At 69.9% G+C, this 43470-nt stretch carries 39 protein-coding genes, 1 tRNA gene and 1 other RNA gene; 18 read left to right on the forward strand and 23 right to left on the reverse strand.

The genetic code is table 11. The features are described 5' to 3' along the window. The 3 genes from AC30CM_RS18065 to ffs form a co-directional block, all read right to left on the reverse strand. Positions 1 to 1449 (reverse strand): DNA polymerase III subunits gamma/tau (locus AC30CM_RS18065; RefSeq protein WP_490118281.1); only part of this gene is annotated, 1449 nt, incomplete at its 3' end. Between the two features lie 161 nt (positions 1450 to 1610). Further along, complete coding sequence (locus AC30CM_RS18070; protein WP_490118282.1) at positions 1611 to 2912, reverse strand: aspartate aminotransferase type Ic; 1302 nt, start codon at positions 2910 to 2912, stop codon at positions 1611 to 1613. A gap of 39 nt (positions 2913 to 2951) precedes the next feature. Next, an RNA gene (gene ffs, locus AC30CM_RS18075) (signal recognition particle sRNA small type) lies at positions 2952 to 3048 on the reverse strand. Between the two features lie 70 nt (positions 3049 to 3118). Between ffs and AC30CM_RS18080 the strand changes: the two genes are divergently transcribed. The 4 genes from AC30CM_RS18080 (at position 3119) to AC30CM_RS18095 (ending at position 6046) form a co-directional block, all read left to right on the forward strand. Further along, a tRNA-Ser gene (locus AC30CM_RS18080) sits at positions 3119 to 3204 on the forward strand. 71 nt (positions 3205 to 3275) lie between these two features. Then, positions 3276 to 4196, forward strand: coding sequence for a PT domain-containing protein (locus AC30CM_RS18085; protein ID WP_490118283.1), 921 nt, complete (start codon positions 3276 to 3278; stop codon positions 4194 to 4196). An 85-nt stretch (positions 4197 to 4281) separates the two neighbouring features. After that, positions 4282 to 5313 carry a S1C family serine protease gene (locus AC30CM_RS18090; RefSeq protein ID WP_490118284.1) on the forward strand — a complete coding sequence of 344 codons (1032 nt, stop codon included), beginning with the start codon at positions 4282 to 4284 and terminating at the stop codon, positions 5311 to 5313. A 58-nt stretch (positions 5314 to 5371) separates the two neighbouring features. Further along, positions 5372 to 6046 (forward strand): VTT domain-containing protein, encoded by a 675-nt coding sequence (locus tag AC30CM_RS18095; protein ID WP_490118285.1) that lies wholly within the window; start codon positions 5372 to 5374, stop codon positions 6044 to 6046. Between the two features lie 7 nt (positions 6047 to 6053). Here the strand turns inward: AC30CM_RS18095 and AC30CM_RS18100 are convergent, their stop codons facing one another. The 3 genes from AC30CM_RS18100 to AC30CM_RS18110 are packed head-to-tail and all read right to left on the reverse strand — an operon-like array spanning position 6054 to position 9102. Beyond that, a complete protein-coding gene (locus AC30CM_RS18100) occupies positions 6054 to 6953 on the reverse strand; it encodes an LLM class F420-dependent oxidoreductase (RefSeq protein WP_490118286.1) in 900 nt (299 codons plus the stop codon). Between the two features lie 23 nt (positions 6954 to 6976). Continuing rightward, positions 6977 to 8074, reverse strand: a complete 1098-nt coding sequence (locus tag AC30CM_RS18105; protein WP_490118287.1) for an NAD(P)H-dependent amine dehydrogenase family protein — start codon at positions 8072 to 8074, stop codon at positions 6977 to 6979. A 2-nt stretch (positions 8075 to 8076) separates the two neighbouring features. Then, positions 8077 to 9102: a Rieske 2Fe-2S domain-containing protein gene (locus AC30CM_RS18110; RefSeq protein ID WP_490118288.1), complete on the reverse strand. Its 1026-nt coding sequence runs from the start codon at positions 9100 to 9102 to the stop codon at positions 8077 to 8079. 97 nt (positions 9103 to 9199) lie between these two features. Here AC30CM_RS18110 and AC30CM_RS18115 point away from each other — a divergent pair, with 97 nt between their 5' ends. Continuing rightward, positions 9200 to 9760 (forward strand): TetR/AcrR family transcriptional regulator, encoded by a 561-nt coding sequence (locus AC30CM_RS18115; protein WP_490118328.1) that lies wholly within the window; start codon positions 9200 to 9202, stop codon positions 9758 to 9760. On the opposite strand, the gene nhaA is transcribed toward AC30CM_RS18115, so the two are convergent. From nhaA to ttfA, 7 genes are read right to left on the reverse strand one after another with little or no spacing between them, the layout of a single operon-like run. Then, positions 9757 to 11586 carry a Na+/H+ antiporter NhaA gene (nhaA, locus tag AC30CM_RS18120; RefSeq protein ID WP_490118289.1) on the reverse strand — a complete coding sequence of 610 codons (1830 nt, stop codon included), beginning with the start codon at positions 11584 to 11586 and terminating at the stop codon, positions 9757 to 9759. The genes AC30CM_RS18115 and nhaA overlap by 4 nt on opposite strands. Next, on the reverse strand, positions 11583 to 13535 hold the full coding sequence (locus tag AC30CM_RS18125; protein WP_490118290.1) for an acetoacetate--CoA ligase: 1953 nt from the start codon (positions 13533 to 13535) through the stop codon (positions 11583 to 11585). The genes nhaA and AC30CM_RS18125 overlap by 4 nt, the downstream gene beginning before the upstream one ends. Then, positions 13536 to 14669, reverse strand: a complete 1134-nt coding sequence (locus tag AC30CM_RS18130; protein ID WP_490118291.1) for a glycoside hydrolase family 76 protein — start codon at positions 14667 to 14669, stop codon at positions 13536 to 13538. Positions 14670 to 14684: 15 nt separating this feature from the next. Then, entirely contained in the window at positions 14685 to 15365 is a 681-nt protein-coding gene (locus AC30CM_RS18135) for a TrmH family RNA methyltransferase (RefSeq protein ID WP_490118292.1), read from the reverse strand. Continuing rightward, the gene (locus tag AC30CM_RS18140) at positions 15358 to 16248 is read right to left on the reverse strand and encodes a hypothetical protein (RefSeq protein ID WP_490118329.1); all 891 of its coding nucleotides are present in this window, start codon (positions 16246 to 16248) and stop codon (positions 15358 to 15360) included. Before AC30CM_RS18140 ends, AC30CM_RS18135 begins: the two co-directional genes overlap by 8 nt. A 4-nt stretch (positions 16249 to 16252) precedes the next feature. Further along, complete coding sequence (locus AC30CM_RS18145; RefSeq protein ID WP_490118293.1) at positions 16253 to 17029, reverse strand: SDR family NAD(P)-dependent oxidoreductase; 777 nt, start codon at positions 17027 to 17029, stop codon at positions 16253 to 16255. Between the two features lie 29 nt (positions 17030 to 17058). Further along, a complete protein-coding gene (gene ttfA, locus AC30CM_RS18150) occupies positions 17059 to 17862 on the reverse strand; it encodes a trehalose monomycolate transport factor TtfA (RefSeq protein ID WP_490118294.1) in 804 nt (267 codons plus the stop codon). A 109-nt stretch (positions 17863 to 17971) separates the two neighbouring features. On the opposite strand from ttfA, the gene AC30CM_RS18155 reads away from it, so the two are divergent. Continuing rightward, the gene (locus AC30CM_RS18155; protein WP_490118295.1) at positions 17972 to 18655 is read left to right on the forward strand and encodes an SDR family NAD(P)-dependent oxidoreductase; all 684 of its coding nucleotides are present in this window, start codon (positions 17972 to 17974) and stop codon (positions 18653 to 18655) included. Positions 18656 to 18720: 65 nt separating this feature from the next. Here AC30CM_RS18155 and clpB read toward each other — a convergent pair whose 3' ends face one another. Then, entirely contained in the window at positions 18721 to 21267 is a 2547-nt protein-coding gene (gene clpB / locus AC30CM_RS18160; RefSeq protein ID WP_490118296.1) for an ATP-dependent chaperone ClpB, read from the reverse strand. 191 nt (positions 21268 to 21458) lie between these two features. On the opposite strand from clpB, the gene AC30CM_RS18165 reads away from it, so the two are divergent. The 4 genes from AC30CM_RS18165 (at position 21459) to AC30CM_RS18180 (ending at position 24784) form a co-directional block, all read left to right on the forward strand. After that, on the forward strand, positions 21459 to 21893 hold the full coding sequence (locus tag AC30CM_RS18165) for an Rv0361 family membrane protein (protein ID WP_490118297.1): 435 nt from the start codon (positions 21459 to 21461) through the stop codon (positions 21891 to 21893). 75 nt (positions 21894 to 21968) lie between these two features. Further along, positions 21969 to 22616, forward strand: coding sequence for a GAP family protein (locus AC30CM_RS18170; protein ID WP_490118298.1), 648 nt, complete (start codon positions 21969 to 21971; stop codon positions 22614 to 22616). 80 nt (positions 22617 to 22696) lie between these two features. After that, positions 22697 to 23863, forward strand: coding sequence for an FAD-binding oxidoreductase (locus tag AC30CM_RS18175; RefSeq protein ID WP_490118299.1), 1167 nt, complete (start codon positions 22697 to 22699; stop codon positions 23861 to 23863). Positions 23864 to 23881: 18 nt separating this feature from the next. Continuing rightward, the gene (locus AC30CM_RS18180) at positions 23882 to 24784 is read left to right on the forward strand and encodes an aldose 1-epimerase (protein ID WP_490118300.1); all 903 of its coding nucleotides are present in this window, start codon (positions 23882 to 23884) and stop codon (positions 24782 to 24784) included. On the opposite strand, the gene AC30CM_RS18185 is transcribed toward AC30CM_RS18180, so the two are convergent. From AC30CM_RS18185 to dnaK, 4 genes are read right to left on the reverse strand one after another with little or no spacing between them, the layout of a single operon-like run. Then, positions 24781 to 25176: a heat shock protein transcriptional repressor HspR gene (locus AC30CM_RS18185; RefSeq protein ID WP_490118301.1), complete on the reverse strand. Its 396-nt coding sequence runs from the start codon at positions 25174 to 25176 to the stop codon at positions 24781 to 24783. The genes AC30CM_RS18180 and AC30CM_RS18185 overlap by 4 nt on opposite strands. Before the next feature lie 28 nt (positions 25177 to 25204). Next, positions 25205 to 26389 carry a molecular chaperone DnaJ gene (dnaJ, locus tag AC30CM_RS18190; RefSeq protein WP_490118302.1) on the reverse strand — a complete coding sequence of 395 codons (1185 nt, stop codon included), beginning with the start codon at positions 26387 to 26389 and terminating at the stop codon, positions 25205 to 25207. Between the two features lie 38 nt (positions 26390 to 26427). After that, a complete protein-coding gene (gene grpE, locus AC30CM_RS18195; RefSeq protein WP_490118303.1) occupies positions 26428 to 27063 on the reverse strand; it encodes a nucleotide exchange factor GrpE in 636 nt (211 codons plus the stop codon). Further along, positions 27060 to 28922, reverse strand: a complete 1863-nt coding sequence (gene dnaK, locus AC30CM_RS18200) for a molecular chaperone DnaK (RefSeq protein WP_490118304.1) — start codon at positions 28920 to 28922, stop codon at positions 27060 to 27062. The genes grpE and dnaK overlap by 4 nt, the downstream gene beginning before the upstream one ends. Before the next feature lie 344 nt (positions 28923 to 29266). On the opposite strand from dnaK, the gene AC30CM_RS18205 reads away from it, so the two are divergent. From AC30CM_RS18205 to AC30CM_RS18235, 7 genes are all read left to right on the forward strand, one after another. Beyond that, a complete protein-coding gene (locus AC30CM_RS18205; protein WP_490118305.1) occupies positions 29267 to 29416 on the forward strand; it encodes a hypothetical protein in 150 nt (49 codons plus the stop codon). 215 nt (positions 29417 to 29631) lie between these two features. Continuing rightward, positions 29632 to 30123 carry a hypothetical protein gene (locus tag AC30CM_RS18210; RefSeq protein ID WP_490118330.1) on the forward strand — a complete coding sequence of 164 codons (492 nt, stop codon included), beginning with the start codon at positions 29632 to 29634 and terminating at the stop codon, positions 30121 to 30123. Between the two features lie 81 nt (positions 30124 to 30204). Continuing rightward, positions 30205 to 31584, forward strand: a complete 1380-nt coding sequence (locus tag AC30CM_RS18215) for a mycothione reductase (protein ID WP_490118306.1) — start codon at positions 30205 to 30207, stop codon at positions 31582 to 31584. Next, the gene (gene zwf / locus AC30CM_RS18220) at positions 31581 to 32975 is read left to right on the forward strand and encodes a glucose-6-phosphate dehydrogenase (RefSeq protein WP_490118307.1); all 1395 of its coding nucleotides are present in this window, start codon (positions 31581 to 31583) and stop codon (positions 32973 to 32975) included. Before AC30CM_RS18215 ends, zwf begins: the two co-directional genes overlap by 4 nt. Next, the gene (locus AC30CM_RS18225) at positions 32975 to 34819 is read left to right on the forward strand and encodes a glycoside hydrolase family 15 protein (RefSeq protein ID WP_490118308.1); all 1845 of its coding nucleotides are present in this window, start codon (positions 32975 to 32977) and stop codon (positions 34817 to 34819) included. Before zwf ends, AC30CM_RS18225 begins: the two co-directional genes overlap by 1 nt. After that, the gene (locus AC30CM_RS18230) at positions 34816 to 35439 is read left to right on the forward strand and encodes a TIGR03085 family metal-binding protein (protein ID WP_490118309.1); all 624 of its coding nucleotides are present in this window, start codon (positions 34816 to 34818) and stop codon (positions 35437 to 35439) included. The genes AC30CM_RS18225 and AC30CM_RS18230 overlap by 4 nt, the downstream gene beginning before the upstream one ends. A gap of 17 nt (positions 35440 to 35456) precedes the next feature. Further along, positions 35457 to 36389: an LLM class F420-dependent oxidoreductase gene (locus tag AC30CM_RS18235; RefSeq protein ID WP_490118310.1), complete on the forward strand. Its 933-nt coding sequence runs from the start codon at positions 35457 to 35459 to the stop codon at positions 36387 to 36389. Here AC30CM_RS18235 and AC30CM_RS18240 read toward each other — a convergent pair. Continuing rightward, positions 36377 to 37495, reverse strand: a complete 1119-nt coding sequence (locus AC30CM_RS18240) for a DegT/DnrJ/EryC1/StrS family aminotransferase (RefSeq protein WP_490118311.1) — start codon at positions 37493 to 37495, stop codon at positions 36377 to 36379. The two genes, AC30CM_RS18235 and AC30CM_RS18240, sit on opposite strands and share 13 nt — an antisense overlap. A 96-nt stretch (positions 37496 to 37591) precedes the next feature. Next, positions 37592 to 38353: a LuxR C-terminal-related transcriptional regulator gene (locus AC30CM_RS18245; RefSeq protein ID WP_490118312.1), complete on the reverse strand. Its 762-nt coding sequence runs from the start codon at positions 38351 to 38353 to the stop codon at positions 37592 to 37594. A gap of 547 nt (positions 38354 to 38900) precedes the next feature. Between AC30CM_RS18245 and AC30CM_RS18250 the strand changes: the two genes are divergently transcribed. Further along, complete coding sequence (locus AC30CM_RS18250; RefSeq protein WP_490118313.1) at positions 38901 to 39347, forward strand: hypothetical protein; 447 nt, start codon at positions 38901 to 38903, stop codon at positions 39345 to 39347. A 252-nt stretch (positions 39348 to 39599) separates the two neighbouring features. Here the strand turns inward: AC30CM_RS18250 and AC30CM_RS18255 are convergent, their stop codons facing one another. The 3 genes from AC30CM_RS18255 to AC30CM_RS18265 form a co-directional block, all read right to left on the reverse strand. Next, a complete protein-coding gene (locus AC30CM_RS18255) occupies positions 39600 to 39923 on the reverse strand; it encodes a hypothetical protein (protein WP_490118314.1) in 324 nt (107 codons plus the stop codon). Between the two features lie 56 nt (positions 39924 to 39979). Beyond that, complete coding sequence (locus tag AC30CM_RS18260; protein ID WP_490118315.1) at positions 39980 to 41494, reverse strand: dynamin family protein; 1515 nt, start codon at positions 41492 to 41494, stop codon at positions 39980 to 39982. Between the two features lie 68 nt (positions 41495 to 41562). Continuing rightward, complete coding sequence (locus AC30CM_RS18265; protein ID WP_490118316.1) at positions 41563 to 43413, reverse strand: dynamin family protein; 1851 nt, start codon at positions 43411 to 43413, stop codon at positions 41563 to 41565. Between the last annotated feature and the right edge of the window lie 57 nt (positions 43414 to 43470).

Consider the following 43470-nt stretch of genomic DNA (forward strand, 5'->3'; position numbering starts at 1 on the left):
CGGCGGAGGCGGTAGCGGCGCCACCCGAGGTCCGGACGCGGCAGCCGGTGGCACGACCGGAGCCGGCTCGGGCTGCGACACCGGTTCCGGCGGCGGAGGTGCAGCGGGCACCGCAGGCTCGGCGGCCACCGCGGGCTCGGCGGGCTCGGCGGGCTCGGCGGTGGGCACGGGAGGCGCGGCGTCCGGCTCGGGTTCGGACTGGGGGGCGGCCTGGCTCTTGCGCGCGAACTGCCGCGCCGGCGGCGGCGCAGGCTCACTGGACCTGGCAGGCCCGGCCTCACCCACCGGCACCGACACGTCCAGTCGCGTCTCGAGACGTTCGATGCGTTGCAGCAGCGCCGACTCGGTGTCGCTGGCCGACGGCAGCAGCAGCCGGGAGCACACCACCTCGAGCAGCAGCCGCGGGGCGGTGGCGCCCCGCATCTCCCCCAGGCCGGCGTGCACCACCTCGGCGTAGCGGGTCAGCGTGCCCGGCCCCAGCCGGGTGGCCTGGTTGCGCATGCGTTCCATGACGTCGGCGGCAGCGTCGACGACACCGCGTGCGGCAGCGTCGGGAACGGCCTGCAGCACGATCAGGTCGCGGAACCGCTCGAGCAGGTCGGTGGCGAAGCGCCGCGGATCGTGTCCGGCGTCGATGACGCCTTCGACGGCACCGAACAGTGCCGCAGCATCCCCGGCGGCCAGTGCGTCGACCGCGTCGTCGATGAGCGCGAGGTCGGTGGCGCCGAGCAGCGACACGGCACGCGCGTACGTGACCCGGTTTCCGTCGGCCCCGGCGAGCAGCTGGTCGAGTACCGAGAGGGTGTCACGCGGCGAGCCGCCGCCCGCGCGGATCACCAAGGGGTACACCGCGTCCTCGACGACGACGTCTTCCTGCGCGCAGATGCGCTCGACGAGCGCGCGCATGGTCTTGGGGGCCAGCAGCCGGAACGGGTAGTGGTGGGTTCGCGACCGGATGGTGGGCAACACCTTCTCCGGCTCGGTGGTGGCGAAGACGAAGATCAGATGCTCGGGCGGCTCCTCGACGATCTTGAGCAGCGCGTTGAAGCCGGCCGTGGTGACCATGTGCGCCTCGTCGATGATGAAGATGCGGTACCGCGACTGCGCCGGCGCGTAGAACGCGCGGTCGCGGAGTTCGCGGGTGTCGTCGACGCCGCCGTGGCTGGCCGCGTCGAGTTCGGTGACGTCGACGTTGCCCGGCCCGTTGGGCGCCAACGCGACGCAGGAGTCACAGACCCCGCACGGGGTGGGCGTCGGCCCCTGCACGCAGTTGAGCGATCGCGCCATGATGCGCGCCGACGACGTCTTGCCGCACCCGCGTGGTCCCGAGAACAGGTACGCGTGGTTGATCCGGCCCGACGACAGTGCGTTCGACAGCGGCTCGGTGACGTGTTCCTGGCCGACGACTTCGGCGAACGTCGACGGTCGGTACTTGCGGTAGAGAGCCACGGAAGCAGGCTACCCACACATCCCGACCGGCTTCAGCGCCAGCCGTGGCGACCAGACGGCGTGCGTCGGCACCTGCGCCGCGCCCGCGAGGAGGCCGCGGGGATTCCCGCGTCGACATCGTCTGATCCCGCATCCCCCTGCGCGCGGCCCGACCCCGATCGTCAGGCAGGGCGGTGCTCGTCGCGGGCCAGCAGCGCCTCGGTGGCCGCCAGCAACGCGCACGTCGCCAGACCGTCGATGGCGACCCGCAGGTCCTCCTGCGACGGGAACGTGGGGGCGATGCGAATGTTCTTGTCTTCGGGATCTTTTCGATACGGGAAGGCCGACCCGGCCTCGGTCACCGCGATGCCCGCGTCCTTGGCGAGGGCCACGGTCTTCTTGGCGGTCCCGGGCAGCACGTCCATGCTCACGAAGTAGCCGCCCTTGGGGTCGGTCCACGAGGCGATCTTCGACTCGCCCAACCGGTCTTCGAGGATCTCCGCCACGATCTTGAACTTGGGCGCGATGAGTTCCTGGTGGCGACGCATGTGCAGGCGGACGCCGTCGGCGTCGCGGAAGAAGCGCACGTGGCGCAACTGGTTGACCTTGTCCGGCCCGATCGACTTCTTGCCGGCGTGCTGCAGGTACCACGCGATGTTCCCCAGCGATCCGCCCAGGAAGCTGACCCCGGCACCGGCGAAGGTGATCTTCGACGTCGACGCGAACACCAGCGGCCGGTTGGGGTTGCCCGCGGCCTCGGCCAGGCCCAGCACGTCGACCTGGCGCTCGAACTCGTGCGTGAGGGTGTGCACGGCGTACGCGTTGTCCCAGAACAGCCGGAAGTCGGCGGCCGCGGTCCGCATCTGCACCAGCCGGCGCACCGTCTCCCAGGAGAAGGTGACGCCGGTCGGGTTCGAGAAGACCGGCACGCACCACATGCCCTTGATCGCCGGGTCGGCGGCCACCAACTCCTCGATGAGGTCGACGTCCGGGCCGTCGTCGCGCATCGGCACCGGCACCATCTCGATGCCGTAGGTCTCGGTGATCGCGAAGTGCCGGTCGTACCCGGGCGCCGGGCACAAGAACTTGACCTTCGGCTCGTCGCGCCACGGCTTCGGCGCGTCGACGCCGCCGTGCAGCAGAGAGAAGACGATGACGTCGTGCATCATCTCGAGGCTGGAGTTGTTGCCCGCGACGAGGTTGGGCACGGGAATGCCGAGCAACTCGCCGAAGATCGCGCGCAGTTCCGGCAGGCCGTGCAGGCCGCCGTAGTTGCGGGTGTCGGTGCCCGACCCGTCGCGGTAGGACCCCGGCCCGGTGCCCGGCAGCTCGAGCATCGGGTTCGACAAGTCCAGCTGCTCGGGCGACGGCTTGCCGCGCGTCAGGTCCAACGTCAGCTTCTTGGCCTGCAGCTCGGCATAGTTGCGGCGCTGCAGCTCGTGCTGCGCCTGCAGTTCGTCACGGCCAAGGGACTCAAACGACACGGCGGGCCTCTACTCGGTCGGCTCGGCAAAGCCGGGAACATGAAGGGGACCCCGCGCACCCGCCAGAGCCCATTGACCCTTGCTGCCTTCCGGCCCTGGGGGAGTTCACAGGATGGACGCCGCGCGGGGTCCGATCGCCGAGTGTAGTACCTCCCACGGAGGAGGCTCGTGGGGCGGGGGCCGCATCGTCGGCTACCATTGCCCGCGGAGGATTCGCCTAGTGGCCTATGGCGCTCGCCTGGAACGCGGGTTGGGTTAACAGCCCTCAGGGGTTCAAATCCCCTATCCTCCGCAGTTGGCTCGGGGTGCGGCCGCGTTCGCGCAGGTCGCACCCCGGCCATACGGCCCAACTCGAGGAGGAGCATGCGGCGCTGGATTGCGATCCTGTGGCACGCATCGTTCCTGGTTCTCGCCGGCGGGCTCTACTTCTTCTTCGTCCTGCCCCGCTGGTACGAGCTGATGGGCGAGTGGTCGCACACCCTCGGCACCGCCATGCGCATCACGTGCGGCGTCCTGATCGGACTCGCGGCGCTGCCGGTGGTGTTCACGTGGCTGCGCACCCGTCGCCCCGAGTTCGGCACGCCCGCACTGGCGCTGACACTGCGACTGTGGTCGATCGTGCTTCAGGTGCTGGCCGCCGTGCTGATCGTCGGCGCAGCCATCAGCGAGATCTGGCTCGATCTGGACACGACGGGCCAGTGGCTGTTCGGCATCTACGGGGCCGCGGCCGCGATCACGCTGCTGGGCGCCTTCGGGTTCTACCTGGCCTTCGTCGCCGAACTGCCCCCGCCGCCGCCCAAACCGCTCAAGCCGAAGCGCACGCGGCGCCGTAACGCAGCCCCCGCCGACGAGGCCGACGAGGCAGCCGCCGAACCTGCCACTGAACCTGGCGCCGAACCTGGCACCGATGCATCCGCCGACGTCCCGGCCGAGCGCTCCGCCGACGAGGACGCCGACGAGGCCGTCACCGCGGACGCCAACGAGGCCGTCACCGCGGACGCCACGGAGGAGACCCCCGCTCCCGTCGCGACGGGCACCGCCGAGACCGAGCCCACCGACGGGCCCACCGACGGGCCCACCGACGAGCCCACCGACGAGCCCACCGACGAGCCCACCGACGAGCCGGAGGCCGCCGACGCGCCCCCGGCCGGTAACGCCGACGATGCGAGCGCCGACAAGGATGACGAGACGTCCGCAGGGCGCCTGCGCAACCGCAGGCCCGGCGGCAAGTCGTCGTCACGACTGTTTCGCCGCTCCCGCGGCGGGGTAGCCCTGGACGACTGACCAGCGACGACGTCGTTCCGTCGACAGCTGGCCGTCTCACAGTCAGTATTGAGGGACGGGAGTCCAGCTCAGGTAAAGGCGGCGCATGGTTCGGTTCCTTCCCCGGTGGCGGCTCGCTCGGTTCGTGCGACTGATCATCGGTCTATTCGCCGTCGTGGCCCTACTGGCCCCCGCGCCGTCGGCCCTCGCCGAGCCGGCCGAACTCGGTGCTGCCATCTCGGCCGTCGAACCTGCGGTGGTACGCATCGACACCCGCATCGACTATCAGCACGCGATCGGCGCGGGTACCGGGTTCATCATCGATCCCAACGGCGCCGTCGTCACGAACTACCACGTGGTGGCCGGCGCCGACGTCATCACCGCCACCGCGGGCGGCCGCTCGTACCCGGCGGACCTGGTGGGCTATGACCGTTCTCGCGACATCGCGGTGCTGCAGTTGCGCGGCGCGGGCGGCCTTCCGGTGGCCCCTATCGGCGATGCCGGCAGCCTGTCGGCCGGGCAGCCGGTGGTCGCGTTGGGCAACGCCGGCGGTTCGGGCAACCCACTGACCCACGAGTCGGGCACCGTGACCGGCTTCGGCCGCAGCATCAGCGCCAAGGACGAACTCACCGGCAGTTACGAGCAGATGACCGGCCTCATCGAGTTCGCCGCCCCGGTGCGCGCGGGCGACTCGGGCGGCCCCCTGGTCAACGATGCCGGCCAGGTGGTCGGCGTGACCGTCGCTGCGACCGTCAACTTCCGCATGGGGCCCGGCGGCGCCGGGTTCGCCATCCCGATCAACGACGCGATGGCGACGGCCGGGCAGATCCGCTCCGGCACCCCGTCGGGCTCCGTGCACATCGGCCCGCCGACGCTGCTCGGAGTGGGGGTGAGTTCCGGCGACCAGGATCCGTCCGTGCCGGGGGTGATCCTGCGTGAGGTGCTGCGCGGCGGACCTGCCCAAGCCGCGGGCCTGCACGACGGTGACGTCCTGCTGAGCATCGACGGCGTGCGGCTGGACTCCGCGACGGCCCTGACCAACGTCCTCGACCGGCACTACCCGGGCGACGTCGTGGACCTGGTGTGGATCGACCGTGCCGGGCGCCAGATCAACGGCAAGGCCACCCTGACGTCCTGACCCCGGTGGTCCGGCACCTTCAGCTCGCGTCCTGGCAACGCCGGTATGTTGTCTTGCCATGACCACCACGACGCTGGCGCTGATGCCGGACTACATGGATCCGCTGCATCTCATCGGGTACTTCGGCACCTGGGCGCTCGTCGGCATCCTGGCGGTGGTGTTCGTCGAGTCCGGTGTGCTGTTCCCGATCCTGCCCGGCGACTCGCTGCTGTTCGTCGCAGGCATGCTGGCGGCGGGCAACGCGGCCCAGGACGTGGCCGCCCAGGCGAACTTCCAGCTGTGGCAGCTGCTGGTGTTCATCCCCCTCGCGGCGATCCTCGGCGGGCAGGTGGGCTACTGGATCGGCCGGACCATCGGCACCTCGATGTTCACGCCGAACGCGCGGGTGCTCAAGCAGAAGTACCTCGACGAGGCGCACGCGTTCTTCGAGGCCCGTGGCCCGTTCGCGATCGTGCTGGCGCGGTTCGTGCCGATCGTGCGGACGCTGGCGCCCATCACGGCGGGCGCGGCCAAGATGAACTACGGCGCGTTCGCGTTCTGGAACATCCTGGGTGCCGTCGTGTGGGGCGTCGGGCTGACGCTGCTCGGCTACTGGCTGGGCAGTTTCTCCATCGTGCAGAAGCTGCTGGAGCCGATCTTCATCCTGATCGTGCTGGCGTCGATCCTGCCCATCCTCGTCGAGTGGATCAAACGCCGCCGCGCGGCCAAGCGCGGCGGCGCAGAGGCCGCCTGAGCCGGCGCTAACCGAGCCCCAGCGCCGACGCGAGGTCGCGCAGGGCCGGCCGCGGATCGATCGTCGGGTTGTCGCCGAGCACCTGCACCACCACGTGGTCGGCACCGGCGTCCAGGTGGGCCTGCAGCGAGGCGGCGGCGTCGTCGACCGACCCCGTGGAGACGATGGCCCGCGCCAGCCGATCGGACCCGCCCGGCACCAGATCGGATTCGTCGAAGCCCTGGCGTAGCCAGGAGTTGCGGTAGTTGGGCAGCCCGCTGTACCCCGCGAGGTGGCCGTGCGCCCACTGCAGCCGCTGGTCCTCGTCACCGCCGATCGCCACTGCCTGCTCGGACACGATCAGCTTGTCGGGGCCCAGGATGTCCCGTGTGACGCGGCTCTGCTCGGGCAGCACCAGGTAGGGGTGCGCCCCGTCGGCGTGCGTCCCCGACAATTCGATCATCTTCGGTCCCAACGCGGCCAGCAGCCGCACCGGGCGACCGGATCCCGGCTCGATGGCCTCGGGGACGGCCGCCATCTTGTCGAGGTAATCGCGCATGGTGGCCAGCGGCTTGGCGTACGTGCCACCCATGCTGTTCTCCACCAGGGGCGCGTGGCTGACGCCGAGGCCGAGGATGAACCGCCCCGGGTACAGCGACGTGAGCGTCCGGCCGCCCACCTCCGCGGTGGACGGCACGCGCACGTGGATGTTGGCGATACCGGTACCGACGACGAGTCGCTCGGTGGCGCCCAGGAAGGACTGCGACTCCACCAGCGCGTCCTTGAAACCGATCTCGGGCAGGAACAGCGATCCGTAACCCATGGCCTCGATGTCGCGGGCGACGGCCTGCGCGTCGGGCATGGCCCAGGTCTCGCTGGCCCACCAGACGCCGATGCGGGAGGGGAAGTCGATGTCGTTGGTTGCCATGCCCCGATGGTATGCGGTGGCCGTCAGGTGCCGGCGGTACGGACCCCCGGAGCGAAGCGTCCCGCGAAGCCGCGCAGGGGGACGTCGGCACTGGTGAGCAGGCCCGGTGGCGCGGCCACGACCGAGGCAATGACGTTGAGTGCCGGCAGTCCCGTCACCGTCATGCCGATGGACGCGAACTCCTCCGGATTCGACAGGTCCACACCGGGTTTCGGGAAGATCATGTGCTTGTTGTACACGCAGGGATCGCCCTTGATCTGGGTGATGTAGCAGCCCTTGACATTCCAGTGCGGATCGGTGTGCGGGGTCATCTGCCACTCCAGGTGCGTCTCGACGCGCGGCACGCCGTCGACCATCCCCTGGTACTTGATGTAGTTGCCGCCCAGCGATCCCTTGGGCAGCACGTACCAGCCCAGGTCGACGTCCTTGGTGGTCGCGCCCAGCTCGTAGTCGAACGTCACCTCGTCGAGTTCCAGCCCGAAGCAGTCGGCCATCATCAGCACGCTGTCGGCGAACACCCGCGTGTACTTCTCCAGCTTGGCCGGGATGCTCGGATCGTCCACCGGCAGTCCGTATCCCACCTCGATCCAGGTGTCCCTGCTGTGGTGGCAGGACACGTCGACGGATTCGATGGTGGTGACGTTCTCGATCTCCGCCACGTCCGCCGAGCAGACGATGCCGAGGATCTGGTTGACCCCGGGGTTCATGCCGGTGCCGTAGAACGTGGCGCCACCGCGCAGGCACGCGTCGCGCAGCACCTCCGACACCGGCTTCCCGCTGGGATGGGGGTGGTTGGTGTCGCGGTGCCACCCGGTGATCCAGTCCGCGGTGGTGACGACGTCGATGCCGGACTCCAGCACCCGGACGTAGAGATCCTCGTCGGGGAACACGCCGTGGAACGTCACGACGTCGGGTGCCGCGGCCACGATCTCCTCGACCGTCCCCGTCGCCGTGACGCCAATGGGTCCGATGCCGGCGATCTCGCCCGCGTCGCGACCCACTTTTTCCTCTGTGTAGCAATGTAATCCGACGAGTTCGAGGTCGGTGCGCTGCCGGAGGCGCTTGATCATCTCGGTGCCGACGTTGCCCGTCGCGACCTGGAAGACCCGGATCCTGCTCATGGTCAGCCCTTCTGCCGTGCTGCGTACACGTCGGCCGCGCTGCCTCCGACGCCGTCTGGATAGAACTGCTTGGCCCACTGCCGAATCGCGGTGAATCCCTTGAGTTCACCGCTGGCCAGCGCGGGCGGATCGGAGTACCGCTGATGCGACCAGATGTGGATGTCCTGGCGGAACTGGCGGATGACCTCGGCGCCGAAGTCCCTGGCCCGCGCCTCGGCGCGGGGGGAGTCCTTGCCGGGCGTGCGGCCGATGTAGACGGTGAACCGCACGTCGGAGGTGGCGTCGTCGACCGGGGTGACGCACGACATCGTGCGGTTGTCGATCATCCCCCAACTCTTGGTGACCGCGATGCCGAGACCGCCGTTGATGGCCTCGACCCCGCTGCCGACGTCGTCGATGGTCTGTTGGTCGTCGCCTAGGAAGGTGATCGTGAAGTCGACGCGCGCCACCGGGGCGTCGAAGTCGTGCCGCGTGAAGATGGGGTTGATGGGCGTGCCGTGGACGTACTTGAAGTGCGCGAAGTCGACGCCGTTCTCCAGCACGTACTGCGGGTGCATCTCGTGACCCTGCTCGAACAGGCGTTGCTGCGGGTAGTAGTCGGCCGGGTCGCTGCCGTCGTCGAAGGCGGCGAACACGTCCGGGGCGTCGAAGAACGGGTCGCGCCCGTCGACGTCGTGCCAGGCGTAGACGGCCTCGTTGCGTTCGACGACGGGGTAGGTCCGCATGCGCCTGCCGCGGTTGGGGCGCGGTTCGTAGGGGATGCAGACGTTGCGGCCCTCGGCATTCCACTGCCAACCGTGGAAGGGGCACTGGATGACGTCGCCCACGACGTGCCCGCCGAATCCCAGGTGCGCGCCCAGGTGTTCGCAGTATGCGTTCATCACCACCAGGCGACCCGACGTGGCACGCCAGGCGACGAGTTCCTCGCCGAAGTACCTCATGTGGTGAACGGCGCCCACTGCGATCTCGTCGGACCAGGCGACCTGGAACCATCCCGTCGGCTTCATCGACAGTGGCGGCTTGGCCATGTCGACAAGAATCACAGAGGGTTCTACGATTCGTCAAGTGTCCGAGACGACGACCCCCCGGCGCACCAACCGCAGGGGGCAGGCCACCCGCGACGCCATGCTCGACGCCGCGCTGCGGGCACTGGCCACCGGCGACGCCGCCGCGGCGTCGGCCAACCGCATCGCCAAGGACGCCGGCGCCACGTGGGGCGCGGTGAAGTACCAGTTCGGCGACATCGACGGGCTGTGGGCGGCCGTGCTGCAGCGCACCGCCCGTCGCCGCGGTCGGTTACCGTCGCACGCCGATCCCGAAGCGCCGCTGCGGGAACGCGTGGCAGCCATCATCGACCTGCTCTTCGACGGGCTGTCCGCACCGGACTCCCGGGCCATCGAGACACTGCGGTCGGCACTGCCACGCGACGGCGGCGAACTCGACCGGCTCTACCCCAAGACCGCCGCCGAACTGCAGTCGTGGGGCCGCACCTGGATCGAGGACTGCCAGTCCGCCTTCGCCGACGTCGACGTCGACCCCGAACGCGTGCGCGAGGTGGCGTCGTTCATCCCCGGCGCCATGCGCGGCCTGGTCTCCGAACGTCAGCTGGGGTCCTACTACGACCTGGACCTCGCCCGCCGCGGGCTCACCAACGCCATCGTGGGATACCTGCAGGGCTCGCGCTAGGACCGCTCCAGCGCCCGGATCAGGCTGGCGGCGTCGAACGGCCCCCGGTGGCGCTTGCCGTTGACGAAGAACGTCGGCGTGGTGTTCAGGTCCATCACCTCGGCGTCCTGCGCGTCGTCCATGACGCGGTGCAGCACCTTCGCCGAGTGCAGGTCTTCGTCGAATTGCCGGATGTCACAACCGACTCCGTCGGCGTAGCGATAGATGTGCTCCCACTCCAGGTAGTCCTGGAACTCGAACATCCGCGCACCCATCTCGAAGAAGCGGCCCTGCAGGGCGGCGGCTTCGCTGGCGAGTGCGGCGTCCATGGCGTGCGGATGGTCGCGCACCTGAGGGAGGTGGCGCCACACGTAGCGCAACCGATCCCCGAAGTGTGCCCGCACCTCGTCGATCGATCCCGTCGCCCGACTGCAGAACGAGCACTCGTAGTCGCCGTACTCGACGAGCGTGAGCGGCGCGTCCGGGCGGCCGCGAACGTGATCGCGCCGCGGGTCGACGTCACGGACCAGGGTGGCCCCCACCGCGACCGGTGGGCTGATCCGGTCGGAGACTCGGAACCACGACCAGCCGAGGGCGAAGGCGAGCACCGACGCCGCCAGCACGCCCACCCGGGCCTGATCCTGCGTGGCCGGATCGGTGATCGCGATGTCGACGATGAACAGCGAGATGGTGAACCCGATGCCCGACAGCGCCGCCCCACCCGCAACCCGGCGCAGCGTCAAGCCCGGCGCCAGCCGTCCCACCCCCGTGGCCCGCACCACCGCCGTCGCCGCGGTGATGCCGACGAACTTCCCCGCCACCAGACCGGCCACCACACCCCAGGTCAACGGCGAGCGCACGGCGTCACCGAGGGTCTGCGCAGTCACCGTGACCCCGGCGTTGGCCAACGCGAACACCGGCAGCACCGCGAACGACACGTACGGGCCGATGCCAGTCTGCAGCCGCTCGTTGATCGAGATCGACTCGCGCAGTGAGCGCGTCGCCGCCCTGGCGTACTCGGAGTTCGGCGACTGCCGGAAGGCGCGGATCACCTCGGCGGCCTCCTCGACCCGCTGCCGCTCCGGGGTGAACACGGGAATCACCAGCGCCACCACCACGCCCGCCAGCGTCGGATGCACCCCGCCGGCATAGAGCGCCAGCCACAGGCCCACTGCCAACACGCAGTACGCCGGACCGCGCAGCGCCCCGGGGAGCAGCCGCACCATCAGCAGCGCCGCGATCAGCACGGCCGACGCCACCAGCGGCCACGGTCGGATCTCGTCGGAGTAGAACAGCGCGATGACCAGCAGCGCGCCCACGTCGTCGACGACGGCGAGCGTCAGCAGGAACGTCCGCAGCCGCGCCGGATACTTCGGCCCGATGATGGCCAGCGCGCCCACCAGGAACGCGGTGTCGGTCGAGATCACCACACCCCACGCCCGCGCGTCGTCGCCGGACGGGTTGAGCGCCAGGAAGATCACGGCAGGCAGGATCAATCCCGCCACCGCGGCGACGACGGGTACGGCCGCGCGCGACCGGTCGGTCAGCTCACCGATCGTGAACTGGCTCTTGACCTCCAGCCCGACGATGAAGAAGAACAGCGTCATCAGCCCGTCGTTGACGAGGTGCTTGACGCTCAACTCGGCGTGCACGTCGCCGAGGATCAACCCCACGTGCAGGTTCCAGAAGTCGGCGTAGCTGGCCGCCCACGGCGAGTTCGCCCAGGCGACCGCCAGCACCGTGAAGCCCAACAGCAGGCCGGCAGCGGTGTTCTCGCCGCCCCGCGCCGCCGTCGGGTCGCGACCGAAACGGCTCGGCGGGGCCGGCGGCTGCCCCCGCTCCCTCACGTGCGGGCGTGCTCGGCGAACTCGTCGAGCAGATCGGGTCGATCGACGGCGCTCGACGTGACCACGTCGGCAGGCCTGGCTCCCAGCAGGATTCGCTTGATCGGGATCTCGAGACGCTTGCCGGTCATCGTGCGCGGAATGCCCGTCACCGCGATCACGTCGTCGGGCACGTGCCGCGGCGACGCCCCGGTGCGGATGGCCGCGACGATCCTCGACCGCAGCTCCTCGTCGAAGTCCACGCCGTCGGCGGTTGCGACGAACAGCGGCATCCAGTAGCCGCCGTCGTCCAGTTCGCAGCCCACCACCAGGCAGTCCGCGATCTCGGGCAGCCCCTCGACGGCGTCGTAGATCTCGGCACTGCCCATGCGCACGCCCATCCGATTCAGCGTCGCATCCGAACGACCGTGCACCACCACGGAATTGCGTGCGGTGATCGTGATCCAGTCACCGTGGCACCACACGCCCTCGTACTTGTCGAAGTAGGCCTTGCGGTACTTCTCGCCGTCGGGGTCGTTCCAGAAGAACACCGGCATGGACGGCATGGGGGCCGTCACCACCAACTCCCCCGCCTCGCCCACGACCGGCCGGCCGGACTCCGCCCACGCCTCGACCGCACAGCCCAGGCAGCGCACGTTCAGTTCCCCGGCGCGGATCTCCACCAGCGGGCTGCCACCGATGAAGGCGGTGACGACGTCGGTGCCGCCGCTCATCGACGCCACCGGCAGTGCGCGGCCGACGCCCTGTTGAATCCAGCGAAACCCCGAGGCGGGCAACGGTGATCCCGTGGACCCCACCACCCGCAGTGCCGACAGGTCGAACCGTTCTCCGGGCCGCAGCTCCTCCTTCGCGCAGGCCAGCCAGTAACCGGCGCCGGCCCCCAGCACGGTCACCCCGTGCTCGGCGGCCAGACGCCACACCGCGTCGGTGCCGCCATGCGTGGGACTGCCGTCGTAGGTGACGACGGTCGCGCCCACCAGCAGCCCGCCGACCAACAGGTTCCACATCATCCAGCTCGTCGACGACTGCCACAGGAAACGGTCGTGCGGCGTCAGATCCAGCTGCAGGCTCAGGTATTTCACGTGCTCCAGGACCACGCCCCCGTGGCCGTGCACGATGCCCTTGGGCGTACCCGTCGTGCCCGAGGAGAACAGCACCCACAGCGGATGCGCGAACGGCACGGGCGTGATCTCCAGGTCGACGTCGCCGCGCACCACGTCGGGCCACGGCGTGACGTCGGCGGGCGGTGCGACGCCCAGGCGAGGCACCAGCACCGTCGTCGTCACCGTGGGCAGCGCGGCACGGATCTCGGCGAGCTGCTCGGTGCGGTCGATGCGCTTGCCGTTGTACACCGAGCCGTCGCTGGCCACCAAGACCTTGGGCTCCAGCTGGGACAACCGCGCCACGACGCCGCCGACCGCGAGATCCTGATTGCACACCGCCCACGTCGCACCGACGGCCGCGGCACCGAGGAAGGCCACCACGGCCTCTCCGACGTTCGGCAGGTAGCCGACCACGCGGTCACCGGGCCGCACCCCGTGCTCGCGCAGGAAGTCCGCGAACGCCGCGGTCTGGGCGCGCAGCCGCTGCCACGACCACTCGACCGCGCCGTCCTCGGTGGCGGCCACCATGGCAGGCCGCGCCGCGGTCTCGTGCCGGAACACCTGGTCGACATAGTTCAGCTGCACCCCGGGAAACCATTGTGCGCCCGGCATCTCCGCCCGGGGCAGCACGTCGGTCGGCGTCCCGTCGGACTGGATCTCGAAGTGGTGCCAGACCGCGTCCCAGAACCAGGCGACGTCGTCCACCGAGCGTTGCCACAGCTGCTGGTAGTCGGTGAACTCGCCACGGCCCGTCCGTGCCAGCCACGCCATGAACCGCGTCAGGTTGGCCCCGTCGACGGTGGCCTGATCCGGGATCCAGTTGCCCGTGAACTCGTCGGCGTCGGCCATCTACCGGTCGTCCTCCTGCTCGGTCGCGTCTGCGGCCTCGCCACCCACCGTGTGGGCCGCCTCCATCAACATCCATCCCGACAGCTGCACGGACAGGTCGCGTTCGGGTACCTCGGACGCACTCACCGCGCCATCGGTGAACGTGGCCTGCCCGCCTCCGGTACCGGGCACCGTCGCGTTGCGATCCCAGAACGCCCCGAACAGCGGCAGCCCCTCGACGGTCTGCCGGTAGTCCCAGGCCGAGCGCGCCGAGGTGAGCACGAGTTCCGCTGCCGCAGAACGTGTCTCGGTATCCTCCGCCGAGTTCTCCGGCAGCGTCGTCGCGACCAGCGCCAGGTAGCGCGCGGTGACGCCGTGGAACAGGCCGCCGTCGCCGCCACCGGCCCCCTGCAGCACGCCGTCGGGTGCCATGTGGTCGCGCACCGCCGCCACCAGGCGGTGCACGCGCGCGGCGTGACGCTCGTCGGCGGTGCGGGCGGCGAGTTCGGCCTCCAGGCCCAGCACCACGCCCTGGCAGTACGTGTACTGCGCCCGCACCAGCGAACCGGCCTTGATGCCGTCGAAGATCAGACCGGTATCCGGATCCACCAGCGTCTCGTCGATCCAGTCGGCCATCTGCTGGGCACGCCGCAACCGATCGTCGTAGCGCGCCAGGAAGATCCCCGCCGGGCCATTGGCGGGAGCGTTGAAGAACTGATCCTGCTTGCGCCACGGGATGCCACCGCCGTCCTCGGGCACCCAGGCGTTGAGGAACTGATCGGCGAGCGTCTCCAGCGCCTTGGGCCGTTGCACCCCGACGAGTCGGCCCGCACGCTCCAGCGCCAACGCCAGCCACGCCATGTCGTCGTAGTAGTCGTTGGTCCACTTGAGGTTTCGCAGGTGATGCCCACGGATCTGCCGCTCGATGCGCTGGACGCGCTCGGGCTGAGGGTCACGCACCTGCGCGTCGACCAGGCAGTCCAGCAGATGCGCCTGCCACCAGTAGTGCCACGTGCCGAACAGCGAGTACTTGCGCGCCGACGGCCAGGCGACCACCCCGAGCTGGGTGCCGGGCAGCTGCCAGACCCTGCGGAGATGCCTGCTGGTGATGGCGGCCTCGGCACTGGCCGCCCGGTTGGCCCAGAGCTGATCCATGCCGTCGATCCTGCCCTACCAAGCCCGACCGAGGTCGGCATGTTGCACGATCCAGGCGTGCATGGCGATTCCCGCGGCCACCGCGGCGTTGACGCTGCGCGTCGACCCGAACTGTGCGATCGACAGGATCCGGTCCGCCCCGGCGCGCGCGTCGACGGTGATGCCGGGGCCCTCCTGCCCGAAGATCATGAGGCAGTCGCGCGGCAGCTCGGCCTGCTCGAGGGGTACGGCGCCGGGCACGTTGTCGATCGCCACGACCGTCAGCCCGCGCGCGGCCGCCGCGGCCAGCAGGTCGGCGGTGGTGTCGTGATGAGCCAGGTGCTGATAGCGGTCGGTGACCATGGCCCCGCGTCGGTTCCAGCGTCGCCGGCCGACGATGTGCACGGTGTCGACGGCGAACGCGTTCGCGGTGCGCACCACCGCGCCGATGTTGGCGTCGTTGCCGAAGTTCTCGATCGCCACGTGCAGGGGGTGCCGCCGCGTGTCGATGTCGGCGACGATGGCCTCGCGCCTCCAGTACCGGTAGGCGTCGACGACGTTGCGGGTGTCCCCGTCGCGCAACAACTCCGGGTCGTAGCGGGGATCCTCCGGCAGCGCTCCCTGCCACGGGCCGACGCCGGGTGCCTCGCCCCACTCGGTCGGCCCGGGCTGCTCGGCGGTCCCGGGTTGCTCGGCGGTCCCGGGTTGCTCAGTCACGCGGCCGCATCCACACCGCGGCATGCGTGCCGATCACCGACACCGTGGGATACAGCAGCGCCTTGTTGATCTCGCCCTGCGTGCACAGCGACGCCCGCAGCGACACCGCTTCCAGCGAGGCGTCCGGCAGCACCAGCAGCGACGAACCGTACACCGCGCAGGCATGCGACAGTCCCTTGCCCGGCAGCGTCGGCGTCACCGTCACCATGAGCGGACCGCCGCGGCGCTGCGAGTCCTCGCGGTACCGCGCCGCCGCGCCGTCGACGTCCAGCCCCATCAGCATGTACCCACTGCCCTGGAACGCCGGATCGCCGAGCGCGGTCGCATCCAGCATGGCACCGTCGGACCGGAACGCCTCCAGGCTCGACGTCTTGAGCACCAGCCCCGTCTCGGTGTCGTTCGTCGGGGTCAGCCCGACCGGGAACGACGCCGGGTAGGCCATGGTGGTACCCGCGATGCGATCCTTCGGCGAGTAGACGTAGACGCCGCGCACCTGGGCCTGGTCGCGCAGCGGGCCCAGACACACCGTGCCGCTCACCCCGTCGGGGGTCGCGGCGGCGGGCTGCAGCCGAAGGGTCGGGATGTCGTCGCATCCGCCGATGACGTTGGCCTCGATGGGGTGCGCGAGTGCGCCGTAGAGCCCGAACCGCAGCGACGCCGGATCCGCGTGCGGCGCTGCGGGATCGGTGGGGGCGGCGTCGACGTCCACCAGGACGTAGTCACCCTCGAACCGCAGGTTCGCCACCGAGGCGTTCCAGCCGAGGATGGCCTGCGACTGGCCCAGCTGCACCGACGGCGCGCCGTAGGGCGCGGGCTCGGGGTCGCTGCCCGAGCACGCCGCGAGCAGCAGTGCGGCCAGCGTCGACGCGGCGAGCCTGCGCATCCCCCTAGGTCCGGCCACGCCCGCGGCCGACCACCTTCGTCGCCGCCCGCACCAGCGTGCGCGGCACCACGCGGCTGCCGGTGGTGAGCACCTTGTACTGCAGCCCGGGGACGATGACGACGCGTCCCTTCGCGACGTCGGCGAGGCAGTCACGCACCACGTCGGCGACCTCCAGCCAGAGGAAGCGGGGCGTGCCCGCCATGTCGATGCCCGCCCGCTCGTGGAACTCGGTGTGCACGAATCCCGGGCACAGCGCGTGCACGCCGACGCCGGTGCCCCCGAGACCGTTGGCCAGCCCCTCCGAGAAGGCGATGACCCACGCCTTCGACGCCGAATACGTCGACCCCCGGCCCGGCAGCAACCCGGCGACGCTCGCGACGTTGATCGCGGTGCCCGCCCCGCGCTCGAGCATCGCGGGCAGGGCGGCATGCGTGAGCTGCATGACGGCGGTGACGTTGACGTCGAGCTGCTTCTGCAGGTCTGCGAAGTCGGCGGTCCAGAACTCCCCTGACGTCCCGAAGCCGGCGTTGTTGACCAGCACCTGCACCCCGGCGGACAGCCGCTCGGCGACGCGGGCGCGATCGGCGGCAACGGCGAGGTCGGCTGGGAGTACCTCGACCGTCGCGCCCGCCTCGTCGTGGAGTTCTGCGGCCAGCGACTCCAGCCGCTCACGGTTGCGCGCCACGAGCACCAGATCGTGACCGTCGAGGGCGTAGCGGCGGGCGAAGCCGGCACCGAGGCCGGACGTCGGTCCGGTGATCAAGGCAACGGGACGGGACATGCCCGACACGTTACCGAGCCGGGCGTGGCCTACCGCTGGTAGTGCGGCGACTGCCTGCCGTTGGGGGTGGGCGGACGCTGCTGCGTGTAGCGGCTGACGTCGGCGCGACCGGGAGGTTGATCCCCGCGGCCCGCGGGCAGCTCGGCCGGGCGGGCGGGCGCGAACGGACGGCTGGGGGCGGCACCGCGGCGCGGGCCCTGGGCGGCGGCCGGCTGGCCGGGCTGCGGGACCGGCGGGAGCACCCGCAGCAGGTCGTTGAACTGGCGCACCGTGAGCAGACCCTCGTCCCACTGCGCGCGGGAACTGCCGACGGGCATGGCGACGAGCGTCCAGTTCTGCTCGTTCCACATGATCTCGGCGCAATCCGGCGCGGCGTGGCAGAACGTCACCATGCGGCGATCACACGCGCGGCGGGCAGCGTCGAGGTTGGTGGAGTAGACCATGCGCGGGCCGATGGCCCCGAGCAGCCACACGTCGCTCTCGCGCGGCTCCTTGATGTCCTTGAGCCGCACGTCCACCACCACGTTCGTCCCCACCTTGCGGTGCAGGGCGATCACGGTGGCCACGTCCTCGAGGTCGAAGATGAACACGGCCTCACCGCGGATCTGACCGAGCACCACGTTCTTGGCGTTGACGTCGCCGACCGTGGACATCACGCCGCGCTTCCAGCGCTTGACGATGTCACTCGACTCCACCTCGTAGTCGAAGCCGTGGGACTTGGCCCAGGACTTGCGGCGACGGCCGAGTCCGCGCCGACGGTCGATGTCGACGTAGAGCAGCACTCCCGCACCCACGAAGCAGAGTGCAGACAGCGTGAACCAGAGAGGAACCATTGCCCACAGACTACTGCGTCGAGCCGCCGATGCCAGAACTCGAACTGGTCACAACCCCGTCACGGGCTCCCGCGTGGGTCGGCCGCGACCGCGGGATACCCCGTCCCACATGGGAGAACTGTCCGGCAAGGCCTATCTGATCGTCGGCGCCAGCGGCGCCCTGGGATCGCGCATCGCTCGACGGCTCGTTGACCGGGGCGCGGCACTGACCGTCACCGCTCGCTCCGCCGACGCGCTCGACGCCGCGGGGGACACGGGGGGTGACGTCCATGCCGTCACCGCCGACCTGCGCACCCCCGACGCCGGCCGCGAAGTGGTCACCGCCGCCGTGGAGCACCACGGCAGACTCGACGGCGTCGTGTTCGCCGCGGGCGTCGTGGCCTTCGGGCCGGTGACCGACATCGACGACGACACCATCGACGACCTACTCCTGGTCGACTTCCTGGCACCCCTGCGGGTGCTCCGCGCCGCCCTGCCCGTGCTCGAGCCGGGCGGCGCGATCCTCGGCATCAGCGCGGTGGTGGCCGAGAAGCCACTGCCCAACATGGCGGTGTACTCGGCGGTCAAGGCGGCCGCCGCGGCGCTGTTCACCGCCGTCCGCACCGAGGCCAAGCGCCGCAAGGTCCGCGTGGTCGACGTCCGGCCGCCTCACACCGAGACCGGCCTGGCGGGGCGCGCCATCGCCGGCGACCCGCCCAAGCTGCCCACCGGGTTGGACCCGGACGCGGTGGCCGACCGCATCGTCGAGGCACTGATCGGCACGGAGACCGACGTGCCCAGCACCGCCTTCTGACCCCCGGACACGATTTCGGCGCGGTTCCGTTCGCCCAGCGAACGGAACCGCGCCGAAATCACGTGTCAGCCCAGGACCAGGGAGTCCCCGTCCGCGCTGACGTTCACCGGGACGACGTCACCGTCATGGACCTCGCCGGCCAACAGCATCTTGGCCAGCTGGTCGCCGATGGCCTGCTGCACCAGCCGCCGCAGCGGGCGGGCGCCGTAGAGCGGGTCGAACCCGCGCTCGCCCAGCCACCGCTTCGCGGGCAGGGACACCTCGAGGGTGAGCCTGCGCTGTGCCAGCCGCTTCTGCAGCTGCGCGAGCTGGATGTCGACGATGTGCACCAGCTCCTCGGGGTTGAGCCCCTCGAAGATCAGCACGTCGTCGAGCCGGTTGATGAACTCGGGCTTGAACGCCGAGCGCACCGCGGCCATGACCTGCTCCTCGCTGCCACCGGCACCCAGGTTGGAGGTCAGGATCAAGATGGTGTTGCGGAAGTCGACCGTGCGGCCCTGACCGTCGGTCAGCCGGCCCTCGTCGAGCACCTGCAGCAGCACGTCGAACACGTCCGGATGCGCCTTCTCGATCTCGTCGAACAGCACCACCGTGTACGGGCGTCTGCGCACCGCCTCGGTGAGCTGACCGCCCTGGTCGTAGCCGATGTAACCCGGAGGCGCACCGACCAGGCGGGCGACGGAGTGCTTCTCGCCGTACTCGCTCATGTCGATGCGGACCATCGCGCGGTCGTCGTCGAACAGGAACTCCGCCAGCGCCTTCGCCAGCTCGGTCTTGCCGACACCGGTGGGGCCGAGGAACATGAACGAGCCGGTCGGCCGGTTCGGGTCGGCGACGCCGGCCCGGGATCGGCGCACGGCGTCGGACACCGCGGCGATGGGCTTGCGTTGCCCGACGACCCGCTTGCCCAGCTCCTCCTCCATGCGCAGCAGCTTGGCGGTCTCGCCCTCCAGCATGCGACCGGACGGGATCCCGGTCCACGCCTCCACCACCTCGGCGATGTCGTCGGGTCCGACCTCCTCCTTGAGCATCACGTTCTCGCGCGCCTCGGCGACCGGCAGCGCGGCGTCGAGCTGCTTCTCGACCTCCGGGATGCGGCCGTACCGCAGCTCGGCGGCCTTGGCCAGGTCGCCGTCGCGCTCGGCGCGGTCGGCTTCCCCGCGCAGGGTGTCGAGGCGCTCCTTGAGTTCGCGGACGACGTCGATCGCACTCTTCTCGTTCTGCCAGCGGGTGGTGAGCTCGGAGAGCTGCTCCTTCTTGTCGGCGAGTTCGGCGCGCAACCTCTCGAGGCGGTCCTTGGACGCCTCGTCCTCCTCCTTTTCGAGCGCCATCTCCTCGATCTCGAGGCGCCGGACCAGCCGCTCCACCTCGTCGATCTCGACGGGCCGGGAGTCGATCTCCATGCGCAGCCGCGACGCCGCCTCGTCGACCAGGTCGATGGCCTTGTCCGGAAGGAACCGCGCGGTGATGTAGCGATCCGAGAGCGTGGCCGCCGCGACCAGCGCGGAGTCGGTGATGCGCACGCCGTGGTGCACCTCGTAGCGGTCCTTGAGGCCGCGCAGGATGCCCACGGTGTCCTCCACCGACGGCTCGCCGACCAGTACCTGTTGGAAGCGCCGCTCCAGCGCCGCGTCCTTCTCGATGTACTTGCGGTACTCGTCGAGCGTGGTGGCGCCGACCAGCCGCAGCTCACCGCGGGCGAGCATGGGCTTGATCATGTTGCCGGCGTCCATCGCCGACTCGCCGGTGGCACCGGCGCCGACGATGGTGTGCAGCTCGTCGATGAACGTGATGACCTGGCCCGCCGAGTTCTTGATGTCGTCGAGGACGGCCTTGAGCCGTTCCTCGAACTCACCGCGATACTTGGCGCCGGCCACCATGGACCCGAGGTCCAGCGACACGACGGTCTTGTCGCGCAGGCTCTCCGGCACGTCGCCGGCGACGATGCGCTGGGCGAGGCCTTCGACGATGGCGGTCTTGCCGACGCCGGGCTCGCCGATGAGCACCGGGTTGTTCTTGGTGCGGCGCGACAGCACCTGCACCACGCGACGAATCTCGTTGTCGCGTCCGATGACCGGGTCCAGCTTGCCTTCGCGGGCGCGCGCGGTCAGGTCGGTGGAGTACTTCTCCAGCGCCTGGTAGGTGCCCTCCGGATCGGGGCTGGTGACCCGGGCGCTGCCCCGGACCTTGGTGAACGCGTCACGCAGGGCCTGCGGCGATGCGCCGTGGTTGGTCAGCGCCTTGGCCACCTCACCAGCGCCCGTGGCCAGGCCGACGAGCAGGTGCTCGGTGGAGACGTACTCGTCGTCCATCTCGGTGGCGAGCTGCTGCGCCGTGGTGATCGCCGACAGCGATTCCGGCGACAGCTGCGGCTGCGAGTTCGAGCCCGAGACGCTGGGGAGCCGGCCGAGCAGCCGCTCGGCTTCGGCACGGATGGTCGCGGGCTCGACTCCGACCGCCTCGAGCAGGGGCGCGGCGATGCCGTCGTTCTGGGTCAGCAGCGCCATCAACAGATGAGCGGGAGTGATCTGCGGGTTGCCGGCAGCGGTCGCCGCCTGCAGGGCCGCGGTCAGTGCCGCCTGGGTCTTCGTGGTCGGGTTGAACGAGTCCACGACACCTCCCTTTCGTAGTGCGGAAAGCTTGAGAAAATGCTTGTCGCCTTGAACAACGCAGACAATGTTGAGTCTGTTCCGCTCAAGTCTACGAAATGTGGGGGAGTTTTGGGAAGCACTGCCCCAAACCGGGCTCGTGGAACGCTTGGGGAAGGCTTCCCACGCGTCCCCGAATCAGGTCAGGAGTTCCCATGACATCCCGACGCACCTCCCCCGCCGGGCTCGTCGTGGCCATCCTCGCCCTCGTCGCGGTGGTCGCGGTGATCGCCGCCGTCGCGATCACGCGCTCCACCGTCACCGTCGCAGGCACCGCCGTCGCCTCCACCGATCCGGGCTCGGACGAAGACCAGATCCGCACGGTGGTCGCCGCCTTCGAAACGGCGTGGAACGACGGCGACTACTCCGCGTTCCGCCCGCTGCTGTGCACGCAGGTGCGCGACGACGACGCGTTCAGCCGCAGCGAACTCGAGGAGGCCCGCGGCATCGGTGGCCGGCTCGACCTGAGGGTCGAATCGGTGGCCTTCTCGGGCAACTCGGCGACCGCCGACATCTCCAACGGTGGCGAGAACAACCAGGACATCGAGTTCATCCGGCAAGACGGCTCGTGGAAGTGGTGCGAATACTGATCGCGGCACTGACGGCGTGACGCCGTGGTTCCGTTGACGCCGTGGTTTTCTTGACGCCGTGGTTTCCTTGACGCCGTGATCACCGAACTGGTCCCGCTGGCACTGGTCATCGCGCTGTCGCCGCTGTCGATCATCCCGGCGGTCCTGGTACTCCACTCCGCGTCACCGCGGCCGACGGGATTGGCGTTCCTCGCCGGCTGGCTGGGCGGACTGGCGGTCCTGACCGCGCTCCTCGTCGAGGTCTCCAGCCTGCTCGGCGGCCTCGACAAGCCGCCCAGCTGGGCGTCGTGGGTGCGCATCGTCGCCGGGGTCGCGTTGCTCGGGTTCGGCGGTTACCGCTGGCTCACCCGTCACCGCTCCGAGCACCAGCCGAGGTGGATGAGCAAGCTGTCCACGCTCACGCCGCGGCGGGCGGTAGGCGCAGCCGTGGCGTTGGTGCTCGTCAACCCCAAGGTGCTGTTCATGTGCATCGCCGCGGGATTGGCCATCGGCACCGCCGGGCTGGGCCGCGCCGGTGCGTGGCTGTCGGTGGTGTGGTTCACGCTGCTGGCCGGGTCCACCGTGGCGCTGCCCATCCTCGGGTACGCCGCCTCCGGCGACCGGCTCGACGCCCCGCTGGCGCGACTCAGGGACTGGATGGAACGCCAGCACGCGACGCTGGTGGCGGCGATCCTCGTCGTGCTGGGCCTGCTGGTGCTCTACAAGGGCATCCACGCGCTCTGAGCGTGCGATTCGTGGAGTTTCCGTCGCGCTCAGCGCGACGGAAACTCCACGAATCGCCACGGGACCTACACTCGACCGACGTGGGCCTCGACGATCGCGACGCGCTGCTGACCCTGCGCGCCGCGCTGGATCCGGCCACCAGCGCCGACGGCCTGATCCGCGACTTCCACACCCGGTGGTTCGCGGCCGACCTGTCGGCACGCGACCTGTTCCCGCCCGATCTCGGCGATCAGCGCACGGCGTTCGCCCGCGTGGTGCACTGGCTGCTGGGCGAGATCCTCGCACACCGCGCCGAGCAGCCCGTCGCCGTACTCGCCCAGCTCGGTCGTGACCACCGCAAATACGGTGTCACACAACGTCATTACGACAGCCTGCGGACCGCGCTGCTGGCCTCGCTGCACGCGCACTTCGCCGACGCCTGGCACGGCGCACTGGCCGCGACCGCACACGACGTGGTGGACCTGGCGGCGGGCGTGATGCGCGGTGCCGCCGACGCCGACCAGGGGCCGCCCTACCGCGACGCGACGGTCATCGACGTCATCCGCGCGACGCGTGACGTCGCCATCGTGCGCCTGCGATGCGACCACCCCGTGGCCTACCACCCCGGGCAGTACCTCACCGTCGAGGTGCCGCAGTGGCCGCGACGCTGGCGCTACCTGTCACCGTCGATCCCCGCCGACCCCGGCGGCAACATCGAGTTCCACGTGCGCTCGGTGGCCGGCGGCATGGTGAGCACGGCCATCGTGGGCGAGACCCGCGTCGGCGATCGCTGGCGGTTGTCGAATCCCCACGGCGGGCTGCACGTCGACCGCGACGGCGGCGACGTCCTGATGGTGGCGGGCAGCAGCGGGCTCGCGCCGCTGCGGAGCATCGTCATGGATCTGTCGCGGTTCGCCGAGAACCCGCGCGTGCACCTGTTCTTCGGCGGCCGGTATCCCTGCGACCTGTACGACCTGATGGTGCTGTGGCAGATCGCGTCGACCAACCCGTGGTTGTCGGTGACGCCGGTGTCGGAGTTCGCGACCGACCCACCGTGGGCCGCCGACCATCCCGTGGAGACGCCGCCGCGCGGACTGCACGTGCGCCAGACCGGGGTGCTCGCCGACGTGGTGACCCGTTACGGCAGTTGGGGCGACCGGCAGATCCTGATCAGCGGCGGCCCGAAGATGATCGCGGCGACCAAGGCCGCGTTGGTGGCTCGGGGTGCCGACGCGGGTCGCATCCAGCACGACCCGGTCTTCACCTGAGCGTGGCAGAATTTCGCGGTGCCCGCTGAACCGTCCGTCATCCTCGCCGACCGGTCGTCGTCGCTCACCGCGACCTTCGTGCCCACCGCAGGCATGATCTGCACCTCGCTCGCCGACGGCGACGTCGAGTTCCTCGGCCAGCGCCGCGGGCTGGACGCCTACGTCAACGCGGGCAAGACCATGGGCATCCCGCTGCTGTATCCGTGGGCCAACCGGCTCGGCGACACCAGCTACGAGGTCGACGGCACCGTCGTGACGCTGACCCCCGGGGCCAACGGCGTCCGCCTCGACGGACCGGGGATCCCGATCCACGGCGTGTTGGCCGCCTACCCCGGGTGGGTGGTCACCGAACGGTCCGGCGATGCGCTCACCGCGGTGCTGGACTTCACCGGCACGCCGCAGCTGCTGGCATCGTTTCCGTTCCCGCACAGCCTGATCCAGCACGTGACCCTGGCCGACCGGACGCTGTCGGTGACGACGACGGTGCTGGCGAGCAGTGCCGCGGCGGTGCCGGTCTGCTTCGGGTATCACCCGTACTTCGTGCTCCCCGGCGTGCCGCGGGCGCAGTGGTCGCTGACCACGCCGGCCATGCGGCGGCTGCCCGTGGACTCCCGCGGCCTGCCGACGGGGGACCACGAATCGTGGCCCGCGGGAACGACGACGCTGGGCGCCACCACGTACGACGACGGTTTCGACCAGCTCCCCGAGGGGGCGACGTTCGTCCTCGCGGGCGGCGAGCATCGCATCGCGCTGACGTTCGAGACGGGTTACCCCGCAACGCAGGTGTTCGCACCGCCCACCGACGACGTGATCGCCGTCGAGCCCATGGCGGCACCGACCGACGCCCTGCGCACCGGCAACCACCGGTTCGCGACGCCAGGCCGGCCCGACGTCAGCCGGTTCTCGATCCGGATCGGCTAGCGACCGCCGCGCGGCGTCTCGGCGCGCCCCTTGCGGGGTTGCCACAGCACCAGCGCGGTACTGGTGGCGGACACGTCGCGACGCTGGTTGGCGCGCAACCGGTCGATCTCGGCGGCCATCTCGGCCACCCGGTTCTGCAGCGCCTCGACCTGGTTGGTCAACTCGATGATCCGCTTGATCCCCGCCAGGTTGACGCCCTCGTCCTGCGAGAGTCGCTGCACCTCGCGGAGCAGGTCGACGTCGTGTTGCGAGTAACGCCGACCTCCTCCGGAGCTGCGTTGCGGGCTCACCAGACCGAGGCGGTCATAGGTGCGCAGCGTCTGAGCGTGCATGCCGGCCAGTTCGGCGGCCACCGAGATCAGGAACGTGCGTGCCTCGTCCTTCTTCGGCATCTAGAGCTCCTCACCCGAGCGGCACATCTCACACGCTCCCCTGCCAGCTCGCCCGCGGGTCGAATCCGCTGGCCCGCTCGGCCTTGGCGTAGGCCTCCAGCGCCTCGAGCGCTTCCCCCTCGAGGTTGGGCGGCACCGCCACCTTGACCGTCACCAGCAGGTCGCCGTGCCCGCCGCCGCGCTTGGGCACACCGCGGCCACGCACCCGGAGGATCCGGCCGTCGGACGTGCCCTTCGGCACGCGGACGCCGACCTTGCCCTCCAGCGTGGGCACGGAAAGCGTTGTGCCCAGCGCAAGTTCGTGGAAGCTCACCGGGACGCTGACCGTCAGGTCGTCGCCGTCGCGGCCGAACACCTTGTCGGGGCGGACGTGCACGGTGACGTACAGGTCGCCCGACGGGGCACCGCGCAGGCCTGCCTCGCCCTGGCCGGCGAGCCGGATGCGTTGCCCGTCCTCGACGCCCGGTGGGATCCGGACGTTGATGGTGCGGGTGCGGGTGATCTTGCCCTCGCCGTGACACACCTCGCACGGCTCGTCGATGATCGACCCGGTGCCGCGGCACTCCGTGCACGGCTCCGAGAAGCCGAACGCACCCTGGTTGCGGCTGATGACGCCGGCACCGTTGCAGTTGGCGCACACGTGCGGGCTGGTGCCCGGCTTCGCGCCGCTGCCATGGCAATTGGTGCACGGCGCGGGGCTGGTGAGCCGTAGCGGCATCGCCACGCCCCTGGTGGCCTCGAGGAACGACAGTTCCGTCTCGGTCTCCAGATCGTTGCCGCGCCGCGGACGGCTCGGCCGCGGCTGCTGTGCGCCGCGGCCGAACAGTCCGCCGAAGAGGTCGCCGATGTTGGCGCCACCGGTTTGGCCGGCCGCGCCGAACAGGTCGCCGAGGTTCACCTCGCCGTCAGCCCCGTACCCGTTGAAGCCGCCGAAACCGCCGTCGCCCGTGCTGAAACGGCGACCGAAGCCGCCGCCCGCGAAGAGGCGACGCGTCTCGTCGTATTCCTTCTTCTTCTTCTCGTCGGTCAGGACTTCCTTGGCTTCCGAGACCGCCTTGTACCGCTCTTCGGCCGCAGGGTTGCCCGGGTTGCGGTCGGGATGGTTCTCGGCGAGCAGCTTTCGCGCTGCCCGCTTGATCTCGGCGGTATCGGCGTCAGAGGAGACGCCGAGCACCTTGTAGAAGTCCTTCTCCACCCACTCGCGTTGGGCCATGCCGCGTCACCTCCTCACCTTCGTACATGTGTCGTTCTCTATTCCCTTGATTCTGCGGCGTCCTGGCCGGCTGCGTCGGGATTCGCGGCCGTGTCGGCCGGATCGTTGCCCTCCGCAGCGTCCACGACGCCGACCATCGCGTGCCGCAAGACGGAGTCGCCGAGCTTGTAGCCCTGCCGCATCACCGTGCCCAGCACCGGGTTGGAGCCGTCGCCCTCGTGCTGCACGGCTTCGTGCAGCGAGGGGTCGAAGGGATCACCCTCGACGCCGAAGGCCACCAGACCCATGTTCTGCAGGGCGGCGACCAGCTTGTCGGCCACCGACTTCAGCGGGCCCGACTCGAGGTCGCCGTGGCTGCGCGCGCGGTCGAGGTCGTCGAGCACGGGCAGCAACTGCATGGCGGCCGTTGCCTTGCCGCGCTCTGCGGCGACCTGCTTCTCCCGCTCCGTGCGCTTGCGGTAGTTGTCGTACTCCGCCTTGACCCGCTGCAGCGTCGCCTTCAGTTCGGCGGCTTCGGCGGTCTCGGCGGAGGACGCGTCCCCCGGCGCCGACCCACTGGGGGCCGGCGCCGAGGCCGCGTCACGAACCTCACCGGTGTCGGGATCGATCCGCCGCTTGTCGGTGATGGTCACCGGCTCGTCCTGCGGTTCGCGCCCGTCATCACTGCGGGTCACTTCTTCTCCTGGTTGTCATCCTCGTCGACGACCTCGGCGTCGACGACGTTGTCGTCGGCAGCAGCGGAGGAACCGGCACCGGAACCCGCGGCCTGCTCGGCCTGCGTGGCCTCGTAGATCGCCTGGCCCAGCGCCTGGGACTCGACGCCCAGCTTCTCCATCGCGGACTTGATGGCCCCGATGTCGGTGCCGGCGAGCGCCGTCTTGGCCTCGGCGACGGCCGCGTCGACCTTGCCCAGCGTGCCCTCGTCGACCTTCGACCCGCCTTCGGCTTCGCGTTGTTCGGAGACGAACTTCTCCGTCTGGTAGACCAGCGACTCGGCCTGGTTGCGGACGTCGGCTTCCTCGCGACGCTTGCGGTCGTCCTCGGCGTGCGCCTCGGCGTCCTTGATCATCCGATCGATGTCCTCCTGGGAGAGGCCGGAGCCCTCCTGGATCTTGATCGTGTTCTCCTTGCCGGTGCCCTTGTCCTTGGCCGTGACGTGCACGATGCCGTTGACGTCGATGTCGAACGTGACCTCGATCTGGGGGACGCCGCGCGGGGCCGGCGGGATGCCGGTCAGCTCGAAGCTGCCGAGCAGCTTGTTCGCCGACGCGATCTCGCGCTCACCCTGGAACACCTGGATCTGCACCGACGGCTGGTTGTCGTCGGCCGTGGTGAAGGTCTCCGACTTCTTGGTCGGGATGGTGGTGTTGCGCTCGATGAGCTTGGTCATGACGCCACCCTTGGTCTCGATGCCGAGGCTCAGCGGGGTCACGTCGAGCAGCAGCACGTCCTTGACCTCACCGGCCAGCACGCCCGCCTGCAGGGCAGCACCCACCGCGACGACCTCGTCGGGGTTGACGCCCTTGTTGGGCTCCTTGCCACCCGTCAGTTCCTTGACCAGGTCGGTGACGGCGGGCATGCGGGTGGAACCACCCACGAGCACCACGTGGTCGATCTGGCCGACCGAGATGCCGGCGTCGGCGATGACGGACTGGAACGGCTTGCGGGTGCGGTCCAGCAGATCCTGAGTGATCTTCTGGAACTCGGCGCGCGTGAGCTGCTCGTCGAGGAACAGCGGGTTCTTGTCCGCGTCGACCGTGATGTAGGGCAGGTTGATCGAGGTGCTCTGGCTGGAGCTGAGTTCGATCTTGGCCTTCTCGGCGGCCTCGCGGAGGCGCTGCATGGCCATCTTGTCCTTGGTCAGGTCGATGCCCGACGACGCGCGGAACTTCTCGACGAGCCAGTCGACGACGCGCTGGTCCCAGTCGTCGCCACCGAGGTGGTTGTCACCGGAGGTGGCGCGCACCTCGACGACGCCGCCGCCGATGTCGAGCAGCGATACGTCGAACGTGCCGCCGCCGAGGTCGAAGACCAGGATGGTCTGGTCCTTCTCGCCCTTGTCCAGGCCGTAGGCCAGGGCCGCCGCGGTGGGCTCGTTGACGATGCGCTGCACCTCGAGGCCGGCGATCTGGCCGGCTTCCTTGGTGGCCTGGCGCTGGGCGTCGTTGAAGTAGGCGGGCACGGTGATCACGGCGTCGGTGATGTCCTCACCGAGGTAGGCCTCCGCGTCGCGCTTCAGCTTCATGAGGATGCGCGCGCTGATCTCCTGCGCGGTGTAGTTCTTGCCATCGATCTCGATGGCCCAGTCGGTGCCCATGTGCCGCTTGACCGAACGGATGGTCCGGTCGACGTTGGTCACCGCCTGGTTCTTGGCGGGCTGCCCGACGAGCACCTCGCCGTTGCGTGCGAACGCGACGATCGAGGGCGTGGTGCGCGAACCCTCGGAGTTCGCGACGACCACGGGGTCGCCGCCTTCGAGGACCGAGACGACGGAATTGGTGGTCCCGAGGTCGATTCCGACCGCACGAGCCATGGTTGTTGCCTCCTGATTGAGTCTGACGGGGTCAGTTCGTGCTGCGTTCTGACGGAGTCAGGTGGTGTGTCTGAGTGGACCACGCTCAATCCTGGCCGCAAGGTCGCGCCTTGTCAACCGAGAGTTGAGCCTGACTCGCTCAAGTTGTCGTTCACGTCAACCGTCGCCCCGCCGCTTTCATTCCCGACGGCTGCCCGCATTCCCCCGATCGGTGGACACGTGAAATCCCCCGCCCCTCCCCCGGACGGCCGACGGCCGCGACGCCCGGCGTGCGCGAGAGTTGAGACATCGCCGGACGAATCCCGGAACGAACGTCGAAACCACTGTCGCACAGGAGAACTCAGATGAGCACGATCGCCCGCATCGTCGTCCTCCCCCTCGCCGCCCTCGGCATCTTCGGCGGCGCCGTGCTCGGCGCGTCGGTCACGCATGCCTCCGGCCTGGCCCACGGACCCCAGGTCGCGAGCCGGCAGACGAGCGTCGCGCACCCCTAGACCCTTCCCGCGAGATGGCGGGCAGAGCCGTGCGACGAGGGGTTTCCCGGCTCTGCCCGCGATCGAATCCGCAGGGCACGGCTTCGTAACGACATCCGTCCCACGGTTCACACCAGTCACACGCTGGGTACCGTTGAGCCAAAGACCGAGGAGAGATCGTGGAGCTGAGTTCACGGGCCGGGACGGCCGCCGTCGCGTGCGTGCTGGCCGCGGGGATGCTGCTCGCGGGGTGCTCGTCGACCACCGAGGGCGACCCCCGCCCGGGCGCGCAAAGCCCCACCGAGCCGTCGGTCCCCACGGAGAAGCCCTCCCGCACCCCGCCCCCGCTCAGCCCCACCCTGAAGGCGGCCCAACCGCCCCGACCGGTACCGCAGGCGCTGCCCGCCCAGAACGGCTACGTGTTCATCGCCACCAAGTCCGGCCAGACGCGCTGCCAGATCAGCTCCGCCGAGGTCGGCTGCGAGGCGCCGTTCACCAACCCGCCGACGGTGAGCGGCGCACCCGCCACCGGTGTGCGGGTCACCGCCAACGGCCAGGAGCAGTGGGTGGTCGGCAACCTCGGCGCCATCCCCACCGTCACCATCGACTACCGGCCCTACAGCGCGGTCGGCTGGACCATCGACGCCACCGAGAGCGGAACGCGGTTCACCAACGACACGACCGGCCACGGCATGTTCGTCGCGCTCGAGAACGTCGAGGCCTTCTGACGCCTTCTCTGGCGGACCAACAGGCCGGTCCGTGACCAGGCCGGGGTTTGAACGAGCCGTCCAGCAGGGAATCAGGCGGCGGTGCCACACCATGACGTCGTCATCGTCGGATCGGGGTCCGGCAACTCGGTGATCGACTCCTCGTTCGACGGCGTCGACGTCGGCATCGTCGAAGCCCGTCGAGCCGGCGGCACCTGCCTGAACTACGGCTGCATCCCGTCGAAGATGCTCGTCTTCGCCGCCGACGTTGCCGACACCGTCGCCGGCGCCGCCCGCTTCGACGTCCAGGCCACCGGCGGCAGCGTGCGCTGGCCGGAACTGCGCGACCGCGTCTTCGGCGTCACCGACGCCCGCTCCGAGGAGGGGCGCAGGGGCCGCGAGGACAGCGACGACGTCACCTTCTACCAGGGCCACGCGGAGTTCACCGGGCCGCGTCGGCTCCGGGTGACCGATCCCGACGGCGCCGTGACGGAGCTGACCGCCGATCAGATCGTGCTGGCCAACGGTGGCCGGCCGGTGATCCCCGATGTCGTGGCGACCTCGGGGCTGCCCTACGAGACGTCGGACACGATCATGCGGATCGCTGCGGCCCCCGAGCACCTGGCGATCCTCGGCGGGGGGTACATCGCCGCCGAACTCGCCCACGTCTTCGCCGCCGCGGGCAGCCGCATCACGATCGTGGAGAAGTCGGACTCGCTGCTGTCCGGCCCGCAGGACGGCGAGGTGCGTGCCGCCTACACCGACGCGGTCCGGGACCGCTACGACCTGCGCCTCGGAACCGAGCTGCGCACTCTCGCCGGCACCGCGGGAGACCTGCACCTGACGCTCGACGACGGCAGCACCGTCGCCGCCGACGTCCTGCTGGTCGCCAGCGGCCGCACGCCCAACGGCGACCGTCTCAACCTGGACGCCGCGGGGGTCGACGTCGACGACGGCGGGCGCATCGTGGTCGACGAGTTCCTGCGGACCACCGCCGACGGCGTCTTCGCCCTCGGCGACGTCTGCTCGCCGATTCCGCTCAAGCACGTCGCCAACCGCGAGGCCGAGGTGGTCGCGCACAACCTGCACCATCCGCACGCCATGCGCCTGGTGGACCACGACCGCGTGCCGTCGGCGGTGTTCACCGACCCCCAGATCGCGTCGGTGGGGCTCACCGAGGAGCAGTGCCGCGACCGCCACCCCGACTACGTCGTGGGCCGCACCGCGTACGGCGACGTCGCCTACGGGTGGGCACTGCGCGACGACACCGGCTTCTGCAAGGTCCTGGTGGACGCGACCTCGCGTCGCATCCTCGGGGCCCACATCCTGGGACCGCAGGCGGCCACGTTGATCGAGGTCCTGGTGGTGGCCATGGAATTCGGCATCCGGGCCGACGACCTGGCGCACCGTCCGTTCTGGATCCACCCCGCGCTGACCGAAGTGATCGAGAACGCCCTACGTGAGGTGGAGACAGCCGCATGACCGATCCCTGCGTATTCGTGCTGTTCGGCGCCACGGGCGATCTGGCCAAGCGCAAGCTGTTCCCCGGCCTCTATCGGCTGGCCGCGGCGGGCCGCATGCCCGACGACTACGCCATCATCGGGTCTGGACGGCACTCCCCGGGCTCCGACGACGAGTTCCGGGAACACATCGGGGATTCGCTGCGTGACACCGTCGACGACCTGGACGCCGACGTGCTCTCGGAACTGTTGCGCCGGTTGGGCTTTCAAACCTCGAGCGCCGACGACGGCGCTGATCTGGCCACCGCCGTCGGCCGGGCCCGCAAGGACCTCGGCGGCGACGCGCGGGTGCTGATCTACCTGTCGGTGCCACCGACGGCCATGCAGCCGATGATCGGCATGCTGGGCCGCGAGCGCCTCGTCGACGACGCCCGCATCGTGGTGGAGAAGCCCTTCGGCACCGACCTGGCGTCGTCCCGCGAACTCGACGCCGCCCTCAAGGACGTCGTCGACGAGGACCGGGTGTACCGCATCGACCACTTCCTGGGAAAGGAAGCGGTGCAGAACATCCTGGCGCTGCGCTTTGCCAACGCCCTGGTCGAACCGGCGTGGAACCGCAGCCAGGTGGAGTCGGTCCAGATCGACGTGCCCGAGGAACTGACCATCGAGGGCCGCGGCAGCTTCTACGAGTCGACGGGCTGCTTCCGCGACATGATCTCCACGCACCTGTGCCAGGTGCTCGGCTTCGTGGCGATGGAGGCGCCCGTCGGCCTCGACGCGTTCGCGCTACGCAACGAGAAGGCCAAGGTCTTCGCCGCGATGCGACCGCTCGATCCCGACCGCGTGGTGTTCGGCCAGTACGACGGCTACCGCGACGAGGACGGCGTCGCCGACGACTCGCGCGTCGAGACGTTCGTCGCGCTGGAGGCGTTCGTCGACAACGAACGCTGGCAAGGGGTGCCGTTCTACCTGCGCACCGGCAAGTCGATGGCGGCGACCCGGCGCACCGTGACGCTGACGTTCCGCAGCCCCACCACCAACCGATTCGACGGCGACGTGCGGACTCCGAATCAACTCGTCCTCGACCTGACCGACGACCCCCGCATCGAGATCGACCTGTTGGCCAAGCGCCCCGGCCCCCGCTTGGAACTGGTGGACGTGCCGTTGCGGCTCGACGTGACCGAGGCCGACACCGAGGACGACGTCCCGCTGGAAGCCTACGAACGCCTGCTGCTGGACGTCATGCACGGTGACCAGACGCTGTTCACGCGCGCCGACGAGGTGGACCGCCTGTGGCAGATCTGCCAACCGGTCCTGGACGCACCGCCGAAGACTCAGCCCTACCAGCCGGGTTCGTGGGGACCGGAGGCGGCGATCGCCCTGCCGGGTGCGCCCGGCTGGCGGTTGCACTGATGAGCGAGCCCGACTGGCCGGCGATCGCCGACCACGGTCTCATCGGAGATCTGCGCACCAGCGCCCTCGTCGCCACCGACGGCACCATCGACTGGCTGTGCGCACCGCGGTTCGACTCACCGAGCGTGTTCGGCGCCATCCTGGATCCGGAGAACGGCGGCAGCTGGCGGTTGGCGCCGACGTGCGAGGTGAGCCGCACCCAGCAGTTCTACTTCCCCGACACGGCGGTCCTCATCACCCGGTTCCTCACCGAGTCCGGGGTGGCCGAAGTGCACGACTTCATGCCGATCCTCGGCGCCGCGGACCCCGACCACCGGCAGCGGCTGGTACGCCGGGTCAGTGGCGTGCGCGGCCGGATCACGCTGCGCAGCGTCGTCGACGCGCGCCCGGACTATGCCCGGCAGCGCTGCCACGCAACGGAATCCGGTGCGGGCGTGCTGATCACCGGCGACGGCGTGCGGCTCGGGCTGGTGGCCTCCGCCGAGCTGAGCATCGACGACGGCGACGCCAACACCACGGTCAGCGCCGAGGTGGAACTGACCAAGGGTGACACCGCCCTGTTCGTGCTCGAACTGCTCGGCGAGGACGACGAGCCGTCGTGCACCGCCATGGACATGACCGACGCGCTGCTCGACGCCACCACGTCGTACTGGCGGCAGTGGTTGAAGCAATCGCGCTACACCGGCCGGTGGCGCGAGATGGTGCACCGCTCGGCCATCACGCTCAAGCTGCTCACCCACGAACCGACGGGCGCCATCGTCGCCGCGCCCACGACCAGCCTCCCGGAATACGTTGGCGGCGGCCGTAACTGGGACTACCGGTACGTGTGGGTGCGCGACGCCGGTTTCGTGCTCTATGCGCTGCTGCGGCTGGGCTTCACCGACGAGGCGCGGGCGTTCATCGGATGGCTGTCCGAGCGCATCGGCCGTGAACGCCGCGCCGACCACGACCTCGGCCCCTTGCGCGTGCTGTACGACATCGACGGCGAGGTCCCGGGCGAGGAGGTCGAACTCGACCATCTGCGCGGCTACCGGGATTCGCGCCCGGTGCGCGTCGGCAACGCGGCCGTCGAGCAGCTGCAGCTCGACATCTACGGCGAACTCATCGACTCGGTGTACCTGTTCAACAAATACGGCCCCGGTCTGAGCGACGACGCCTGGCGCGACGTCACCGACGTGGTCGAGTGGGTGATGGAGAACTGGGAGCGATCCGATGCCGGGATGTGGGAGGTACGCGGCGGTCAGCAGGCGTACACCACGTCGCGATTGATGTGCTGGGTGGCGCTGGAGCGCACCATCCGGATCGCGCGCCAGCGTGGGCTGCCCGGTGACATCACGAAGTGGGCGCGCGTGCGCGACGACATCTATCACCGGCTGATGTCGGAGTGCTGGGATCCGGAGCGGCAGACGTTCACCCAGGCCGAGGGTTCCTCCGCGCTGGACGCCGGCGTGCTGCTGATGCCCATGGTGAAGTTCCTGTCCCCGTCCGATCCGAAGTTCCTGTCCACCCTCGAGGCGGTGGAGGACGAACTGGTGGCCGACACCCTGGTGTTCCGCTATTCGCCGGAGACCGACGGACTGGACGGCGAGGAGGGCACGTTCTCGCTGTGCTCGTTCTGGTACGTGGAGGCGCTGACGCGCGCGGGCCGCCTCGACGACGCGCAGCTGGCACTGGAGAAGATGTTCACCTACGCCAACCACGTCGGCCTGTACGCCGAACAGGTCAGCGCCACCGGGGACCAGGTGGGAAACTTCCCGCAGGCCTTCACCCACTTCTCACTCATCAGCGCGGCCATCAACCTGGATCGCGCGCTGACCCACCACGACGAGGGGAGCACTCCGTGAGCGTCGCCCAGGACGAACGCGCCCGACTGGTCGAGACCATGCGCGCCGTCGGACCGGATCATCCGACCCTGTGCGGGGACTGGACCACGCGGGACCTGGCCGCGCACCTGGTGGTGCGCGAGCGTCGCCTCGACGCGGCGCCGGGCATCCTCATCCCCAAGTTCGCCGGCTACACCGAACGGGTCCAGAACCAGGTCGCCGCCGAGACCGACTGGACTGAGATGCTCGACGAGGTCGCCTCCGGCCCACCCACGCTGTCACCGTTCAAACTGCTGGATCCGGTGGTGAACGTGGCCGAGATGTTCATCCACCACGAGGACGTGCGCAGGGCCGCCAAGGACTGGGAGCCAAGGGTTCTCGACCATGCCATGACGGCGGCACTGACGCGGCAGCTGTCGCTGATGGCGCGGCTCCTACTGGCCAAGGCGCCGGCGCACGTCACGTTGCGGACGCCGGAGGGCAAGACCGTGGCGAACCTGGGACGCGGTGCGACCGTGGTGGTGACGGGTGAGCCTGCCGAGCTGCTGCTGTTCGTCTCGGGTCGCGACGAGGTGCGCGTGACGTTCACCGGGGATGACGATGCCGTACGCGCGGTGCGCGACGCTCGCGGCGGCCTGTAGCCCGATAGGCTTTTCCCATGGACTTCCGCGTATTCGTCGAACCGCAGCAGGGCGCCACCTACGCCGACCAGCTGGCCGTGGCCAAGGCCGCCGAGGACCTCGGATACTCGGCGTTCTTCCGGTCGGACCATTACCTGGCGATGAGTGGCGACGGGATGCCCGGACCCACCGATTCCTGGGTGACGCTGGGCGGCATCGCGCGCGAGACGTCGACCATCCGGCTGGGCACCATGGTGACCTCGGCGACCTTCCGCCATCCCGGCGTGCTGGCGATCTCGGTGGCCCAGGTCGACGAGATGAGCGGTGGCCGTGTCGACTTGGGTCTCGGCGCCGGCTGGTTCGAGGCCGAGCACCAGGCCTACGCCATCCCGTTCCCCGGCCTGCGGGAGCGCTTCGACCGACTCGAGGAACAACTGGAGATCCTCACCGGGATGTGGGGTACGCCCGTCGGCGACACCTACGACTTCACCGGCGACCACTACACGGTGAAGGACTCGCCTGCGCTGCCCAAGCCCGTCCAGCAGCCTCACCCGCCGATCATCATCGGTGGCGGTGGACCGAAGCGGACACCCGCGCTCACCGCGAAGTACGCCGGCGAGTTCAACATCCCGTTCGCCGGGCTCGACGCCGTGAAGGCCCAGTACGCACGCGTCGCGGCCGCGGTGGCCGACGCCGGGCGGCCCGCCGACTCCGTGACGTATTCGGCGGCGTTCGTGCTGTGCGCGGGTCGTGACGACGCGGAGGTGGCCCGCCGCGCCCAGGCCATCGGGCGCGAGGTCGACGAGCTGCGCACCAACTCACCGCTGGCGGGCACGCCCGCCGAGATCGTGGACCGCATCGCGCCGTTCGTGGCGGCCGGGGTGCAGCGGATCTACCTGCAAACCTTGGATCTCGCCGATCTGGACCACCTCGACCTGTTCGCCTCGGAGGTCGTGCGTCAGCTCGCGTGACCGCACGCCGGCCACGTCGCCGCACGCAGCGCCTCGCACACCCGGTCGACCTGCCAGTCGGCGATCGTGGGACCCATGGGCAGCGACAGCACATGGTGGGCGCTGGCCTCGGCGACCGGCAGCACCTCGTCGAACTCGGCGAAGGCGGGCTGCCAGTGGCACGGCACCGGGTAGTGGATGCCCCAGGCGACGTCGGCGGCGATGAGCGCGGCGATCGCCGCGTCCCGGTCGTCGACGCGCACCACCGCACGGTGGTGTACGGCCTCGGCCTCGGCGGCGATGCTCACCGGCAGGCAGCCCTGCGGTAGTCGGCGGAGGTAGCGGTCCCAGACCCGGCGACGAGCGTCGTTGTGGGCGTCGAGGTGGGCGAGTTTGACCGACAGCAGCGCCGCCTGCACGGTGTCGAGCCGGCTGTGGCGACCGCTCTCGTCGTGCTGGAAGGTCCGCGACGGATGTCGACCGTGGTTGGCGCGCACCCGAATTCGCTCGGCCAGATCGCGGTCGGAGGTCACCACCGCGCCGCCGTCGCCGAGTGCGCCGAGCTGGGCGCCGGGGTGAAATCCGAAGGCCGCCGCACGGCCGATGCTCCCGGCCGGCTGACCGCGCAAGCGGGCGCCAGGGGCGCACGTGGCGTCCTCGACGAGCGCCAGTGCGCGGTCGTTCGTCAAGGGCAGCAGGGCGTGCAGGTCGGCCATCTGACCGAATTGGTGCACGGCGACGATGGCCGCGGTCGCCGCACCCACGGCGGCGGCCGCTGCCGACGGGTCGATGAGCAGCGTGTCGGGGTCCACGTCGACGAATCGCGGCCGCGCGCCCACCGCGCAGACCGCCTCGGCGGTGGAGACGAAGGCGTTCGCGGGCACGATCACCTCGTCGCCGCGGCCGATGCCCAGACCGGACAGGATCAGTTCGAGCGCATCCGTGCCGTTGGCGACGCCCACGCAGTGGGCACTGTTGCAGTAGCGCGCGAACTCGTCCTCGAACTGCGCCACCTCCGGCCCGCCCACGAACCGCCCGTGGCTCGTCACGGTCTTCCACGCGACGTCGAACTCTGCTTGCAACCCCGAGTTGACGGCACCGACGTCGGACAACGGAATGGTGTTCACGAAAGCCCCCCAGCTTCGCCCCGATGCGTCCACGATGCCCTCGACGCCACGCGAGGCACATGAACCGTCGGAACCAACTTCGGCTGGATCCGCGGACTAGTTCAACCGATGGGGTCCTGGCTGCGCCATGGTCCGGTACCGGGCGACCGCCTCGGCCCGGCTGCGCACGTCGAGCTTGGTCAGCACGCTGTGCACGTGGTTCTTGACGGTGTGGATCGCAATGCAGAGCTGATCGGCGATCTGCTTGTTGGACAGACCCAGGTCGAGCAGCCGCAGGATCTGGTCCTCGCGCGACGTGAGGGCCAGTTCCTTGACCTCGGGTCTGCGCTTGGCGGCCAACGTCGACAGCCGGCGCAGCAGGATGGCCGAGATGCGGGGCGAGCACAGTGACTCACCGTCGGAGACGCGCCGGACGAGCAGCATCAGGTCGTCGAACGAGTCCGTGAGCAGGTGATAGCCGGCCACGCCGAGTTCGGCGCAGGTGACGATCTCCGCCTCGTCGTCCTCGGAGATGCCGAGCACGATCACGCGGGCGTCGGGCTGCAGGGTGAACACCTCCCGCAGCAACGCGTCCCCGTCGCGGGTGGACAGGTTGAGCAGGATGACGTCGGGCGGATAGTCCTGCAGCGCCACGCCGAGCGACACCGGGTCCCAGGCGACCGTGACCACGCCCGCCCCGTTCGTCGCGAAGGTCGATGCGAGGTTCTCCCGATGCAGGGCGTAGTCGTCGACGATCAGCACGCTGGTCTGGTCCAGCACCTCGTCGGTGATCGTGGTGCGGGGCGTCACCGGGAGGGTGAGCGGCGCCGCGTGCACGTGGCCGGCGAGTGTCGTCGGCGTGTTCGCTGGAGACGTCACCTGAGCGGCGTGCCGCAACACCGGGGCACACGCTGTGGTGCGATGGAGCACGCTGGTCTCCGACGTCCTGTTGGCCGATACTGCGAATCCGTAGCGCACGAGTCCCCCCGACTCCCCTAGGTCCGATGCGTCGGTCCCACCCGATCGCAGTTACATGGTGCGACCAAAACGGCGATCTGTCACCCCCCGTCAATTAATCGTTTGCCGACGCAAAGACCTTGCTACAATCGCACGTCAGCGTCACAAACGTGCAATTTCACACACCCCGCGCGGCTGATCATTTTGCTGATCGAGAATCCGCCAAACGCCCTGCGAACGCATCTGAACTGGCAATTAGCCGGATGTTCGAACATCGTATCGCGGCCCCCGCGCTCCACCGCACGGCGTGCCACGCGTTTGCAGACCTTTGTTCAAAATTTGCCATGCGGCACTGGCAACGATCCTGCGGGCGCGCTCCACGCCGCCGGACGGGGCCCGACGATCCGATGATTTGGATCTAGATCGGCTGGGCCCACCGATCGGTTCCCCACGACTACCATCGATGCGCGTGACGACTGACGGCGGCGACGACCCGCGCGGCCCGGCGTGGCACGAACGCACGCCGACACTGCTCGCAGCAAGCCTGGGGGCAGTCGTGGCCATCGGCCTCGTCTACTTGCTGGTGTCCACCGTGATGCGGCAGTTCGACGACCCTGCGCCGCAGCGGCAGTTCTACCCCGAACCCAGTTCGAGCCAGACCACGACGTCGGCCACGCCGACGACCACCTCGAGTGAGACCATCACCAGCACCAGCCCCCCGGTGACCACCGACATCGACGACCCCAACGCCACGTCGACCACCACGTCCGGCAGCAGCACGTCCGGCAGCGAGACCTCCGGGGACTCCACGACCACCACGCGCACGTCGCGTTCCGCCAGCGAAGACGGTCCCAGCACCAGCCGCTCGCGGCCACCGCGATTCAACGAGACGCGCACCCTCTACCCGCGTCCCTGACGGTCGGGCGCCGCCCGGGCACCTACGATCCAAGGTCATGGCTCGCTACGGATCCTTCGACGGCCCCGACGACCCGAACTACTACTCCGACGCCTCCTCCGGGGACGCCTACCCCGGGGACGCCTACCCCGGTGACGAGCCCACGCGCCGCCTCGAACCGGAACCGCCGCGCGGCGACGGACCCTGGTACCGCAAGCCCGCGGCGCTCGTCGCCCTCGGCGCCGCCGTCGCACTCCTCGTGGTGGCGATCGTCTACGTGGCGATCAACATGGCCGTCGACGACTCGGACTCCACCGACTCCAGCACCAGCTCCTCCAGCAGGACCTCCGCGTCCACGTCCTCCTCGGTGGCTCCCGTTCCGGGAGGCGCCGCCACGGTGACCGAGTCCCCCGGCACGACGTCCGCCACCACGCCGAGCACCACACCGTCAGCCACCTCGAGCACCACGCCGTCGACCACCACGACGTCGGACACCACGCCGTCGACCACCACCACGACGACCACCACGACGACGACCACACCCACCACGACCACCACGGTGCCGCCCAGCACGGTCACCGAGACCCAGACCGTCACGCAGACCCAAGCACCCGCGACCACCGCGCAGCCCTGAGCGGGGCCGACCCGTGGGCTCAGCGGCCCTGCGGTGGCGCCATCCTGCCGACGGCCGCGTACTCCGCGACCAGGGCCTCCGCACTCCGCGTCGCCGCACGGCAGGCGCGGGTGGTGAAGGGATCGTTGAGCGGATGGTCGGCGCGGCGGCGCCACCTCTGGGCGGCCGCGAACGCTGCCCGCGGGCCGTCGAACGGGGCATCCGGCTGCAGGCCCAGCCTGCTGGCCGCATCGGTACCCGCCCCCCCGATGATGCGCCGCAGGGATGCCATCTCGTCCTCGGTGAGCGTGGTCTCGCGCGACCGCAGCTGGCTCAGCAGCCGCAACTCCTCGAACGCGTGCGTGTCGGCGAGCAGCGGGTCGATGTCGGCCAGGATGTAGGGCGCGGCGTAGATCGGGTAGGCCTCGACGAACCGACGCAGCGACACCAGCGCGGTATGCGCCTTGAGCAGGTCCGAGCGCTGCGCGAACTGCTGGTCGAGCACGTCGCGCAGCGCGACCAACCCACTGCGCTCGAGCAGTTCGTCGGCCAGCGCCACCGAGTCCGCGACGCCCGCGCGCAGCAGCGCGATCGAGATCCTGATGCCGAACATGCCGAACCTGTCCAGCAGCGCGGCCCGGGTGGCGGCGTCGACGGGCAACGCGGCGTCGTCGCGCACGAAGCGGTCGACCGACAGCATCGCCTTGGTCAGTTCTGCGGCGTCGACGGCCGCGAGCTTCTCCAGGGCGACGAACTCGCTCTGGCGCAAGGTGCGGGCGGTGAACGCCAGCAGCCCGGACACCGGCACGACGGCCTGGCAGATGCCGGTCTTGTCCATCTCGGCGGTGAACCGTGTCGCGACGTCCTTCGCCGACAGCATGGCGTCGATGCGCCCGGCCCCGATCTCGTCGGCCCGCGAGGCCACGCCGATGACGCCCAGCGCCCCCTGCGCGCCACCGACGAGCGTGCCGATCTGCTTGAGCAGCGCGATGTCTGCGGCGTTGAGCGACCGCAGCAGGAACACCACCGCGTCGACGCGCGGGACACCGTCGGCGGGGACCAGCAGCCGCAGCGTGCGCTCCGAGACGTCCCGGTTCAGCGACGACGTACCCGGGGTGTCGATGATCGTGGCATCGACGAGTTCGGCCGCGGGCCACTGCACGTCGAGATCCACCACGTCGTGTGGGTCCAGGTTGGCCAGGTCGAACGTCAGCTCCCGGGTCTCGGGATCGCGCATGATCGGGACGTTGGTGTGCCGTCCGCCCCAGTGGTTCGCCGTGACCATCGGCGTGGGACCGTTGCGGAACCACGTCACGATGCGGGTGGCCTCGGTGGCGTCGGTGGGCGCGATGTCCTCGCCGACGAGCGCGTTCACCAGCGTGGACTTGCCTGCCTTCAACGTGCCCGCGAGCGCGATGCGCATGGGCTCGTTGAGCCTGCGCTCGATCCACTCCAGCTCGGTGAGGACGTCGGGACGCTGCCAGTACGCCAGGTCGGCGCGGTAGGTCTCCACGGTGGCGGCAAGGATCGCGCGCACTCGATCGCTCGTGCTCATCTCGCGCTACCTCGGACGTCTCCCGGTCACCTGCCGGTGCACCAGCTTAGGGTGCGGCAGCAGCAGGCTCACGCCTTGGCGGGTTCGCCGGTGGTGGCGATGCTGACGGCGTGACCGACCACCTGCCGCAGGATGTTCAGTTCCCGCTCCAGTTCGGTGACGCGCGTAGTGCGTTGCGCCTCCTCGAGCTTGGCCGCCGCCAACGTCGCCTGCAGCGACTCGTTGAGCGAACGCGTGGTCTGGTTGGCGATCTCCCGGTAGTGGTCGCGCAATTGCCGCTGCACGGCCTTGAGCCGGTCGCGGGATTCCTTGCCGACCACGAACGACACGTCGTCGACGAAGCGGCGAACGTTGGCCTTCGCCTCGCTGCGCACCCGCAGCATGCGGTTCTCCATGTCCTCCTTGTAGGCCTTGCGGCCCAGGATCAGACCGGCTCCGAGTGACAGCGGATTGAACATGCCCAGCCCGGCGAACGACGTCAGCATGCCGAACATCAACACGCCGCCGTAGGACCCGCGCATCCCCGTGACCACCTTGTGCCCGGCCTTGATCGGCTTGGCCTCCAGATGTGCCAAGGACTTGAATTCGCCGAAGCCGGCGCCCAATTCGCGCGCGTTCACACGCGGCATCTCGACCGCACCCAGGCCGGCCTCCTCGAAGTTGCGTGCGACGTCGCGGGCCAGCGCGTCGGCACGCTGGTAGGCCCATACGAAGTTGTCCCCTACCGCGGTGGCCACGGCGTCCTCGAGTTCGGCCCCGATCTCGGCCCAGTGATGCGTCGGATCGCAGCCGTCGATCACCTGCTCGGCGTGGGCGGTGATGGCACGGAACCGCCCCCGCAGATCGTGGTCCACGTCGGCCGTGAGGTCGGCGATCCCGTCGTTGAGCACCTGCTGCCACAGCGCGGTGTGCGCCAGTGCGTCCTGCGCGTCCTGCTTGCGCCGCTCCAGGTCGGCGGTGAGCCGCTGGCGCTCGTCGGGGTCGTTGATGGCAGACAGTTCGGCCTCGACGACCAGCGTGAGATGCTCTGCCGCAGAACGCACTTCGGCAAGAACCTGGTCCTGGATGCGCGCGTTCTCCCCGACCAGGACCCGCTCGTTGAGGAACGTGACCAGCGCCGGGAAGTTCGACTCCTCGTTGAGGTCCTTGTCGTTGAGCTGGATGGCGTGCGTGCGCAGGGCGGACGAAATCGGGGTGACCGGCAGGTCCAGTCGGGCCCGCTGCAGATGACCCGTGTTGGCCGTGACGATCTCACGCCAGTGCGGGTAGAGGTCGATCTTGGTCGCGAGCACCATGGCCAGCGGGCAGATCTCGGCGGCCTGCCGCAGGAACGTCATCTCGGGTTCGGTGAACTCCTGGCTGGTGTCGCTGACGAGCAGCAGCGCGTCGGCGTCGGGCAGCAGCCCGAGCGTCGCCGACAGGTGCGGCTGCCCGTGACCGCCCACGCCCGGGGTGTCGACGAACGCCAGCCCACTCTTGAGCAGGGGGCTGGGCGCGGTCACCTCGACGCGCAGCACCTCGCGGCCGCCCGCTGCGGGCGCGCGCCGCAGATCGGACTGCACCTCGTTCGGGGGGATCTCGATGACGTCGGGTTCGTCGCCGTCCCCGCGTGCCACGACGAGTCGCGCCGACGGTTGCTCACCGTAGGCAACGACGGTGGCGAGCGCGGTCGTCTCGTCGTCTCCCACCCGCGCGACGGGGATGTTGAGCAGCGAGTTCAGCAGCTGGCTCTTGCCCTGCTTGAGCTGGCCCGCGATGACGACGCGGATCTGCGGATCGCCGATGCGCTCCTTGGCACGCGCCAACCGGACCACCAGGTCGCCTCGGTCCTTGGCGGCGGCGATGGCACTGGTGTGGTCGATCAACTCGACGATGGCCTTGACCGGGCGGGCCGGGGGCGCATCGCTTGGCTGCGTCATGGCGGATCCTTCGCTCTGGTTCGTTCACCGTAGGCGCACGAACTGGCGGGGACCGGT

This window comes from Mycobacterium sp. DHQP2018-32-09 (assembly GCF_058148405.1).

Excerpts from the sequence above, each read along its gene's own strand:
- AC30CM_RS18165 (WP_490118297.1), top strand. The coding sequence starts at position 21,459 with ATGACATCCCGACGCACCTCCCCCGCCGGGCTCGTCGTGGCCATCCTC.
- AC30CM_RS18155 (WP_490118295.1), top strand. The coding sequence starts at position 17,972 with ATGGGAGAACTGTCCGGCAAGGCCTATCTGATCGTCGGCGCCAGCGGC.
- AC30CM_RS18090 (WP_490118284.1), top strand. The coding sequence starts at position 4,282 with ATGGTTCGGTTCCTTCCCCGGTGGCGGCTCGCTCGGTTCGTGCGACTG.
- AC30CM_RS18235 (WP_490118310.1), top strand. The coding sequence starts at position 35,457 with ATGGACTTCCGCGTATTCGTCGAACCGCAGCAGGGCGCCACCTACGCC.
- AC30CM_RS18205 (WP_490118305.1), top strand. The coding sequence starts at position 29,267 with ATGAGCACGATCGCCCGCATCGTCGTCCTCCCCCTCGCCGCCCTCGGC.
- AC30CM_RS18130 (WP_490118291.1), bottom strand. The coding sequence starts at position 14,669 with ATGGATCAGCTCTGGGCCAACCGGGCGGCCAGTGCCGAGGCCGCCATC.
- AC30CM_RS18125 (WP_490118290.1), bottom strand. The coding sequence starts at position 13,535 with ATGGCCGACGCCGACGAGTTCACGGGCAACTGGATCCCGGATCAGGCC.
- AC30CM_RS18145 (WP_490118293.1), bottom strand. The coding sequence starts at position 17,029 with ATGTCCCGTCCCGTTGCCTTGATCACCGGACCGACGTCCGGCCTCGGT.
- AC30CM_RS18185 (WP_490118301.1), bottom strand. The coding sequence starts at position 25,176 with ATGCCGAAGAAGGACGAGGCACGCACGTTCCTGATCTCGGTGGCCGCC.
- AC30CM_RS18095 (WP_490118285.1), top strand. The coding sequence starts at position 5,372 with ATGACCACCACGACGCTGGCGCTGATGCCGGACTACATGGATCCGCTG.
- AC30CM_RS18105 (WP_490118287.1), bottom strand. The coding sequence starts at position 8,074 with ATGAGCAGGATCCGGGTCTTCCAGGTCGCGACGGGCAACGTCGGCACC.
- AC30CM_RS18265 (WP_490118316.1), bottom strand. The coding sequence starts at position 43,413 with ATGACGCAGCCAAGCGATGCGCCCCCGGCCCGCCCGGTCAAGGCCATC.
- AC30CM_RS18140 (WP_490118329.1), bottom strand. The coding sequence starts at position 16,248 with ATGCGCAGGCTCGCCGCGTCGACGCTGGCCGCACTGCTGCTCGCGGCG.
- AC30CM_RS18085 (WP_490118283.1), top strand. The coding sequence starts at position 3,276 with ATGCGGCGCTGGATTGCGATCCTGTGGCACGCATCGTTCCTGGTTCTC.
- dnaK (WP_490118304.1), bottom strand. The coding sequence starts at position 28,922 with ATGGCTCGTGCGGTCGGAATCGACCTCGGGACCACCAATTCCGTCGTC.
- AC30CM_RS18260 (WP_490118315.1), bottom strand. The coding sequence starts at position 41,494 with ATGAGCACGAGCGATCGAGTGCGCGCGATCCTTGCCGCCACCGTGGAG.
- AC30CM_RS18115 (WP_490118328.1), top strand. The coding sequence starts at position 9,200 with ATGCTCGACGCCGCGCTGCGGGCACTGGCCACCGGCGACGCCGCCGCG.
- AC30CM_RS18100 (WP_490118286.1), bottom strand. The coding sequence starts at position 6,953 with ATGGCAACCAACGACATCGACTTCCCCTCCCGCATCGGCGTCTGGTGG.
- dnaJ (WP_490118302.1), bottom strand. The coding sequence starts at position 26,389 with ATGGCCCAACGCGAGTGGGTGGAGAAGGACTTCTACAAGGTGCTCGGC.
- AC30CM_RS18210 (WP_490118330.1), top strand. The coding sequence starts at position 29,632 with ATGCTGCTCGCGGGGTGCTCGTCGACCACCGAGGGCGACCCCCGCCCG.
- AC30CM_RS18110 (WP_490118288.1), bottom strand. The coding sequence starts at position 9,102 with ATGGCCAAGCCGCCACTGTCGATGAAGCCGACGGGATGGTTCCAGGTC.
- AC30CM_RS18225 (WP_490118308.1), top strand. The coding sequence starts at position 32,975 with ATGAGCGAGCCCGACTGGCCGGCGATCGCCGACCACGGTCTCATCGGA.
- ttfA (WP_490118294.1), bottom strand. The coding sequence starts at position 17,862 with ATGGTTCCTCTCTGGTTCACGCTGTCTGCACTCTGCTTCGTGGGTGCG.
- zwf (WP_490118307.1), top strand. The coding sequence starts at position 31,581 with ATGACCGATCCCTGCGTATTCGTGCTGTTCGGCGCCACGGGCGATCTG.